This is a genomic window from Rhizobium sp. BR 249, from assembly GCF_047445895.1.
In the GTDB taxonomy this organism is placed as follows: Bacteria; Pseudomonadota; Alphaproteobacteria; order Rhizobiales; family Rhizobiaceae; genus Rhizobium.
The window spans coordinates 1-55,532 of record NZ_JARWKX010000031.1 but is presented as its reverse complement, the minus strand read 5'-3'; the positions used below and the strand labels follow the sequence as shown (position 1 = coordinate 55,532).

General features: G+C 62.4%; 55 protein-coding genes and 1 pseudogene (1 of these 56 running past the window's edge). 27 read left to right on the top strand and 29 right to left on the bottom strand.

What is annotated here, in order from left to right; genetic code table 11:
• On the bottom strand, window positions 1-1,207 hold the 5' portion of the coding sequence (locus QD408_RS23825; RefSeq protein ID WP_414140984.1) for a hypothetical protein. It extends 338 nt beyond the left edge of the window; 1,207 of the gene's 1,545 nt are visible here — the first part of the coding sequence; its start codon is at window positions 1,205-1,207; the stop codon falls past the left edge of the window.
• Between the two features lie 400 nt (window positions 1,208-1,607).
• On the opposite strand from QD408_RS23825, the gene QD408_RS23820 reads away from it, so the two are divergent.
• The 5 genes from QD408_RS23820 to QD408_RS23800 all read left to right on the top strand — a co-directional run bounded on the left by QD408_RS23820 (window position 1,608) and on the right by QD408_RS23800 (window position 6,797).
• Complete coding sequence (locus QD408_RS23820) at window positions 1,608-2,216, top strand: 50S ribosomal protein L25/general stress protein Ctc (RefSeq protein WP_414140983.1); 609 nt, start codon at window positions 1,608-1,610, stop codon at window positions 2,214-2,216.
• Between the two features lie 209 nt (window positions 2,217-2,425).
• On the top strand, window positions 2,426-4,777 hold the full coding sequence (locus QD408_RS23815) for an EAL domain-containing protein (RefSeq protein WP_088681932.1): 2,352 nt from the start codon (window positions 2,426-2,428) through the stop codon (window positions 4,775-4,777).
• A 24-nt stretch (window positions 4,778-4,801) separates the two neighbouring features.
• A complete protein-coding gene (locus tag QD408_RS23810) occupies window positions 4,802-5,515 on the top strand; it encodes a substrate-binding periplasmic protein (RefSeq protein ID WP_414140982.1) in 714 nt (237 codons plus the stop codon).
• A 92-nt stretch (window positions 5,516-5,607) separates the two neighbouring features.
• Window positions 5,608-6,339 (top strand): aminoacyl-tRNA hydrolase, encoded by a 732-nt coding sequence (gene pth / locus QD408_RS23805; RefSeq protein ID WP_088681930.1) that lies wholly within the window; start codon window positions 5,608-5,610, stop codon window positions 6,337-6,339.
• A complete protein-coding gene (locus QD408_RS23800; protein WP_414140981.1) occupies window positions 6,336-6,797 on the top strand; it encodes a GNAT family N-acetyltransferase in 462 nt (153 codons plus the stop codon). The genes pth and QD408_RS23800 overlap by 4 nt, the downstream gene beginning before the upstream one ends.
• Before the next feature lie 6 nt (window positions 6,798-6,803).
• Here QD408_RS23800 and clpS read toward each other — a convergent pair whose 3' ends face one another.
• The 3 genes from clpS to QD408_RS23785 form a co-directional block, all read right to left on the bottom strand.
• Window positions 6,804-7,115, bottom strand: coding sequence for an ATP-dependent Clp protease adapter ClpS (gene clpS / locus QD408_RS23795; protein WP_414140980.1), 312 nt, complete (start codon window positions 7,113-7,115; stop codon window positions 6,804-6,806).
• Between the two features lie 93 nt (window positions 7,116-7,208).
• Window positions 7,209-7,610, bottom strand: a complete 402-nt coding sequence (locus QD408_RS23790) for a type II toxin-antitoxin system VapC family toxin (RefSeq protein ID WP_088681927.1) — start codon at window positions 7,608-7,610, stop codon at window positions 7,209-7,211.
• Window positions 7,607-7,864, bottom strand: coding sequence for an AbrB/MazE/SpoVT family DNA-binding domain-containing protein (locus tag QD408_RS23785; protein ID WP_088681926.1), 258 nt, complete (start codon window positions 7,862-7,864; stop codon window positions 7,607-7,609). The genes QD408_RS23790 and QD408_RS23785 overlap by 4 nt, the downstream gene beginning before the upstream one ends.
• A 139-nt stretch (window positions 7,865-8,003) precedes the next feature.
• On the opposite strand from QD408_RS23785, the gene ychF reads away from it, so the two are divergent.
• Complete coding sequence (gene ychF / locus QD408_RS23780; protein ID WP_414140979.1) at window positions 8,004-9,107, top strand: redox-regulated ATPase YchF; 1,104 nt, start codon at window positions 8,004-8,006, stop codon at window positions 9,105-9,107.
• An 18-nt stretch (window positions 9,108-9,125) separates the two neighbouring features.
• Here ychF and QD408_RS23775 read toward each other — a convergent pair whose 3' ends face one another.
• Window positions 9,126-10,199, bottom strand: coding sequence for a hypothetical protein (locus tag QD408_RS23775; RefSeq protein ID WP_414140978.1), 1,074 nt, complete (start codon window positions 10,197-10,199; stop codon window positions 9,126-9,128).
• Between the two features lie 192 nt (window positions 10,200-10,391).
• On the opposite strand from QD408_RS23775, the gene QD408_RS23770 reads away from it, so the two are divergent.
• Both QD408_RS23770 and QD408_RS23765 read left to right on the top strand, forming a co-directional pair.
• Complete coding sequence (locus tag QD408_RS23770; protein WP_414140977.1) at window positions 10,392-10,880, top strand: MaoC family dehydratase; 489 nt, start codon at window positions 10,392-10,394, stop codon at window positions 10,878-10,880.
• On the top strand, window positions 10,877-11,344 hold the full coding sequence (locus QD408_RS23765) for a MaoC family dehydratase (RefSeq protein ID WP_088681922.1): 468 nt from the start codon (window positions 10,877-10,879) through the stop codon (window positions 11,342-11,344). Before QD408_RS23770 ends, QD408_RS23765 begins: the two co-directional genes overlap by 4 nt.
• Before the next feature lie 18 nt (window positions 11,345-11,362).
• On the opposite strand, the gene QD408_RS23760 is transcribed toward QD408_RS23765, so the two are convergent.
• The 4 genes from QD408_RS23760 to petA form a co-directional block, all read right to left on the bottom strand.
• Window positions 11,363-11,905, bottom strand: coding sequence for an adenine phosphoribosyltransferase (locus QD408_RS23760; RefSeq protein WP_088681921.1), 543 nt, complete (start codon window positions 11,903-11,905; stop codon window positions 11,363-11,365).
• 165 nt (window positions 11,906-12,070) lie between these two features.
• Window positions 12,071-12,952, bottom strand: coding sequence for a cytochrome c1 (locus tag QD408_RS23755; protein WP_088681920.1), 882 nt, complete (start codon window positions 12,950-12,952; stop codon window positions 12,071-12,073).
• Between the two features lie 25 nt (window positions 12,953-12,977).
• Window positions 12,978-14,258 carry a cytochrome b gene (locus tag QD408_RS23750; RefSeq protein ID WP_088681919.1) on the bottom strand — a complete coding sequence of 427 codons (1,281 nt, stop codon included), beginning with the start codon at window positions 14,256-14,258 and terminating at the stop codon, window positions 12,978-12,980.
• A gap of 14 nt (window positions 14,259-14,272) precedes the next feature.
• A complete protein-coding gene (gene petA, locus QD408_RS23745; protein ID WP_088681918.1) occupies window positions 14,273-14,851 on the bottom strand; it encodes a ubiquinol-cytochrome c reductase iron-sulfur subunit in 579 nt (192 codons plus the stop codon).
• A gap of 286 nt (window positions 14,852-15,137) precedes the next feature.
• Between petA and QD408_RS23740 the strand changes: the two genes are divergently transcribed.
• Window positions 15,138-16,070, top strand: a complete 933-nt coding sequence (locus QD408_RS23740; RefSeq protein WP_414140976.1) for an endonuclease/exonuclease/phosphatase family protein — start codon at window positions 15,138-15,140, stop codon at window positions 16,068-16,070.
• On the opposite strand, the gene QD408_RS23735 is transcribed toward QD408_RS23740, so the two are convergent.
• Window positions 16,026-17,939 (bottom strand): ABC transporter ATP-binding protein, encoded by a 1,914-nt coding sequence (locus QD408_RS23735; protein ID WP_414140975.1) that lies wholly within the window; start codon window positions 17,937-17,939, stop codon window positions 16,026-16,028. The two genes, QD408_RS23740 and QD408_RS23735, sit on opposite strands and share 45 nt — an antisense overlap.
• Window positions 17,940-18,101: 162 nt before the next feature.
• Here QD408_RS23735 and QD408_RS23730 point away from each other — a divergent pair, with 162 nt between their 5' ends.
• Window positions 18,102-18,332 (top strand): CopG family transcriptional regulator, encoded by a 231-nt coding sequence (locus tag QD408_RS23730; protein ID WP_414140974.1) that lies wholly within the window; start codon window positions 18,102-18,104, stop codon window positions 18,330-18,332.
• Window positions 18,333-18,368: 36 nt separating this feature from the next.
• On the opposite strand, the gene QD408_RS23725 is transcribed toward QD408_RS23730, so the two are convergent.
• The 3 genes from QD408_RS23725 to QD408_RS23715 all read right to left on the bottom strand — a co-directional run bounded on the left by QD408_RS23725 (window position 18,369) and on the right by QD408_RS23715 (window position 20,900).
• Complete coding sequence (locus tag QD408_RS23725) at window positions 18,369-18,683, bottom strand: type II toxin-antitoxin system RelE/ParE family toxin (protein WP_414140972.1); 315 nt, start codon at window positions 18,681-18,683, stop codon at window positions 18,369-18,371.
• On the bottom strand, window positions 18,680-18,949 hold the full coding sequence (locus tag QD408_RS23720; RefSeq protein ID WP_414140971.1) for a ribbon-helix-helix domain-containing protein: 270 nt from the start codon (window positions 18,947-18,949) through the stop codon (window positions 18,680-18,682). Before QD408_RS23720 ends, QD408_RS23725 begins: the two co-directional genes overlap by 4 nt.
• A 94-nt stretch (window positions 18,950-19,043) precedes the next feature.
• Window positions 19,044-20,900 (bottom strand): ABC transporter ATP-binding protein, encoded by a 1,857-nt coding sequence (locus QD408_RS23715; RefSeq protein WP_414140970.1) that lies wholly within the window; start codon window positions 20,898-20,900, stop codon window positions 19,044-19,046.
• A gap of 389 nt (window positions 20,901-21,289) precedes the next feature.
• On the opposite strand from QD408_RS23715, the gene QD408_RS23710 reads away from it, so the two are divergent.
• Together QD408_RS23710 and QD408_RS23705 are read left to right on the top strand one after the other, a co-directional pair.
• A complete protein-coding gene (locus QD408_RS23710) occupies window positions 21,290-21,751 on the top strand; it encodes a tRNA (cytidine(34)-2'-O)-methyltransferase (protein ID WP_414140969.1) in 462 nt (153 codons plus the stop codon).
• Between the two features lie 198 nt (window positions 21,752-21,949).
• Complete coding sequence (locus QD408_RS23705; RefSeq protein WP_414140968.1) at window positions 21,950-23,596, top strand: Na/Pi cotransporter family protein; 1,647 nt, start codon at window positions 21,950-21,952, stop codon at window positions 23,594-23,596.
• A gap of 3 nt (window positions 23,597-23,599) precedes the next feature.
• On the opposite strand, the gene QD408_RS23700 is transcribed toward QD408_RS23705, so the two are convergent.
• Window positions 23,600-23,860: a hypothetical protein gene (locus QD408_RS23700; RefSeq protein ID WP_088681911.1), complete on the bottom strand. Its 261-nt coding sequence runs from the start codon at window positions 23,858-23,860 to the stop codon at window positions 23,600-23,602.
• Between the two features lie 166 nt (window positions 23,861-24,026).
• Between QD408_RS23700 and hemF the strand changes: the two genes are divergently transcribed.
• The 3 genes from hemF to QD408_RS23685 all read left to right on the top strand — a co-directional run bounded on the left by hemF (window position 24,027) and on the right by QD408_RS23685 (window position 25,603).
• Entirely contained in the window at window positions 24,027-24,938 is a 912-nt protein-coding gene (hemF, locus tag QD408_RS23695) for an oxygen-dependent coproporphyrinogen oxidase (protein ID WP_414140967.1), read from the top strand.
• Between the two features lie 103 nt (window positions 24,939-25,041).
• Window positions 25,042-25,305 carry a hypothetical protein gene (locus tag QD408_RS23690; protein WP_088681909.1) on the top strand — a complete coding sequence of 88 codons (264 nt, stop codon included), beginning with the start codon at window positions 25,042-25,044 and terminating at the stop codon, window positions 25,303-25,305.
• Window positions 25,306-25,417: 112 nt separating this feature from the next.
• Window positions 25,418-25,603, top strand: coding sequence for a DUF1059 domain-containing protein (locus tag QD408_RS23685; protein WP_184469458.1), 186 nt, complete (start codon window positions 25,418-25,420; stop codon window positions 25,601-25,603).
• Window positions 25,604-25,673: 70 nt separating this feature from the next.
• Here QD408_RS23685 and QD408_RS23680 read toward each other — a convergent pair whose 3' ends face one another.
• From QD408_RS23680 to QD408_RS23670, 3 genes are read right to left on the bottom strand one after another with little or no spacing between them, the layout of a single operon-like run.
• Window positions 25,674-26,927 (bottom strand): CCA tRNA nucleotidyltransferase, encoded by a 1,254-nt coding sequence (locus tag QD408_RS23680; RefSeq protein ID WP_414140966.1) that lies wholly within the window; start codon window positions 26,925-26,927, stop codon window positions 25,674-25,676.
• Window positions 26,924-27,574: a CoA pyrophosphatase gene (locus QD408_RS23675; protein ID WP_184469462.1), complete on the bottom strand. Its 651-nt coding sequence runs from the start codon at window positions 27,572-27,574 to the stop codon at window positions 26,924-26,926. Before QD408_RS23675 ends, QD408_RS23680 begins: the two co-directional genes overlap by 4 nt.
• Window positions 27,571-28,194, bottom strand: coding sequence for a DUF1285 domain-containing protein (locus QD408_RS23670; RefSeq protein ID WP_184469464.1), 624 nt, complete (start codon window positions 28,192-28,194; stop codon window positions 27,571-27,573). The genes QD408_RS23675 and QD408_RS23670 overlap by 4 nt, the downstream gene beginning before the upstream one ends.
• A gap of 158 nt (window positions 28,195-28,352) precedes the next feature.
• On the opposite strand from QD408_RS23670, the gene QD408_RS23665 reads away from it, so the two are divergent.
• Genes QD408_RS23665 through QD408_RS23645 form a run of 5 tightly spaced genes read left to right on the top strand, consistent with a single transcriptional unit; the run spans window position 28,353 to window position 35,599 of the window.
• Window positions 28,353-29,363, top strand: coding sequence for an AAA family ATPase (locus QD408_RS23665; RefSeq protein ID WP_088681904.1), 1,011 nt, complete (start codon window positions 28,353-28,355; stop codon window positions 29,361-29,363).
• A gap of 13 nt (window positions 29,364-29,376) precedes the next feature.
• The gene (locus tag QD408_RS23660; protein WP_088681903.1) at window positions 29,377-30,297 is read left to right on the top strand and encodes a DUF58 domain-containing protein; all 921 of its coding nucleotides are present in this window, start codon (window positions 29,377-29,379) and stop codon (window positions 30,295-30,297) included.
• A complete protein-coding gene (locus tag QD408_RS23655; protein WP_414140965.1) occupies window positions 30,294-33,107 on the top strand; it encodes a DUF4159 domain-containing protein in 2,814 nt (937 codons plus the stop codon). The genes QD408_RS23660 and QD408_RS23655 overlap by 4 nt, the downstream gene beginning before the upstream one ends.
• Window position 33,108: 1 nt before the next feature.
• Window positions 33,109-35,178, top strand: a complete 2,070-nt coding sequence (locus tag QD408_RS23650; protein ID WP_088681901.1) for a hypothetical protein — start codon at window positions 33,109-33,111, stop codon at window positions 35,176-35,178.
• Between the two features lie 4 nt (window positions 35,179-35,182).
• On the top strand, window positions 35,183-35,599 hold the full coding sequence (locus QD408_RS23645; RefSeq protein ID WP_414140964.1) for a GNAT family N-acetyltransferase: 417 nt from the start codon (window positions 35,183-35,185) through the stop codon (window positions 35,597-35,599).
• Here QD408_RS23645 and QD408_RS23640 read toward each other — a convergent pair whose 3' ends face one another.
• Complete coding sequence (locus QD408_RS23640) at window positions 35,600-36,163, bottom strand: GNAT family N-acetyltransferase (RefSeq protein WP_088681899.1); 564 nt, start codon at window positions 36,161-36,163, stop codon at window positions 35,600-35,602.
• Window positions 36,164-36,371: 208 nt separating this feature from the next.
• On the opposite strand from QD408_RS23640, the gene QD408_RS23635 reads away from it, so the two are divergent.
• The gene (locus QD408_RS23635) at window positions 36,372-37,358 is read left to right on the top strand and encodes a glutathione S-transferase family protein (RefSeq protein WP_414140963.1); all 987 of its coding nucleotides are present in this window, start codon (window positions 36,372-36,374) and stop codon (window positions 37,356-37,358) included.
• 3 nt (window positions 37,359-37,361) lie between these two features.
• On the opposite strand, the gene QD408_RS23630 is transcribed toward QD408_RS23635, so the two are convergent.
• Entirely contained in the window at window positions 37,362-37,838 is a 477-nt protein-coding gene (locus QD408_RS23630; protein WP_190237422.1) for an NUDIX domain-containing protein, read from the bottom strand.
• A 70-nt stretch (window positions 37,839-37,908) separates the two neighbouring features.
• Here QD408_RS23630 and QD408_RS23625 point away from each other — a divergent pair, with 70 nt between their 5' ends.
• The 4 genes from QD408_RS23625 (at window position 37,909) to QD408_RS23610 (ending at window position 41,074) form a co-directional block, all read left to right on the top strand.
• Entirely contained in the window at window positions 37,909-38,817 is a 909-nt protein-coding gene (locus QD408_RS23625) for a metallophosphoesterase family protein (RefSeq protein ID WP_414140990.1), read from the top strand.
• A 159-nt stretch (window positions 38,818-38,976) separates the two neighbouring features.
• Window positions 38,977-39,537 carry a tetratricopeptide repeat protein gene (locus QD408_RS23620; RefSeq protein ID WP_088681896.1) on the top strand — a complete coding sequence of 187 codons (561 nt, stop codon included), beginning with the start codon at window positions 38,977-38,979 and terminating at the stop codon, window positions 39,535-39,537.
• 186 nt (window positions 39,538-39,723) lie between these two features.
• The gene (locus QD408_RS23615; RefSeq protein WP_088681895.1) at window positions 39,724-40,233 is read left to right on the top strand and encodes an RNA polymerase sigma factor; all 510 of its coding nucleotides are present in this window, start codon (window positions 39,724-39,726) and stop codon (window positions 40,231-40,233) included.
• Window position 40,234: 1 nt separating this feature from the next.
• Window positions 40,235-41,074, top strand: coding sequence for an anti-sigma factor family protein (locus tag QD408_RS23610; RefSeq protein ID WP_414140962.1), 840 nt, complete (start codon window positions 40,235-40,237; stop codon window positions 41,072-41,074).
• A gap of 261 nt (window positions 41,075-41,335) precedes the next feature.
• Here QD408_RS23610 and leuA read toward each other — a convergent pair whose 3' ends face one another.
• The 3 genes from leuA to QD408_RS23595 all read right to left on the bottom strand — a co-directional run bounded on the left by leuA (window position 41,336) and on the right by QD408_RS23595 (window position 45,362).
• On the bottom strand, window positions 41,336-43,054 hold the full coding sequence (gene leuA / locus QD408_RS23605; RefSeq protein WP_414140961.1) for a 2-isopropylmalate synthase: 1,719 nt from the start codon (window positions 43,052-43,054) through the stop codon (window positions 41,336-41,338).
• 342 nt (window positions 43,055-43,396) lie between these two features.
• On the bottom strand, window positions 43,397-44,596 hold the full coding sequence (locus QD408_RS23600; RefSeq protein ID WP_414140960.1) for a benzoate/H(+) symporter BenE family transporter: 1,200 nt from the start codon (window positions 44,594-44,596) through the stop codon (window positions 43,397-43,399).
• Between the two features lie 181 nt (window positions 44,597-44,777).
• Complete coding sequence (locus tag QD408_RS23595) at window positions 44,778-45,362, bottom strand: ATP-dependent Clp protease proteolytic subunit (RefSeq protein WP_003593011.1); 585 nt, start codon at window positions 45,360-45,362, stop codon at window positions 44,778-44,780.
• A 230-nt stretch (window positions 45,363-45,592) separates the two neighbouring features.
• Between QD408_RS23595 and QD408_RS23590 the strand changes: the two genes are divergently transcribed.
• On the top strand, window positions 45,593-46,339 hold the full coding sequence (locus tag QD408_RS23590; RefSeq protein ID WP_414140959.1) for a DUF2076 domain-containing protein: 747 nt from the start codon (window positions 45,593-45,595) through the stop codon (window positions 46,337-46,339).
• Between the two features lie 183 nt (window positions 46,340-46,522).
• On the opposite strand, the gene queF is transcribed toward QD408_RS23590, so the two are convergent.
• From queF to QD408_RS23560, 6 genes are all read right to left on the bottom strand, one after another.
• Window positions 46,523-46,987 carry a preQ(1) synthase gene (gene queF / locus QD408_RS23585; protein WP_088681891.1) on the bottom strand — a complete coding sequence of 155 codons (465 nt, stop codon included), beginning with the start codon at window positions 46,985-46,987 and terminating at the stop codon, window positions 46,523-46,525.
• Window positions 46,987-47,901, bottom strand: coding sequence for a CDF family cation efflux transporter EmfA (gene emfA / locus QD408_RS23580; protein ID WP_414140958.1), 915 nt, complete (start codon window positions 47,899-47,901; stop codon window positions 46,987-46,989). Before emfA ends, queF begins: the two co-directional genes overlap by 1 nt.
• Window positions 47,902-48,084: 183 nt before the next feature.
• On the bottom strand, window positions 48,085-48,756 hold the full coding sequence (locus QD408_RS23575) for a DUF2161 domain-containing phosphodiesterase (RefSeq protein ID WP_414140957.1): 672 nt from the start codon (window positions 48,754-48,756) through the stop codon (window positions 48,085-48,087).
• A gap of 11 nt (window positions 48,757-48,767) precedes the next feature.
• Window positions 48,768-49,007, bottom strand: a complete 240-nt coding sequence (locus QD408_RS23570) for a hypothetical protein (RefSeq protein ID WP_414140989.1) — start codon at window positions 49,005-49,007, stop codon at window positions 48,768-48,770.
• A 140-nt stretch (window positions 49,008-49,147) separates the two neighbouring features.
• The gene (locus tag QD408_RS23565) at window positions 49,148-51,337 is read right to left on the bottom strand and encodes an anthranilate synthase (RefSeq protein WP_414140956.1); all 2,190 of its coding nucleotides are present in this window, start codon (window positions 51,335-51,337) and stop codon (window positions 49,148-49,150) included.
• A gap of 462 nt (window positions 51,338-51,799) precedes the next feature.
• The gene (locus QD408_RS23560; protein WP_414140955.1) at window positions 51,800-54,034 is read right to left on the bottom strand and encodes a TonB-dependent hemoglobin/transferrin/lactoferrin family receptor; all 2,235 of its coding nucleotides are present in this window, start codon (window positions 54,032-54,034) and stop codon (window positions 51,800-51,802) included.
• A gap of 262 nt (window positions 54,035-54,296) precedes the next feature.
• On the opposite strand from QD408_RS23560, the gene QD408_RS23555 reads away from it, so the two are divergent.
• Window positions 54,297-55,253, top strand: coding sequence for an extensin family protein (locus QD408_RS23555; protein ID WP_414140954.1), 957 nt, complete (start codon window positions 54,297-54,299; stop codon window positions 55,251-55,253).
• A gap of 97 nt (window positions 55,254-55,350) precedes the next feature.
• Here QD408_RS23555 and QD408_RS23550 read toward each other — a convergent pair.
• Window positions 55,351-55,532, bottom strand: a pseudogene (locus QD408_RS23550) (IS110 family transposase); the annotation flags it as partial.

Here is a 55,532-nt window from a genome sequence, read left to right as displayed (position 1 = left end):
CCTCGATCTTGCCCGACATGTCGATGTCATAGACATCGGACTTGGCGCTGATCTTGGGAAACTCGACGGCAAGCCGGCCGTCGCGGAAGAGTTTCTTCGCCATCTCCTCGCCGCTCTTTTCCGGCGCCTCGGCGTTGAAATCCACCGCCATGAGGGCGTCGCCCAGGCTTGCGAAATCCAGATTCGGAACGGCGAGCTGGAAATCGAAGTTGGTCGGCATGAAGCTCGCATAATTTGCCGGCATCAGCGGCGTGTCGAGGCTGATCTCCTGCGCGTTCAAGCCGAAGCCGAAACGCATGGCATCGCTCGGCCCGTCGATGGCGAGGTTATAGCCGAATGCCTTGGCGCCGCCCTTGCCCATCTCGCTGCTGATCGTCAGATCGTGGACCCCGATCGTCTCGCTGAACAAGGTCAGAAGCGGGAAGGCTTCCTTCACTATTCCCTTTATCTTGGCGCTGTCTTCCGGGCTCAATTCCTTCTCGTCGAGATGATCGAGCACGAAGAAGACCATGTCGCGAAGCTGCTTTGCCGGCAGGCCGTTCACCTTCGCCTCGAAATCGATCGAACCGGCACGGAATTCGACGGGCGGCATCTGCAGGCCGGAAACCTGCTCGACGAAATCGGACATCGAACCGGTGCCGGCAAAATCGACACGTCCGTTGCCGCCGGCACTATCCGCCGAACTCAGCTTCTGGTCCATGCTGGCGATGGTGGCATGAACCTCCTCGGTTTCGGACTTGCTGGACATCTTGATGTCCTTGGCCGCGAAGGTGCCGGAACGCAGATAGCTGATCGCCGGGTCGAAGACGCCGGTATAAACAAGCGAAGCGATGGAATAGGTGAAATCCGTGGGCTTCTGATCCGGGCCTTTGAAATGGCCGGAGACGTTGAACTTGTTGTCGCCTTCGACGTTCCAGAGCCCGCTGTCGAGCGGCGTGGCGAACATCGAGAACGGTGTCAGCCCTTTGATGGTGAAGGTCGCCGGATCGGTCTTGGCAAGCAGCTTCGCCAGATCGTAGATGACCTCATAGCGCGTGCCGGCCGGGTTGACGGTAATGAAGCCGCTCTTCGCCCAGTCCTCCGGAAGCAGCTTCGTCAAGGTCTCCTTGACCGTTTTGGCGCCGTCCTGATTGATCTCCGCGCCCTCGGCCGCGGTGAAAAGGCAAAGGGCAAGCATGCTCGTTGCCGTGACAAGTTTGAGACGCATAGTCTGGTTTTCTCCTCAGCCGCTTTTTGATTGCGGCCATCCAAAGATGCGAAGCGTGCGGATGTCAAGCCAAGTGGCGATAAGCACTGGCAATTTTGCCTTTGAACAGGCGCAGATCGCGCGTGATTTCAAGGTTTTCTCATTGAGGCGGCAGGCGAATGCGATCTCGCCAGGTTGACCGGCCCGCATGATTGAGCGCCTTGGCGAAAGGCTGTATATCGCCGAAAAAGCGCCGCAATCGGCAACTTGCGTTTCCGACCGACTTATAATATAGGCCACCGGTCCGCGTAGACACCCTTGGAGGCAACGCGGATGAGGATGGGGAAACCCGCCTCCGGTTCGATGGCAAAAGGCTTTTGCCCGCCGCCGAACTCTCCAAATAACCTCGAAAGGAAAAGCCATGAGCCAGGAAACTTACGAGCTCAAGGCCGAGGCGCGCGAACGGGTTGGTAAGGGGTCCGCCCGTGAACTTCGCCGCAACGGTTTGATTCCCGCTGTCATCTATGGTGACAAGCAGGCCCCCATTGCCATCGCTATCAACACCAATGAGGTGACGAAGCGCATTCACGCCGGTGGCTTCATGACCACCGTAGCGACCATCGAAGTCGACGGCAAGAAGTACAAGGTTCTGCCGAAGGACTATCAGCTCGATCCGGTCCGCGACTTCACGCTGCATGTCGATTTCTTGCGCGTCTCCGGCAACACCCAGGTGACCGTCGAAATCCCGGTTCACTTCGTCAACGAAGCGAAGTCCCCGGGCCTCAAGGTCGGCGGCGTCCTGAACATCGTCCGTCACGAAGTCGAAGTTCACTGCCCGGCCGATGCGATCCCGGAATTCTTCAACATCGACCTCAGCGGCAAGAAGATCGGCGACAGCATCCACATTTCGGAAGTCTCTCTGCCGAAGGGCGTCACCCCGGTCATCGACCGTGACTTCACGATCGCGACCATCGTCGCTCCGGCTGCTGGCATCGACGAGAGCGCCGCGGAAGGCGAATCCGAAGCCTGATCGCTTCGACCAATTTGTAAAGCATATGGCCCGCTTTCCCGTGAACTAGCCCTAGTTCACTGGGAAAGCGGGCCTTTTCATTGCCCGGAATGGTTGCCGTTTCAGCAACATTTAAGAAATTTGTGAAAGCATGCTCCGTCAGCTGCGAAGAAGCCCGTCCTAAAGCGCGACAGCAAACAGGGCCGGTCCAGGGGGAGTAGACGGAACCAATGAACAATTCCGTTGAGAACAGATTTTTTGCGATAGTGTGCGGAGCGCTGCTCGTCTTCGTCGCCCCCCTCTTTGTTCTCTTCCTGTTTCTTTCCTCCGAACGGGCCGACAAGGAAATACGAGACCATATCTCCGTTCTTCTTGTCGCCAATGCTCAGGCGCTGGCCAAGCCCCTCTGGGACCTCGATGAGGACAGCGTGACCCAGATCAGCGCGACGGTCGTTTCCCAGGGCGCAATCGTCAAGGTTGAAGTGCGCGACCAGTCGGGCCAGCTCGACGTCAGCCAATCCACCATTCCGCGCTCCTTCGACGGCAAGCTTGTGCAGGTCTCGCGCGCCATCATCTACAATACCGTCGACGGCCCGAAGAACCTCGGCAGCATCAGCGTCTATTATCCCGCCCTCGGCCTGTTTTCCGGCCTGAAGCAGGAAGAGGTCGTCTTCATCTCGATCTTCATCTTCGCGGTATTGACCGTTTTCGGTACGGCGCTGATCGGCAACCGCATCTTCGTCATCCAGCCGCTGATGCGGCTGACGGCCGCAATCGAGGCCACCCGCCAGCTCGGCTCCCGTCATCACGTCGATTGGCAGTCGAACGATGAGATGGGACGACTCGCCCGCAGCTTCAACGAGATGCAGACCAAGCTCGAAAGCGAGGAGAAGGAGCTGAAGTTCGCCCATCGCCGCGCCACCGACATCTACAATCTGACGCCTGCCATGCTCTTCTCGCTCGACGAGGAAGACCGCATCACCGCCGTCAGCGACTACTGGCTTTTCGCCACGGGTTATCACCGCGCCTCCGTCATCGGCCGCAACTTCGCCAACCTCGTCACCCCCAACACCCGCGACAGGTTCGTCAAGCGCCGCGAGGCGGAAAACGGCATGGCCGTCACCGTCAAGTTCGTCTGCATGGACGGCCGCATCATGGACGTGCTCATCATGGAATCGGAAGCGGAAGCCGGCGCTCAAGACCGTCTCTCGCTGTCCGTCATGACCGATGTGACCGAGCTCAAGGCCTCCGAGGACCGCAATCATCGCCAGGCGATCACCGACCACCTGACCGGGCTGCTCAACCGCCAGGGCTTCGAAGCCGTCCTCGACAGCAAGATTGCCGCCGCCGACGCCGCCGGACATGAGCTCGCCTGCCTCTTCGTCGATCTCGACCGCTTCAAGTGGATCAACGACAATATGGGCCATGCCGCCGGCGACATGGCGCTGATCGAGCTCGTCGAGCGCCTTAAGACGCATCTTGCGCCCTCCGACGAGGCCGCCCGCCTCGGCGGCGACGAATTCGCCATCCTGCTGCCGGCCAAGGACGCCGAGAAGCGCGCCAGGATGATGTGCGAGCAGATCGCCTCGATCTTCGACACGCCCTTCGGCCCCGACATGCACCTGAGCGCTTCGATCGGCATCGCCGTCTATCCCAGCCACGCCACGACAGCCGCCGAGCTGCTGCAGAAATCCGACATGGCGATGTACGCCAAGAAACGCGACGGCAAGAACGGCTCGCAGCTCTTCGACAACGCCATGCTCGACCGCGCCCGCAGCCGCGCCGAGATCGAGGCCAATATCGAAGCCGGCCTCGCCGAGAACTGGTTCGAGGCCTTCCTGCAGCCGATCGTCAACCTGAACGGCCGCGGCATTGCCGGCTTCGAGGCGCTGATGCGCCTCAACCATCCGCAAAAAGGCCTGATGCCGCCGGCCGAGATCATCAACGTCGCCGAGGAGACGGCAAAGATCGTCCGCGTCGGCAACGTCATCATGGAAAAGGCGATCGCCAACCTGGCGAAGATTTCCCGCATACCGGGGATGCAGGATACCTATCTCGCCATCAATTTCTCGCCGCTGCAGTTCGAGCCGGCGCTGCCGGCCCGCCTTGCCGCCATCGTCGGCCGCCACGGCATCCGCGCCGAACGCATCGTCGTCGAAATCACCGAAGCGGTGCTGATGCACGACAATCCGCAGATCCGCATGATCGTCACCGAACTGCGCCGCTTCGGCTGCCGCATCGCGCTCGACGATTTCGGCACCGGCTACTCGTCGCTGAGCTACCTCAACCGTTTCCCGGTCGACATCATCAAGATCGACCAGTCCTTCACCCGTGCGATCAACGACGGCGACGACGATGTGCGCCAGAAGAGCCGCATGCTGATCGAAGGCATCACCACGCTCTCGCACAAGATGAACTGCACCGTCATCGCCGAGGGCATCGAGACCGAAGAGGAATGCCGCACGCTCCACCAGATGGGGCTTGACTACGGCCAGGGCTACCTCTTCCATCGCCCGCAGCATGCAGCCAAGCTCATCGAGGAACTGGTGGGGTCGCAGTCCGACGTCGCCCGCGCCTCGTGATCGAAGAACCAAGGAGATGATCCGATGAAAAAGCTCCTGCTTCTCGCCTGCCTGGCGCTGCCCTGCGCCGCCCATGCGCAAACCGTGGCTTTCACCACCGAGGACTACGCCCCCTTCAACTATCGTGAAGGCAAGGAGATCAAGGGCGCGACGGTCGAACAGGTCGAAAAGGTCATGGCCGCAATCGGCGTCGACTACACGATCGAGGTCATGCCCTGGGCGCGCGCTTTCAGCCTTGCCCGCACGGTGCCGATGACCTGCGTCTTCGCCACCGCTCACAACAGCGCGCGCGACCCGCTGTTCAAATGGGTCGAGCCGCTGCTCATCGACCGCAACATCCTGATCACCCGCAAGGGCTCCGGCGTCACCGCCGCCAATCTGGAAGAGGCGAAGAAATATACGGTCGGCACGCAGCGCGAGGACTATACCGAGACGATCCTGAAGGAGAAGGGCTTCCCCAAGCTCGATGTCGCCAGCGACTTCAACGCGACGCTGCGCAAGCTCCTGAGCGCGCGCATCGACATGATGCCGATCTCCGAACTCTATTTCGACAAGCTGAAGGCCGACCAGCCGGTGGAGTTGGTGACCGTGCTCTCCGCCCAGCCGATGGGGATCGCCTGCGAGAAAAGTTTTCCGGACGATCTGCTCGCCAAGATGCAGGCGGCGCTCAACAAACTGATTGCCGACGGCGACCAGAAGCAGATCTTCCAGAAATACGGCATGAACCTGTCGGATTGATGCCGCTCGGTACGTCATTGCCCTTTCCGCTTGACTTTGCTCCCGTTTCCGGGTGGTGAACGTCGGAAAAGCTTAAGCGAGGACGACAGGCCATGCTGATCATCGCGGGTCTCGGCAATCCCGGCGGCAAATACGCCGGCAACCGCCACAATATCGGCTTCATGGCCGTCGACGCCATTCATCGCCGTCACAGCTTCTCGCCCTGGTCGAAGAAGTTCAAGGCCGAGATCGCCGAGGGCGAACTTGGTGGCGAAAAGGTGCTGCTGATCAAGCCGCAGACCTATATGAACCTCTCGGGCGAGGCCGTCGGCGAGGCAATGCGCTTCTACAAACTCCAGCCCGCCGACCTCGTCGCGATCTACGACGAACTCGACCTTCCCCAGGGCAAGGCGCGCTTGAAGACCGGCGGCGGCCATGGCGGCCACAACGGCATCAAATCGCTGGACGCCCATTGCGGCAAGGAATACCGGCGGCTGCGCCTCGGCATCGGCCATCCCGGCGTCAAGGAAATGGTGCAGAACCACGTGCTCGGCGATTTCGCCAAGGCCGACAGGGCCTGGGTGGAGCCGCTTCTCGATACGCTCGCCGACAATGCCGATATGCTGGTGCGAAACGAGGATTCGCAGCTGATGAACAAGATCGCCCTGGCGCTCGGCGGCAAGGCCGAGGAAGAGAAGCCGCGAAAAGAAAGCAAGGATAGCGACAAGAAACCGGCAGGCCAGTCGCATATCCGCCAGGCCCGCAACAGCAATCAGCCGAAGCTGCCAACCACCGGCCCGATGGCCGAGATGCTGAAGAAGATGTTCGGCAACAAGGGAGAATGAGCCGGATGCCGGACCAGGATTTTACCATCCGTCCGGCCGCCGCCGGCGATTTCCCGGGATTGGCCACCCTCTACGAACATCTGAACCCGGCCGATCCGGTCCTTGACAAGACCGTGGCCGAGGAGCGCTTCTCCGCCATTCTCGCTCAGCCCGGCATGACCCTGTTCATCGGCTTTGCCGGCGGTTTCGCGGCTGCGACCGCCACGCTGATCGTCGTCCCAAATCTGACGCGGAATGCAGCCTCCTACGCGCTCATCGAAAACGTCGTCACCCATGCCGATCATCGCCGGCACGGCTACGCCGGCGCCGTCATCGACCATGCCGTGACCGAGGCCTGGAAGGCCGGCTGCTACAAGGTGATGCTGCTGACCGGCTCCAAGAACCCGGCGACGCTGCGCTTCTACGAGAATTGCGGCTTCCTGCAGGACAAGACGGGCTATCAGATCCGCCGGCCCTGAACCCAGCTATTCCTCAGGCTCGGTGGTGAACATCAGCGGAAAGCCCATCTCCTTGGCAAGGTCGATGCCCTCCTTGGCCTTGGTCTCGGCAATATCCCTGGCGCAGACGATGACCACGCAGGAGCCGAGCTTGTGCGCCGTTATCATCACCCGATAGCCGGTCTCCTCGCTCATGCGGAAAACGACCTTCAGGATCACGATGACGAATTCGCGCGGCGTATAATCGTCGTTGACGAGAATGACCTTGTAGAGCTTCGGCCTGTCCAGCTTCGGCTTCACCTTGGTCTTCGGTTTCAGGGCAACGTCATTGTCACTCATCGGAAAATCCACCCGTTGATGACATGAAAAGGCGGAAGAAACATCCGCCGGACTATATTGCACCGTCAGCACGGCAGTTCAATGACGTAAATATCAGTCAACGGAGAGCAGGAGGCAATTCTGGCCGGCTTTTCGAAGAATGGCAGCGGCTTTCCTGTCGAATGTCGCAAAACTTTCTCCGCCAAGTCTTTCGCCTTCGAGCGCAATGATGCCATCCGCGAAATCGCCGCCGGCCTCCAGGAATAAAAGACCGCTCGCAACAGCGGCACGATCGAGCGTAACCGTCTCCGCCTCTGCGAGATACGTCAGCGCCTGCTTCACCTCAGCTGCGTCGAATTTATAGAGCCGTCGAAGAACCCAGGCCAATTCACAAAGCGTTTGGTTCGGCACAACGATCCGGTAGGACCGGAGGAACTCTTCTGCCTTCGGACTTTCGACAGGATGGTCGCGCGTGAACATCCGCACGAGAATGTTCGTATCGACGACGACCTTCAAACCTTATCCTCGCCAGCCCATCCAGCCTCGATCACTTCATTTATCTCGTCGATAGAATAGGCTCTGTCGGCCTTATGAGAAAACATGCCGAACAGACGCTCGATAGGCACCGTCGATTTGATCGCATGGATATTTCCACTGGCCCTCGGCAGGAGATCGATCTCGATCTCATCACCGGGCGCTATCCCGAGATGGTCGAGAACCTCTTTCTTGAGGGTCACCTGACCTTTCGCCGTAACCTTGAGCCTGACCATCACACCACTCCTGCCTCCATTGAAAGTAAGGCAGTTTTGCCTTACTTTCAATGGAGCTTTAATTTCATGGACCCTTGACCGGGGAAAGGTGTTCCCCCATAGGCAGGGGCAAAGTTTTCACAAACACGGACATCAAGCCATGGGCTTCAAATGCGGCATCGTCGGTCTGCCGAACGTCGGCAAATCGACCCTCTTCAACGCGCTCACCAAAACGGCGGCTGCACAGGCGGCGAACTACCCCTTCTGCACCATCGAGCCGAACACCGGCGAAGTCGCCGTGCCCGATCCGCGCATGCGCAAGCTGGCCGACATCGCCAAGTCCAAGGAACTGATCCCGACCCGCATCTCCTTCGTCGACATTGCCGGCCTGGTGCGCGGCGCCTCGAAGGGTGAAGGCCTCGGCAACCAGTTCCTCGCCAATATCCGCGAAGTCGATGCCATCGTGCATGTGCTGCGCTGCTTCGAAGACAGCGACATCACCCACGTCGAGGGCCGCATCAACCCGGTCGCCGACGCCGAAACGATCGAGACCGAGTTGATGCTCGCCGATCTCGAGAGCCTGGAACGCCGCACCGAGCAGGCGCGCAAGCGCGCCACCAGCAAAGACAAGGATTCCATGGCAATGCTGCCGATCATGGAAGCCTCGCTGAAGCTGCTCAACGAAGGCAAGCCGGTGCGCACGCTGTTGTCGAAGCTCGATGCCGAGGAGATTGCCATCCTCAAGGGCCTCAACCTGCTTACCTCGCATCCGGTGCTCTACGTCTGCAACGTCGCCGAAGGCGATGCCTCGACCGGCAACGAATTCACCGCCGCCGTCGCCGCCATGGCAAAGGAACAGGGTGCCGAAACCGTCATCATCTCGGCGGCGATCGAAGCTGAGGTCGCCCAGCTTGCCGAAGAGGAAGCCAAGGAATTCCTCTCCGCCCTCGATCTCGATGAGGCCGGTCTCGACCGGCTGATCCGCGCCGGCTACAAGCTGCTGCACCTCATCACCTATTTCACCGTCGGTCCGAAGGAAACGCGCGCCTGGACGATCGAGCGCGGCACCAAGGCCCCGCAGGCCGCCGGCGTCATCCATTCGGATTTCGAGCGGGGCTTCATCCGCGCCAACACCATCGCCTATGACGATTACATCAAATTCAACGGCGAAGTCGGCGCGAAAGATGCCGGCAAGGCGCGCGACGAAGGCAAGGAATACGTCGTCCAGGACGGAGACGTCATCCACTTCCGCTTCAACACCTGATCGAAGTTGGCTGCCGCCTCAACCGGGCGGCAGCCTGTTCGCGATTGCCGAAGGCAGTGCCCTGAGCACCAGCCGACGCAGCGGCATCCAGCCCGTTCCGATAATGAGCACGATCGCGCCGACGACGATCAGCGTCGTGAAGATGTAGGTATCGACAGTCGCATTTCCCTTCCGGACGACGCTGAAGATCGCAACGCCGAGCGACAGCAGCCCCGAAGTGACGAAGGCGCGGCGATCGATGACGAGGCCGATCAGCATCAGCGCCGCCACGGTCGCGACGACCACGGGCGTCCGGGCCGACATGTTCGCCAAGTCGAAGATACGACCGCCTTCCCCGAACGACAGCAGGGAGACGGTGCTGTAGAGCAGCGCCGGCGCCGCACCGAGATGCAGCCAGAACGCGATATCCGAACGCGTCGTCCGCCGTAGCCGGTCGCCGAGGTCGAAATAAAGCGCCGTCGCGAAGAGGCCGAGCGCGCAGACGAAAGCGACCGCGGCCAGCACGCCGAGATGATCGACGAAAAAGGCGGGATTGCCGCTTAGCCATTGCACCAGGCGCAAAAGCAGCGTGAGCACCAAGGCAAGCGTCGACATAATAGTGAGCGCCAGCGACAACGGCACGCGATAGCGGGCATAGTAAACGCCGAGAATGATCGGAAAGCCGGCGACGAACTGTGTCAGATCCGCCCCGATTTCGGAGGTCCAAGGCGTGAAAACGCGGGACATCAGGAAAAATATCCAGCAGAACAGCGCGATCGCCAGGCTGACCGCCGGCAGGGCGAGCCGCTGGCGGCGCACCAGAATTTCCGAAAGCACGATGATTGCCACCGGCACGGCGTAAAGCGGCGCCAGCCCCCAGAGGCCGACGAGCGCGACGATAACGCCGATGGTGATCAGCACGTCATGGAAGCCCCGCACGAAACGCGGCGTCTCCGTATCCGACCATGCCTGCCCCTCGGCGGCGGCTGCCGGCGGCACCCCGGCGACGGCCACGCCGCGCTCGGCAAGGAACGGCAAAAGCCGCCCGCCCGCCTCCGGCGAAATCAGCCCCTGCCGCGCCGCCTCGTCAAGTATCGACCTCAGTTCCGTCATGCCGGTTTATCTCCCCGGAATCATTGAGCCCGCGCGAATGCTATTGTAAGCACTAGAGCATGATGCCGAAAAGCGTAAGCGGTTTTCGGATAACATCATGCTCTAACTCTTTAATGTAGAACAGGATTTAGATTTTAGGCCGAGCGGCCTGAGAACATCCTGTTCCAGGCGCTGCATATGGCGGAGGAGAAAATGTCGGCAGAAAAGCTGTCTTTCGAGGATTTCGAGCCCGGACGCCGTTTCCTCCTCGGCCCCAAGCTGGTGCTCGCCGAAGAAATCATCGAGTTCGCCAGCGAGTTCGATCCGCAGCCGATGCATCTCGACGAGGCTGCCGGCCGCGCCAGCATTCTCGGCGGACTTGCCGCCTCAGGCTGGCATACCTCAGCGATGCTGATGCGCATGATGGCCGACAGCTACGTGCTGAATGCGCTCTGCGAGGGCGCGCCGGGCATCGATCTGATGGAATGGCGAAAGCCGGTGCTCGCAGGCGATACGCTGCAGGGCCATTCGAGCGTTCTCGAAGCCCGGCCGATGCGCTCGCGCCAGGGCATGGGCATCGTCAAGTTCCGCCATGCGGTGGAAAACCAGCGCGGCGAACTCGTCTGCCTCTCGGAGAACTCGATCATGATCCGCATGCGCCCTCAGCAGGACACCAGCATGAGCTCGGAGCTGCCGGCATGAGAATGTCCGAACTGTACCCTTTCGGCGAGAAGGCCGAGATCGGCAGCTATGCCTTTACCGAGGAAGACATCATCCGCTTTGCCAGACGCTACGATCCGCAGCGTTTTCATATCGACAAGGAAGCCGCGAAAGACACCCTTTTCGGCGGCCTCTGCGCCTCGGGCTGGCACACCACGGCCGCCTGGATGCGGACCTTCCTCGCCTTCTGGAAAAAGCAAAGCATCGCGCTTGGGGAAAGAGGCCTGACGGCGCCGAACCTCGGCCCCTCGCCCGGCTTTCAGAAGCTGCAATGGCTGCGGCCGGTCTTTGCAGGCGACGTCGTGACCTATTCCGTCACCCTTCTCTCCAGCCGGCCGCTCACGTCGCGGCCGGGCTGGCACCTCAACACCATTCTCTGCGAAGGCGTCAATCAGAACGGCGATCCCGTCATGCGCTTCGAAAGCGGTGTGCTGGAATTCGACTGACGCCGTCGGAATACAGGCTCAGTGCCCGGAGAATTCGACCAGCGTGTGCACGTTGACGCCGAGTTCTTCCAGCTTCCTGCGGCCGCCAAGGTCAGGCAGGTCGATGACGAAGCAGGCGCCGACAACCTCCGCGCCCATCTGGCGCAGAAGCTGCGTCGCCCCCACGGCCGTGCCGCCGGTGGCGATCAGATCGTCGACCAGGATCACCTTCTCGCCGGGCTCGACCGCATCGCGGTGCATCTCCATCTCGTCGACGCCATATTCCAGGCTGTAGGCGATACGCACGGTGTCATGCGGCAGCTTGCCTTTCTTGCGGATCGGAACGAAGCCCGAGGAAAGCTGGTGCGCCACCGCACCGCCGAGAATGAAGCCGCGGGCCTCCATGCCGGCGATTTTGTCGATCTTCGTGCCCGCATAGGGCTGCACGAGTTCGTCGACCGCCCGGCGGAAAGCGCGGGGGTTGCCGAGCAGCGTGGTGATGTCGCGGAAAATGATGCCGGGCTTGGGATAGTCGGGAATGGAGCGGATGCTGGCGGCGAGCTCCGAAAGCGTATTGTTCATGGAAAGTCCATATTCTGCGAGGGCAAGAAACGGCCCGCACCCTAGATCATGAAGCCGAAAAGTGTAAGCGGTTTTCCGAAGGGATTGCCGGCTGGCATCAATGCAGAGCGGCAGGCACAAAAAAGGCGGCTCGCAAGCCGCCTTTCGAATTCAGGCAAGAAACGCTCAATGTTCCTTGTTGGCGTAGACCGAGCGCTTCGTCAGATAGATCAGAATGCTGAAGATCGCCAGGAAGACCATGACCATGAAGCCGGTGCGCTTGCGCTCTTCGAGATGCGGCTCGGCAGCCCACATCAGGAAGGCGGAAACATCCCTGGAATACTGGTCGACGGTCGCCGGCGCGCCATCGTCATAGGTCACCTGACCATCGGAGAGCGGCTTCGGCATGGCGAGGACGGCGGCAGCATTGAAATAAGGGTTATAATGTCCACCCTGCGGCACCTGGAAACCCGCCGGCGGCTCTTCATACCCGGTCAGCAGTGCATGGATATAATCCGGGCCGCCTTCCTGATACTGGGTGAAGATGTCGAAAACGAATTGCGGGAAGCCGCGGGTGACGGCGCGAGCCTTGGCGATCAGCGAGAAATCGGGCGGAGCCGCGCCATTGTTGGACGCAGCCGCGGCTTCGGCATTCGGGAAAGGCGACGGGAAGTAATCGGAAGGCACCGCCTTGCGGGTAAACATCTCGCCGCTGGCGTTGGGACCGTCTTGGACCTCGTAATTCGCAGCGAAGGCCTTCACCTGCGCGTCGGAATAGCCGAGTTCGCCGAGCATGCGGAAAGGCACGAGCTTCATCGAGTGACAGGCCGCACAGACCTCCGTGTAGACCTTGAGGCCGCGCTGGAGCTGGCCCTTGTCGTAATGGCCGAACGGACCGGCGAAAGACCACTCCTCCTCCTTCGGATGCTTCAGCGGATAATGCGGCGTCTCGCCTTCCGCGTGATGAGCCGGAGCCGCACCTTCGGCGGGCGCCTCCTCGGCCAGGACAGCGCTGCTGAGACCGGCCACGAGAGCGAGCGAGAGAATGCTTGCAACAAGCGTTTTCATGTTTCTGTTCCCTTCCGTCGCGCGCTTACGCATTGGCCGCTGCACTGGCGGCAGCTGTCTTGGTGCGCTTCTCGAGCACCGCTTCGGTGATCGAGTTCGGGATGCGGCGCGGCGTCTCTACGAGGCCGAGCACCGGCATGGCAACCAGGAAGAAGGCGAAGTAGAGGAGCGTGCAGATCTGCGAGATGATGACGAAGCTCCCTTCCGCCGGCTGAGAGCCGAGCCAGCCGAGGATGATCGCGTTGATCACGAACAGCCAATAGAACAGCTTGTACCAGGGACGGTAGACCGCGGAGCGAACCTTGGAAGTATCGAGCCAGGGCAGGAAGAACAGCACGATGATCGCGCCGAACATGACGAGCACGCCGCCGAGCTTGGAGTCGATCGGGCCGATGTTGAAGGTGATCGAACGCAGCATCGCGTAGAACGGCAGGAAGTACCATTCCGGAACGATGTGGGCCGGCGTCTTCAACGGGTCGGCCGGGATGTAGTTGTCGGCATGGCCGAGGAAGTTCGGCATGTAGAAGACGAAATAGGCATAGACCAGCAGGAAGACCGAGACGCCGAGCGCATCCTTCATCGTCGCATAGGGCGTGAAGCGCACCGTGTCCGTCTTCGTCTTGACCTCGACGCCCGTCGGGTTCGTCTGGCCGGTGACGTGCAGCGCCCAGATGTGCAGCACGACGACGCCGGCGATCATGAAGGGCAGCAGGTAGTGCAGCGAGAAGAAGCGGTTCAGCGTCGGCTGTTCGACGGCAAAGCCGCCGAGCAGGAACTGCTGGAGCGATTCGCCGATCATCGGGAAGGCCGAGAAGAAGCCGGTGATGACGGTCGCGCCCCAGAAGGACATCTGCCCCCAGGGAAGGACGTAGCCCATGAAGCCGGTCGCCATCATCAGCAGGTAGATGACAACGCCGAGGATCCAGAGGATTTCGCGCGGCGCCTTGTAGGAACCGTAATAGAGGCCACGGGCGATGTGCAGGTAGACGGCGACGAAGAAGAAGGATGCGCCGTTGGCGTGCATGTAGCGCAGCAGCCAGCCGTGATTGACGTCGCGCATGATCTTTTCAACGGAGTTGAAGGCGATCATCGTATCTGCGGCGTAATGCATGGCGAGCACAATGCCCGTCAGGATCTGCACGACCAGCATGACGGAAAGCATGGCGCCGAAAGTATAGGCATAGTTCAGGTTTCTCGGAACCGGATATGCCACGAAGCTGTCATAGATCATGCGCGGCAGCGGCAGGCGCGCGTCGACCCATTTCTCGAAGCCGGTTGATGGTTCGTAGCTGGAATGGCCACTCATGAATCAGTCTCCCCTCAACCGATCTTGATTTTGGTATCGGACACAAATGAAAAGGTCGGGATCGCCAGATTCTGAGGCGCGGGACCCTTCCGAATGCGGCCGGCCGTGTCGTAGACCGAGCCATGGCAGGGACAGAACCAACCATTGTATTCGCCGGCCTGGCCGAGCGGAACGCAGCCGAGATGGGTGCAGGTGCCGATCATGACGATCCAGTTTTCCTTGCCTTCGCCGCCCGAGCGGTCGACGCCCGTTGCCTGAGCGTCGGCAGGAAGGTTTGCATTGCGGGCCACCGGGTCCTTGAGATCCGACATCGGAACGTCGGCTGCGGCCTTGACTTCCTCAGCCGTGCGGTTGCGGATGAAGATCGGCTTGCCGCGCCACTTCACCGTCAAAGACATGCCGGGCTCGAGGCTCGCGACATCGACTTCGATGGAAGCCAGCGCCAACGTCGACGCATCCGGACGCATCTGATCGATGAACGGCCATGCGACCGCTGCTGCGCCGACGGCGCCGGCCATACCAGTGGTGAGATAAAGGAAATCACGGCGAGTGGGCTCTGTCGAAGCCTCGCTTGTCGTTTCGTGTTCGCTCACGGCTTAACCATCCTCTGCGCAATTATCGCGGAATTCCGCCCTGCCCCCTCTACCAACGAATCTCTCTGGACACAATTCGGCCATAGATTCCCCGGCAATCCGGCGCGTTCTAAGCTTGATCGCAAATTATGTCCAGCCTTGACAAGGGGATGAGGGCACAATGTCGCGGGAAATTTCCGATGAATTTTTTACGGCAAACACCCGCTTGCCATTATGCTGCATTGCAACAAAAAAGCCGGCATGATAGGCGCAGTCGCAGCCAAGCCAGCAAGCCGGACCGAAGCGGATGAGAGACACGATTTTTTGCGTATTCAGCGTCCTCACGACCCTCGTCCTCGCCGTCATCTCGCTGCGCTACGTCAAAGACTTCTATCTGCTTTCCTTTTTTTACAGCTTCCAGATCCACCTGGCGGTGGCCGCCGCCGCCGCTTCCGTCGCGGCCCTTCTCGTCAAGCGGCATTGGTACGCGATGCTGACGCTTGGCCTATCGGTCATCCTTGCCGTCCATGGCGCCGTGATGGCGCGCGAATTCGTAGAACCCGCCGTCGAGGAGAGCCAACCTGCTCTCTTCCGGCTGCTGTCTTTCAATATCGAGAACGATAATTTCGCAAACGGCCCCGCCATCGCCGATATGGTCATCGGCTCGGGCGCCGATGTCGTCAACATCCTGGAGGCCGAACCGCTGCTGTCCGAGCTGCCGCGGCTCCTGAAGACCTATCCCTATTACGTCGGCTGCGGCATCGGCATGGAGCAATGCGATACGCTCGTCCTGTCGAAGCGCCCGCTCATCGAGCCCCGGATCCGCAACCTCGGGCTCCTCTGGCGCAACCGGCTGACGATCTCGACGATCGATTTCGACGGCCGGAAGGTCAATTTTCTCGCCGCGCACCTGACCAAGCCCTATTACGACGAATTCCACGGCCTGGAAATCGAAGATCTCGCCGAGGTCATCCCTTCCCTGCCGGGACCGCTGGTGCTTGCCGGTGATTTCAACACCTCGATTCTGGCGCCCGACATGCAGTATCTCATGCGCAGCCAGGGCTTGGGCACGGTGTCGCTGGAACCTGCGACATGGCCGATCGTCGCCGGCCCCTTCGGCATTCCGATCGATCACATCTTCAGCAAGGCGCCCCTGCGGCTGAAATCGGTCCGCCGCATCGAGGACAGCTTCGGATCAAATCATTTTGGCCTCATGGCGGAATTCGTCGTCGACCCTTAAACTCTGGTCCTCGTCGGCCGCGAGGAAGCCGCCGGACTGGCGCGCCCAAAGCTCGGCATAGAGCCCGCCGCGGCGAAGCAGCTCGTCGTGGCTGCCCTCCTCGATGATCCGGCCGAGGTCGACGACGATCAGCCGGTCGAGCGCGGCGATGGTCGACAGCCGATGGGCGATCGCAAGCACCGTCTTGCCTTCCATGATCCGATGAAGATTGGACTGGATCGCTTCTTCCACTTCCGAATCGAGCGCCGACGTCGCTTCGTCGAGAACCAGGATCGGCGCGTCCTTCAGCATGACGCGCGCAATGGCGATCCGCTGCCGCTGCCCGCCCGACAGTTTGACGCCGCGCTCACCGACATGCGCATCGAAACCCCGGCGCCCCTGCTGATCCTGCAGACGGGAGATGAAATCGATGGCCTCGGCGCGCCGGGCGGCCTCGATCAGCCGCTCCTCGCCGGCATCCGGCCGCCCGAACAGAATATTGTCGCGCACCGAACGATGCAGCAGCGAAGTGTCCTGGCTGACGACGCCGATCTGCATCCGGAGCGATTCCTGCGTGACGGCCGATATATCCTGCCCGTCGACGAGGATGCGTCCGTCCTGAATGTCGTAAAGGCGCAGCAAAAGGTTCATCAGCGTCGATTTGCCGGCGCCCGAACGGCCGACGATGCCGACCTTCTCGCCCGGGTGGATGGTCAGCGAGAAATTCTCGACGACCGGCTGGTGGCCCTTGCCGTAATGGAAGGAAACATTGTCGAAACGGATGCCGGGCTGCCGGATCACCAGGCTCTTGACATCGGGCCGATCGACGAGCCCAAGCGGCTGGGAGATCAGCTCGGCGGCGTTCTGGATGGTGCCGAGATTGCGCATGATGCCGTTGAACTGCGTCATCAGCCGTCCGAGCAGGAAATTCAGCCGGAGCACCAGTGCCAGCGAGAAGGCCACAGCGCCGGAGCTGACGAGGCCGCGCAGCCAGAGATCGACACTCAAGCCGGCCATCGTCACGATCATCAGGCCCGAGAGCAGCGCCATGGAAGCTCTCACCCCGGTGATGAACCGCGTGAAGCGCAGCACCGTATCCTGGTAGATGTCGAAGCCTTGGCGCATGTAGCGGTCGCTCTCCTCGTCGCGGGCAAAGAGCTTCAATGTCTGCATGTTGCTGTAGGAATCGACCATCCTGCCGTTCAGCATCGATCCGGCTTCCGCCGTTTCGCGCGAGTGATAGCGGATGCGCGGAACGAAATGGCGGGCAAGCAGGCCGAAGGCGACGAGCCATAACAGCACGACGGCGGCAAGCGAAAAGTCCAGCCGGGCGACGAGCGCGAGCGTCGTGACCGCATAAATGCCGACGAACCAGACGCTCTCCATCAGCGACGTGACGAGATCGCCCGTCGCCTGCCCGGCCGACCAGACCTTGGTGACGATGCGTCCGGAGAAATCGCTCTGAAAGAACGACAATGATTGCCGGGAGACATGGAGATAGGATTGCCAGCGTGCTAGATTATAGAAGCCGGGCGTGATCACCTGCTGGTCGACGAGCGCGATCAGGAAGACAACGACGAAGCGCGCGACGCCGATGAGGGCGAGCATGCCGAACAGCTCGCCGCCATGGGCCGCCAGAAGGCCGCTCCAGCCGGTCCCGGGCGTGGTGCTGGCGAGAATATCGACCAGACGCCCGACGAACCAGAAGAGCGCGGCCTCGATGGCCGCCGATATGCCGCCGAGAATGAGCATGGCGATGAACGGCATCTTCGCCTGGCCGATATAGAACCAGATGAAACCGAACGTTGCGCGCGGCGGCTGGAGATTGGCGCGCGGGCGGAACGGATCGATCCAGGTTTCGAACAGGCGAAGGATGGGGCGCAGGAACATGGAAGCGATATAGGCGGATTGCGGGGAGCGGCAAAGGGAATGAAAAGCGGACGCAACCTAATATTTTGGTAATAAACGATAACATCGGCGGCATCGCCATTGATTGCCCCCGAACCCGTCACAATCTGACGATACGATCGCGCTTCATCGGAGAGAGGGTCCATGGAAACGAAAATGCTCGATGCGCATATTCCGCTTCCGCTCGCGGAAAGGCTGGATGCCCTGTCGCTCGACCTGGCGCTGCCGCGCGACGTGATCGTCACCGAAGCCATCGCCGCCTGGCTCGACAGCGAGGAACGCCGCCGCATCGTGGCGCTGCGCACGCTCGCAGCCGCCAACACCATCGTCGTCGTCGAACACGACCGCGTGATCGACTGGGCCGACAGCCTTTGAAACAACGGACAAGCGTTGCGTCATTGCAGGTGGGAGTCAACTTCTGCCAAGAATGCCAATAACGTCACGACGCCCGTGCAGGACACGCAAGACCGTAACCACTTCATTTTCTAAGATGTAATAGGCGCGAATATCCTCGAAACCGGGAACGGGCCACGATCTTACGTTCATCAAATTCGAATTGGCGAATGTCTTTGGCGCGCCGGAATTCGGATACTCCAGAAGACGTGTGAAAGACTGCTCGGCGGCGTGCAGGAACCTCAGAGCGAGGGTCTCCCCGCCATGCTCCATAAGATAGGAAAACTGCGACAGAATATCTTCCCGAGCGGCCGGCTTGACGGCAAGCTTCACGGCGATTTCTTCTTGCTCTGCGTGGCCAGCAACTGCGCGGCTTCTTTTCTGAGATCGCTCCAGAATGCTGGCGTTGCCTCCACGGCATTGCCTGACGCCAAGCCCTCGAGCAGCAATGCTTCGAGCCGCGCCTCGTTTTCGCGCTCCTGCGCGTCACGAACGAGGCCGCGGAAATATTCGCTGACATTGCCATAGCCTTTGCTGGCCATCTGGCTTTCGACAAAAGCCTTGAGGCTGTCGGGCAATGAGATTGTCACGGTCGCCATATGCAGTTCCTCGTTGAGGTCAGGAAGATAGCATAAGTTCCTAACTGTTCTCAACTGTTAAGAAACCCTCCCGTTTGCGCCGGGAGGGCTTTTCTCATTCCGCCGCCTCTTCCGCCTCCTCGGCGTGATCGGAGAGGAAGCCGCCGGACTGGCGGTTCCAGAGGTCGGCATAGATGCCGCCATTTTCGATCAGTTCGCCATGCGAGCCGGCCTCGATGATCCGGCCCTTGTCGAGCACGATCAGCCGGTCCATCTCCGTCAGCGTCGAAAGCCGGTGGGCGATCGCGATCACCGTCTTGCCTTCCATCAGGGCGAAGAGGTTTTCCTGGATCGCCGCCTCGACTTCGGAATCGAGCGCCGAGGTCGCCTCGTCGAGCACCAGGATCGGCGCGTCCTTCAGGAAGACGCGGGCGATCGCGATGCGCTGCCGCTGGCCGCCCGACAGTTTGACGCCGCGTTCGCCGACCTGCGCGTCGAGCCCCTGGCGGCCCTGCATGTCGACGAGTCCTTCGACGAACTCCCAGGCATTCGCGCGCTTGGCGGCCTCGATGATCTCGGCATCCGAGGCATCGGGACGGCCATAGGCGATGTTGTCGCGGATCGAGCGGTGCAGCAGCGAGGTATCCTGCGTCACCACGCCGATCAGCGAACGCAGGCTCTCCTGCGAAACGCCTGAAATATCCTGCCCGTCAATGGTGATGCGGCCGGCCTCCAGGTCGTAGAAGCGCAAAAGCAGGTTCATCAGCGTCGTCTTGCCGGCGCCGGAACGGCCGACCAGACCCACCTTCTCGCCCGCCTTGATGTCGAGCGACAGGTTGTCGACGACGCCTTTGCCCTTGCCGTAGTGGAAGCGGATGCGGTCGTAGTGGATCGCGCCCTTCTTCGCCGTCAGGACCGGCGCTCCCGGCTTGTCGACGATGTCGTGCTGCTTGCTCATCATCTCCATGCCGTCATAGACCGTGCCGATATTCTCGAACAGCGCCGAGACTTCCCACATGATCCATTGCGACATGCCGTTGACGCGCATGGCAAGACCGATGGCGATGGCGATCGCGCCGACCGAGATCGCCCCGTTCAGCCAGAACCAGATCGACAGGCCCGAGACGACGAAGAGCGCGACGCAGTTGTTCAGATAGACGCTGATGTGGAAGAGCGTCACCTTGCGCATCTGCTTGTGCACGGTCTGCAGGAACTCGTCCATGCCCTCCTTCGCATAGACCTCCTCACGGCCCGCATGCGAGAAAAGCTTGACGGTGGCGATGTTGGTATAGCTGTCGACCACGCGCCCCGTCATCATCGAGCGCGCATCCGCCTGCGTCGCCGCGATCTTGCGAAGCCGCGGCACGAAATAGGAGACGATGCCGATATAGACGGCGAGCCAGACGAGGATCGGGATCATCAGCCGCCAGTCGGCCGCCGCGATCACGATGATCATCGTCAGGAAGTAGCTGACGACGTAGACGAAGACGTCGAGGATCTTCATGACAGTTTCGCGCACGGCAAGCGAGGTCTGCATCACCTTGGTCGCGACGCGCCCGGCAAACTCGTTGGCGAAGAAGGTCATGCTGTGGCGCAGCAGGAAGCGGTGCATCTGCCAGCGCGCCATCATCGGATAATTGCCGAGCAGCATCTGGTGCATGATGAGGGAATCGAGCCCGGCCGCCAGCGGCAGGCCGACCAGCACCAGCGCCGCCATCCAGAACAGCTTGTGGCCTTCCGTCTGCAGGAAGGTGGCGCGATCGGCATTGGTCAGCCAGTCGACGATGTCGCCGAGGAACTGGAAGAGCGCCACTTCGCCGATGGCGATCAGCGAGGTCAGCACGGCCATCAGGCCGAGCCACGGCGCTGCCGGCTTGCTGTAATGCCAGCAGAAGGCAAAGAGACCTTTCGGGGGCGCCACGGGCTCCTCGCTCGGAAAGGGATTGAGTCGCTGTTCGAACCAGCCAAACATGAAATTGCTCCGAAACATCAGCGTTCCGGCTCCCGGCTTCGCGCCATCCCGGCGCATGCAAGCACATATGGGAACCGGACGTTCAAGGGGCGAGGCTGAAACAGCCGCACAATGGATCAAGAAGGGGATTTCAGGAAGAAATGCGCCCTAGCGGCGCCATGTCGCCTTGATCGGCATCACGGCGGGAAAGCGCATATGGAGCAAAATATTCATGTCGGCCCTCCCTGCTGGCGATTGAAGACGTGCATGGATACCGCGAAAACCGCGAAATTTCCAGCCCCATAATGGCGCAAATTGAACGTTTCGGAGCCAAAATGCGCCCCCGTTGCTCCGGAATGAGTGTTGGATTACGCCTCTGGCATCGAAACAAAACAAAAAGGCGGCACGTCATGACTGACCTCAGACTGGCACTCTATCAGCCGGACATTCCCGGCAACACCGGCACGATCCTGCGCCTTGCCGCCTGCCTCGGCTTTGCCGTCGATCTGATCGAACCCGCCGGCTTCGATGTCTCCGACCGCAATCTGAAACGATCCGGCATGGATTATATCGCCGCCGCCGCGCTGACCCGCCATGTCAGCTGGGACCGCTTCGAGGCCTGGCGCGCCACGTCAGGCCGTCGCCTGATCCTCGCCTCGACCAAGGCCGCGGATCGCTACACCGACTTTGCTTTTCGTCCCGACGATATCCTGCTTTTCGGCCGTGAAAGCGCCGGCGTGCCGGATCAGGTACATGAAAAAGCCGATGCCCGCATCCTGATCCCGATGGTCGAAGGCCAGCGCTCGATCAACGTCGCGGTCTCGGCGGCGATGATCGTCGGCGAGGCCATGCGTCAGACCGCCTGGGCTTGATCGGCGCCGGGTTCGACGGATGTGCCAATCTGTTCCGGAATGTCGCAAACCGGCGTTGCCGATCAGCCAAAACAGCTTATATTCATTAGCCGAGCAATCAAAAAGATTCGCGCAGTTTCCATGATTTCAACGGCTTGAGGCAGAAAAGCCCGGGCTTTATTTTTTCCAGACACAAGAAAGAAGAACAAAAACAAGAAAATGGAATCCACGGTCATCATGATCAACCTGTTCGGCGCCGTGGCCCTGCTGCTGTTCGGCCTCGCACAGGTGAAGGACGGCATGTCCAGGGCCTTCGGCGCCCGGCTCAGAACCGGGCTGGCGACCGGCACGCGCGGCGGCCTGCGCTCCTTCGTGTCAGGCCTGGTGGCAACCATCGCGCTGCAGAGCTCGACGGCGACGGCGCTGATGACCGCATCCTTCGTCGAGCGTGATCTCATCAAGCCGCGCATGGCGCAGATCGTCCTGCTCGGGGCCAATGTCGGCACGGCGATCACCGCCTGGATCGTCGCCACCGGCATCGAATGGCTTTCTCCCCTCCTGATCCTTTCCGGCATCGTGCTTTATCGTGGCCGCTCCAGCGCCCGCCAGGGTGGCGGCGCGGCCCTGATCGGCATCGGGCTGATGCTGCTGTCGCTGCATCTCCTCGGCCTTGCGACCGAGCCCATGCGCGCCTCTCCCGCCCTTGCCGCCTTCATCGGCCTGCTGGACGATGCCCTGCCCGTGGCGCTTCTGTTCTCGGCAGCACTCGCCTTCCTGTCCTCGTCGAGCTTGGCGGTGGTGGTTCTGATCCTGTCGCTCGCCTCGGCCGGCCTGATATCAGCCGAACTCGTCGTCGTGCTCGTGCTCGGCGCCAATCTCGGCGGCGCGATACCGCCCGTCGTCGCGACATTGTCCGGCCCGGTCTCGGCCCGGCGCGTCACGCTCGGCAATCTGATCGTGCGCATGATCGGCTGCTTCCTCGCCCTGCCGCTCGCAGGCTATGGCGCGGAACTCATCCAGCTGCTGCCTTTCGGCCCCGCCAAGCTGCCAGTCGATGCGCATCTCGCCTTCAACCTTCTGCTCGCAGCGCTCGCCTGGCCCTTCTCCCGGCCGCTCGCCGCGTTGATGGCCCGGCTGGTGCCGGACCAGCCGGAGCCCGACAACGCGCCGAAATATCTGGATGAGCACGAACTTTCGACGCCGGTCATTGCTCTGACCAGCGCCACCCGCGAAGTGCTCGGCATCGGCGATCTCATCGAGCGCATGCTGATCCGGGTTTCCGAAGCCTTCGAGCGGAACGACGCCTCCAAGCTTACCGAGATCCCGGCCCTCGAAGAGCGCGTCGACCGGCTGCAGCAGGCGGTGAAAGTCTATCTCTCCAAGCTCGGCCGTGAAGGTCTCGGCGACGAAAACGGCCGCCGCTCGATCGTCGTCATCGATTACGCGATCAATCTCGAACATATGGGCGACATCATCGAGAAGGGCCTCCTGGAGCAGGTGAAGAAGAAAATCTCCCTCGGGCTCAGATTTTCCGACGACGGCCATCAGGAACTGCGCAAGCTGTTCGATCTGACGATCGACAATCTGCACGTCGCCCAGACCATCTTCGTCACCCGCGATTTCAATCTCGCCCGTCAGATGATGGAAGTGAAAGTCGAGGTCCGCCGGATGGAGAAGCAGTCGGCCGAGCGCCATCTCGAACGCCTGCGCGACGGCCGCACCGACAGCCTGCAGACGAGCTCGCTGCATCTCGACATGCTGCGCGACCTGAAGCGCATCAACGCCCATATCGTCTCGGTGGCGCATCCGATCATGGACGAGAACGGCCTGCTGATCGAAAGCCGCGTGCGGACGACCGTGGAGTGACGGTCAGTCGGCCGAAGGCAGGCGGCGCATGGTGAATTCGATCTGGTCGCCGTCGAGTTGGCGCCAGCTTTCCACCTCGGTCCAATAGGCCGCTTTCGGATATTCGTCGAACCATTCGCGCGCCTTGGCGCGGGCGTCGAGGAGGCCGAGACAATATGTCTGACGCACGAAATGGTCTTTCGTGCGGGCAGAGTTTTCCGCCCGGTGTCTCGCCATTCTCCGCTTCAGCCCGTCGAAGGACGGAGGGCCTGGAATTTTCGCCATCAAACCTACCTCTGTCGAAAAGGTAGTATCGAAACCCTTGCTTTGCGAGTCGAATCTTGATGCCCCGGCCGCAGCTTGGCGAGAGGCGGCGCCACCTGCTAGAGGTGGCGGACAACGAGGAATGAGCGAGTCGTGTCCTGAGAGGGACCGGCCGCGGAGGCGTGACATGGAAAGACCGGAACTGCCGATCGGCTTGCCTGACGATATCGAAGAGAAGAAGGCGGCTGCCCGCAGCTGGTTCGAAGGGCTGCGCGATACGATCTGCGCCTCCTTCGAAGCTCTGGAAGACGAATTGGAAGGCCCGCTTTCCGATCAGGAGCCCGGCCGCTTCGTCGCCAAGGATTGGTCGCGTGAAGACGGCGCCGGCGGCGGTGGCCGCATGTCGATGATGGAAGGCCGTGTCTTCGAGAAGGTCGGCGTCCACACCTCCACCGTCCACGGCGAATTCTCGCCGGACTTTCGCGCCCAGATACCGGGCGCCAAGGAAGATCCGCGTTTCTGGGCCTCCGGCATCTCGCTGATCGCCCATCCCGTCAACCCCAACGTTCCCGCCGTGCACATGAACACCCGCATGGTCGTCACGACAAGCCGCTGGTTCGGCGGCGGAGCCGACCTCACGCCGGTGCTGTCGCGCCGCCGCACGCAGGAGGACGAGGACAGCCAGCTCTTCCACAAGGCGATGGAGATCGCCTGCCGCAACCATGCCGTTGCCGATTACGACGCCTACAAGGCCTGGTGCGACGAATATTTCTTCCTGAAGCACCGCAACGAAGCCCGCGGCATCGGCGGCATCTTCTACGACTGGCTGCATTCGAGCGCGGAAGCCGGCGGCTGGGAGGCCGATTTCGCCTTCACGCGCGATGTCGGCCGGGCCTTCGCCATGGTCTATCCGAAAATCGTCCGCTCCAACTTCAACAAACTGTGGACGGAGGCCGATCGTGACGAACAATTGATCCGCCGCGGCCGCTACGTCGAGTTCAATCTGCTGTATGATCGCGGCACGATTTTCGGCCTGAAGACCGGCGGCAACGTGGAATCCATTCTCTCGTCGCTGCCGCCCGTCGTCCGCTGGCCGTGAGACTGTGATATCTCGTCGATAAATTCGAATGGAGGGACCTTCATAAAAATTCAGTGAGTCCTAACTTTATATGTACGTGCGTAACAATCGGAGGAGGATTGTCATGACGACACAAAGCGGCTCGCCTGCGTCCACGGATGTCCAGGAAACATTCCGTGCAATCGACACGCCCGAGTTCCTGATACGCATCGCCGAGAAACTGCGGGCCAAGAGTGGCTCGGATCTGCCCCTCTCCTGCTTCATCGAGCAGGTCAAGCTGCAACTGGCCGGCGGAAAGTCGCCTGAAGAGCTGCAGAACGACGCAGCCAACAGCAACATGCCCGGCCATCTCTCGGATACTTTCAAAGCCTGGGCGATGCCCGACTGAAACACCTTCTCCGGTCGTCACCTCCTGCCGGCCGGAACCTTCTCTCCGCACGTACATTCATCAATCGCGTGAAAGCGCGATGGCCGTTGCGTCCCAGACAGAGGAGAAAACCATGCGACTTTTCGAATGCGGCACGCTCGTTCCCGGCTGCGCCTGGCACACCCGGGCGGATAATGACGCAGAAGTGGTCCGCCGCGCCGTCGAGCACCTGAAGGCCGCTCACGGCGAAACGACCATACGCGAAAACATGGTTGACAACATCAAGGCACGCATCCGCGACGAGGCCAGCGCCGCCTGAGAGCCGGTGCCCACGTCCTGGCGGCAACGACTATGACAGCGTCGCATCCACCGGATGCGACGCATGATCCCTATTGGATGCGTTCCTGCAGCCGGGCGAGCAGCGCTGGCCGGTCGGAGGTGAAATTCTCCTCCACCCACTGATGTTCCAGCGCCGCCAGCAGTTCGCCGACGCGCGGGCCGGATGCGATGCCCGCCGCAATCACATCGCCGCCATTCAGAGGAAATTGCGGCTTCCTCCAGTTCGTGGCCTGATCCAGGAGCTTGCCGAGCCGCGCCGAGCGCGCCATTTCGGCAAGATCGCCCTCGGCCTTGCCGCGCGCAACGCCGAGCGCCAGTTTCAGGCGCGTCGTGATGCCATCCGGGCCGTTGCGGTAGAGCAGCCGCTCGAAGGCGGCCGGCGATATCTCGTCGTTGACCGGCGCCGCTTTCGCCCAGGCCGTCAGGGTGGCCGCTTCCGCATTCGAGAGCTTCAGCCGGGCCGCAAGAGCCTCCAGCCGCGCGGCATCGGGCGGCACGATCGCCGCAAGGCGCAGCAGCGGATCGGGCGTCCAGCCGAGCGCCTTCTCGGTTGCAACCAACGAAGGGATCGCATCGATCCCCCATCGTTCCGATTCCGGCAGGATTTCCGTCAGCACCGCCACCTGCCGCATCCAGAGCAGCGCCCGGCCCGGATCGCCGGCACCGAGCAGCTTTCTGAGCTCCGACCAGACGCGTTCGGCCGAGAGCGTCTTCAGTTTCGAACGCGCCGCCGAACAGGCTTTCAGACCCTCCGCATCCGGCCGTCCGGAACCGTAATAGGCAAAGAAACGGAAGAAGCGCAGGATGCGCAGATGGTCTTCGGCGATACGCCTCGTCGCATCGCCGATGAAACGGATGTTGCGCCTCTCGATGTCGGCAAGCCCGCCGACGAGATCCACCACCTCGCCCTTGGCATCGGCATAGAGCGCGTTGATCGTCAGGTCGCGCCGTTCGGCATCGGCCTTCCAATCGGTGCTGAAGGCGACCTTGGCGCGGCGTCCATCGGTCTCGACGTCAGTGCGCAGCGTCGTCACCTCGAAGGGCTTGCCGTCGATGACGAGCGTCACCGTGCCGTGTTGCAGCCCTGTCGGCACAGCCTTGATGCCGGCCACTGCTGCCCGCTCCATGACGATTTCGGGCGTCAGCGTCGTGGCAATGTCGATATCGCTGACCGGCAGGCCCATCAGGCTGTTGCGCACCGCGCCGCCGACGACCCGTCCTTCCCCCTCATCGGTATTGAGAAGTGCCAGGACCCGGGCGAGCGCCGGATCACGGAACCATGCCTGGTCGGCAATGCCGGTCATGCATAAAGCCTTTCATAGAGCGTGCGGACGATGCCGGCGGTGATGCCCCAGATCATTCTGGTTTCATAGGGCATGCGGTAGAAATGCCGGTCGATGCCGTCGATGACGCGCCTGTCGCGGTTGTGATTGGCCGGGTTCATCAAGAAGGAAAGCGGCACCTCGAACACGTCGTCCACCTCGGCCGGGTTCAGCGTCAGCGCGAAACCCCGCTTGACGACGCCGAGCACGGGCGTGATGCGGAAGCCGGTCGAAGCGAGGTAATTCGGCAGCCTGCCGACCGTCTCGACGTAGGAACCGGGCAGGCCGATTTCCTCCTCCGTCTCGCGGATTGCCGCCATTTCGGGCGAAATATCGGCCGGATCGATCGAGCCGCCGGGAAAGGCGATCTGGCCGGAATGTTTGCGCAGCGTCGCCGTGCGCTTGGTGAAGATCACACGCGCTTCCTCGCCGTCGTCGACGACGGGCACGAGCACGGCGGCATCGCGCAGCTTGAAGGTCGCGACCTCCTCCACGATATCGGGATTGAGGATATGGTCGCCATGATCGCGCCAGGCATGGTCGACAGGCCCACCATTCTGATTGAGCGCACGGCGGCGGAATTCAGCTGCTGAGAACAGCGGATAACGTTGGGTGATCGCATCGTTCATCGGGAAAGCGCATCCAGTTCGTCGGCCGGCATGACGGGGAAGACCTCGCCGGCGGAGCGGACCGCAAACATCGGCCGCCCCTCCACGTCGAGCGTCTCGCCGAGTGCCGCCAGTTCATACATCACCGCACGCGACACCAGCGCCTCCAGCCGCCCGCGCACATGCAGATAGGGTTTCAGTTCGGCATTGCCGCCGGCAATGGCAAAGCGCAGCCGATGTTCTCCTCCCGCCTCCACGACATCGCCGACATTGGTGCGGAACGTCAGCACCTGATCACCCTCCCGCATCGTCACGCTCATCTCCACCGCAACGAACGGCGCGTCGACGACCCTGATCCCGACCTTTTCCACAGGAGTTACGAGATAGGTCTTTTCGTCCTCGTCCTTTCTCAAAACCGTCGAAAACAGCCGCACCAGCGCCGGCCGGCCGATCGGCGTGCCCATGTAGAACCAGGTGCCGTCGGCTCTGATCTCCATGTCGATGTCGCCGCAGAAAGGCGGATTCCACCGCTCGACCGGCGGCAACCCGCGTTTTTTACCGCTATTTTCGGCAGACGCGCGCGAAATCAGCGCGGCAAGCCCCGCTGCATCCGCCTGTCCGCTGATTTCTTCGGCTGCCATTCTTCCGTCCCGGTTTGTCCTTAACGAAGTGAAGTCACGAGATAGTCATTCGTAACGAACTTGTCAGCCCGTCGCATCTCCATAACTCTATCGAGTATGAGGCAGATGTATAAGTCCGCCGATTCGCTGCCGAATGATTTCAGCCGTTGGAGATGCCCATGGGTATGATGAAGACCGAAGCCAGCCTCGATGAAAAGGCGATCGTCGCCGCCGCCGAGAAGGCGCTCTCCGATATCGCCGCCATCCGCGGAGAAGTCTCGAAGGTGATCTTCGGTCAGGAAAGCGTCGTTGAGAACACCATTCTCGCCGTGCTCTCCGGCGGCCATGCCCTGCTCGTCGGCGTCCCCGGCCTTGCCAAGACCAGGCTGGTGACGACGCTCGGCGAAGTGCTCGGCCTTGCCGCCAACCGCATCCAGTTCACGCCCGACCTGATGCCTTCGGATATTCTCGGCTCCGAAGTGATGGACCAGGACGACACCGGCCGCCGCTCCTTCCGTTTCGTCAAGGGCCCGGTCTTCGCCCAGCTGCTGATGGCCGACGAGATCAACCGCGCCTCGCCGCGCACCCAGTCGGCGCTTCTGCAATCCATGCAGGAGTATCATATCACCATCGCCGGCCAGCGCTACGACCTTCCGGCCCCCTTCCATGTGCTCGCCACCCAGAACCCGCTGGAGCAGGAAGGCACCTATCCCCTGCCGGAAGCCCAGCTCGACCGCTTCCTGCTGCAGGTCGACGTCAACTATCCCGAGCTCGCCGCCGAGCGCCAGATCCTGCTCGAAACCACGGGCCTCGGCGAAACCCGGCCGGAAGCCATCATCGATGCGCAGCGGCTGATCGAGATCCAGACCCTCGTCCGCCAGATGCCGGTGAGCGAAACGGTCGTCGACGCCATCCTTTCCCTTGTGCGCTCCGCCCGCCCCGGGCAGGGCAATGCCTCGACCGACAAGAACGTCGCCTGGGGTCCAGGCCCGCGCGCCGGCCAGGCGATGATGCTCTGCGCCCGCGCCCGCGCGCTGTATGAAGGCCGCCTCGCCCCGTCTCTCGACGATATCTTCGCGCTCGCCGAACCCATTCTCCAGCATCGCATGGCGCTGACCTTCGCCGCCCGCGCCGAAGGCATGTCGGTGCGCGACGTCATCGCCGGACTGGTCAAGCAGGCAAAGGGATAAGGAAGCCGGACGCGTGGCATCTATCGGACAGATCGTCAATCCGACGTCAGGCAGCGATGCCCTTTCCCGCGCAAGGCAGCGGGCCGCCCTCATGCCGGATTGCCTGGTGGAAGCCAAGCGCATCGCCAACACGGTGATTGCCGGCTGGCATGGCCGCCGCAAGCGCGGCATCGGCGAGAATTTCTGGCAGTTCCGTCCCTATGCCGAAGGCGAGAGCCTGTCGCGCATCGATTGGCGCCGCTCCGCCCGCGACGACCATACCTATGTGCGCGAGCGCGAATGGGAGGCGGCGCATACGATCTGGCTCTGGTGCGACATGTCGCCCTCGATGATGTACAAGTCGAGCTACGGCAACGTCTCCAAGGAAAGCCGCGCGCTGGTGCTCATGCTGGCGCTTGCCGAAATCCTCTCCCGTTCCGGCGAGCGCATCGGCTGCCCCGGCATCATGGAACCCGCCTCCACGCGCAACGCCGCCGAACGCCTGGCATCGGCGCTGGTACACGCACCGCTGACCGGCGGCCTGCCGGAAACGGCGATGATCCGCGGCTGGAGCGATCTCGTGCTGATCGGCGATTTCCTCGACGACGCGCCTGCGATCATGGAGCGCCTCGGCCCGCTCGCCCGCCGCGGCCTGCGCGGCCATGTGGTCGAGATATCGGATCCCGCCGAAGAGATCTTCCCCTATAGCGGCCGCACCGAATTCACCGATCCGGAGAGCGGCGCCAAGCTGGTTTCCGGCCGCGCCGAACATATCCGCGAGGCCTATCGCAACGCCTATCTCGCCCGCAGAGAAAGCCTCGGCCAGTCGCTGCGCCATCTCGGCTGGACCTTCACGGCCCACCGCACCGATCATCTTGCTTCCGAGGCGCTGGTCGCGGTGCATATGTATCTCTCCGGCATGCCGGCCAAGGCGACGCATGGAGGGCAGCTGTGAACGCCCTTCCCTTCGCTTTCGCCTATCCCGCCATTCTCGGCGCGCTGATCGCGCTCCCGGTCATCTGGTGGCTGCTGCGGCTGACCCCGCCGCGCCCGAAGGCCGAGGTCTTCCCGCCGCTGAAGATCCTCGCATCCGTGCTGAAGCGCGAGGAGACGCCGGCGCAAAGCCCCTGGTGGCTCACCTTGCTGCGCATGCTGCTCGCCGCCGTCATCATCCTGGCGATCGCCGATCCGGTCTTCAATCCGCGCACCAGCTCGCTCGCATCGGGCGGCCCGCTCGTGCTCTTCGTCGACAACAGCTGGGCGGCCGCACCCGATTGGGAGCGCCGCATCCAGACCGCCGACGCGCTGGTGGACGATGCCGAATCCGCCGGCACGCCGGTATCGATCGCCTTCACCGCAGATCCCACGAACGATGCCGTGCCCGGCACGGCGGCGAGCGCCCGCGACAAGCTGCGCGCCGCCGAGCCGCGGCCGCTGGTCCCGGACCGCGAGCGCGCTTTCCAGGCGCTGCGCGCGGCGCTGAACGGCGTCAAGCCCGGCACCCTCGCCTTCCTCACAGACGGCGCCGCTGCCAAGGCCGATGATCCGACGGTGCGCCAGCTCGCCGAGCTCCAGCCCGCCGATCTGCGCCTCATCCAGGGCGATGCCGCAAAGACGGTTGCCGTCACCGCGGCCAACAATGCGGCCGACGCGATGAGCGTCAAGGTCACGCGGCTCGACAGTTCGCGCCCCGCATCGGTGGCGCTCAACGCCGTCGATGCCCAGGGCCGCTCGATCGCCAATGGCAGGGTGGATTTCCGTCCCGGCCAAAGCGTCGCCACGAGTTCGATCACCGCTCCCTTCGAGATGCGCAACGACTTCGCCCGCATCAGCGTCGACAACGGCGCGACATCAGGCGCGGTCCACCTGCTCGACGACGCCTTCAAGCGCCGCCGCGTCGTCCTGCTGTCCGGTACGGGAGCCGATGAATTCCAGCCGCTGCTCTCGCCGCTCTACTACATCCAGCGGGCGCTGCAGCCCTATGCGGATATCATCCAGCCCGCCGATTCCGATCTGGCCGTCGCAATACCGAAACTTCTCGCCAGCAATCCTTCGATCATCATCATGGCCGATATCGGCCGCCTGCCGGAGGAGACCTACGAACCTCTGACGCGCTGGATATCGAACGGCGGCATGCTGCTGCGTTTTGCCGGCCCGCGCATGGCGGCAGCCCCGGCGGACGATCCGCTGATCCCCGTGATCCTGCGCCAGGGAGAACGCGCGCTCGGCGGCACATTGTCCTGGAGCGAGCCGCAGTCGCTCGCCGAATTTCCGAATTTCGGGCCTTTCGCCGGAATAGCGCGTCCCGCTGATGTCGTCGTCAAGCGGCAAGTGCTGGCCGAACCGACGCCCGATCTTGCCGAACGCACCTGGGCGAGCCTCGCCGACGGCACGCCGCTGGTGACGATGAAGCAGCTCGCTTCCGGCCAGATCGTCCTCTTTCACGTCACGGCGGAAGCGACCTGGTCCGACCTGCCGATCTCCGGCACCTTCGTCGACATGCTGCGCCATCTCCTGCAGATCTCGCGCTCGGGCGGCGTGACGTCGGAGGCGCGCGGCAACGCGCGTGTTGCCGAAACCCTGCCGCCGTTCCGCATTCTGACGGCCAAAGGCACGCTCGTCTCCGAGACGGGCTCGGCGCGGCCGCTCATTCCGAAGGCCGGAGAAGAACCGACCGCGAATTTCGACAACCCTCCGGGGCTCTACGGTTCGGAAGATGGTTTCACCTCCCTCAACGTGCTGCCCGAGGAGGCCGAATTGAAGCCGCTCGACACGACAGGCACCAACGCCGTGCGCGAAGGCCTGATCGGCGGCGAAAGCTGGTCGGCAAAACCCGCGCTTTTCCTCGCCGCCTTTCTGCTGCTGCTGGCCGATAGCCTGATCGTCCTCTTCATGAACGGCGCCTTCTCGCGCTCGCGCCCGGCTGTCCGCACGGCGGCGATGCTCGCGGTTGCCGTCGCCGCCGGCTTCCTCATGCAGCCCGGCACGCTGCACGCCAACGACTCTCGCCCCGGCGACGACCTCGTCCTGGAGAGGCTCGACAATACCCATCTCGCCTATGTCGTCACCGGCGAGCAGGAGGTGGACGATATATCCGAGCGCGGTCTGGAGGGGCTCACCCAGTTCCTGACCTTCCGCACGACGCTGGAGCCGGCGCCTCCTGTCGGCCTCGACCTCACCAAGGACGAGCTCGCCTTCTATCCGATCATCTACTGGCCGATTTCGGCGACGGCGCCGATGCCGTCCTCGGCCGCGATCAGCCGCATCGACGCCTATATGCGCAATGGCGGCACCGTGCTTTTCGATACGCGCGATCAGATCAGCGCCTTGGACAATGCCGGCAATGTCAGCGCCAACGGCCAGAGGCTGCAGGAAATCCTGGGCAATCTCGACATTCCGCCGCTGGAACCGGTGCCATCGGACCACGTGCTGACGAAATCCTTCTATCTCCTGTCGAGCTTTCCCGGCCGCTATACCGGCAGCCCGCTCTGGATCGAGGCCAGGCAGGGCGGCCGCGAAGCGACCGAAAAATCGGCGGCGACGGCCGACGGCGTTTCGCCGATCCTGATCACCGGCAATGATTTCGCCGGCGCCTGGGCGATCGACGCGAACGGCACGCCGATGTTGCCGACCGTGCCGTCGGATGAAACGCAGCGCGAATATGCCTACCGCTCCGGCGTCAACATCATGATGTACATGCTGACCGGCAACTACAAGACCGACCAGGTTCATGTTCCCGACCTGCTCGAACGGTTGGGGCAATGAGATGACGTTCGATTTTTCGCCCTTCCTGCCCTGGCCGGTCCTGGCGGCGCTCGCCGCCGTCAGCGCAGTTGTCGCCGCCTTTGCGATCTGGCGCGGTATTCGCGGCGCCTGGATCAGGACGCTGGCAGCGGCCGCCCTCCTGATCGCTCTTGCCAATCCCGTGCTGCTGCAGGAGGACCGCGATCAGCTGTCGACGATCGTCCCGGTCATCGTCGACCGCAGCCAGAGCCAGCAGACGCCCGACCGCGTCAAGATGACCGACGAGGCGCTTGCAGCCCTGAAGGGACAGCTCGCCCGTTTTCCGCAGATAGAGCCCCGCTTCGTCGACGTCGAAGGTGACGTCAATTCCGACGTACCCGCCACGCGCCTGTTCGATGCGCTGGCCGCCAACATCGCCGACGTCCCGCCCTCCCGTGTCGGTGGCGCCATCATGCTGACGGACGGCGAGGTCCACGATGTCCCGGCCGCCAATCAGGCGCTCGGTTTCGATGCGCCGATCCATGGCCTCGTGACCGGCAAGCCCAACGAATTCGATCGCCGCATCGAAGTGATCAAGGGGCCGCGCTTCGGCATCGTCAATGAGGAGCAGCAGGTCATTCTGCGCGTCTTCGACGACGGCCCGAGCCCCGGCGGCACCGCCGATGTCGTGGTGAAGATGAACGGCAACGAGATCGCCACCCTGCGCGCCACACCCGGCCAGGATACGCCCTTCTCCTTCAAGGTGCCGGGCGGCGGCAGCAACGTGCTCGAATTCTCGGTCGCCGAGCTTCCCGGCGAAGTCACCGCCGCCAACAACCGCGCCGTCCATGTCATCGACGGCATCCGGCAGAATCTTCGCGTCCTGCTCGTCTCCGGCGAGCCGCATGCCGGCGAGCGCGCCTGGCGCAACCTGCTGAAGTCGGACGCCTCGGTCGATCTCGTCCACTTCACCATCCTGCGCCCGCCGGAAAAGCAGGACGGCACGCCGATCAACGAGCTGTCGCTGATCGCCTTCCCGACGCGCGAGCTCTTCGTCGACAAGATCAAGGATTTCGACCTGATCATCTTCGACCGCTACCAGCATCGCGGCGTGCTGCCGCTGCTCTATTACGACAACATCGCGCAATATGTCGAAAACGGCGGAGCGCTGCTGATCGCCGCCGGCCCCGAGCATGCCGGCCCTGATTCCATCGCGATGACGCCGCTTTCCTCGGTGCTGCCGGCCATGCCCACCGGCCAGATGATCGAGAAAGCCTTCTATCCCCGCCTCTCCGAGGAAGGCCGCAAACATCCCGTCACCCGCGGCCTGGACGGTTCGGGCGAGGACCCGCCGCATTGGGGCCGCTGGTTCCGCAGCGTCGATGTCGAAAAGCCCGAGGGCGAGACGATCATGCTCGGCGCCGACAACCACCCGCTTCTGGTGCTGAACCGCTCCGGCCAGGGCCGCGTCGCCATGCTGCTTTCCGATCAGGGCTGGCTCTGGGCGCGCGGCTTCGAAGGCGGCGGCCCGAATGTCTCACTCTATCGCCGTGTCGCCCATTGGCTGATGAAGGAACCCGCGCTGGAGGAAGAAGCGCTGACGGCGCGCGCCTCCGGCCGCACCCTTGAAGTCACCCGCCAGACGATCGGCGACAATCCGGGCAACGCCACGGTGCGTTACCCCTCCGGCAAGACCGAAACCCTGCCGCTTTCCCAGACCGAACCCGGCCTCTACAAGGCCGAAAAGCGGATGGATGAGATCGGCCTTTTCGAAATCCGCAACGGCCCGCTTTCGACACTCGTCCATATCGGCGCCGTCGATGCGCCGGAATTCAAGGCGATGATCTCGACGACGGATGTGCTGAAGCCGGTCGCCGACAGAAGCAAGGGCCTCGTGACCCGCGTCGCCAGCGAAAGCGGCGCGGTCAGCGTCCCGCCGATCCTGCCGGTGCGCGGCCAGGTCCGCGTCTCCGACAGCGATCGGATGATGATCCGCATGACCAGCGAGACGGTTCTGAAGGGTATCAACACGCTGCCGCTCTTTGCCGGTTTTGCCGGCGTCGGCATCCTGCTCTTCGCCTTCGGCGCCATGTGGTGGCGCGAGGGGCGGTAATCCCATGCCGGAATTCGAGCTCACCGCCTCGCCTTCGCCGGAGGAACTCGCGGCGATTACCGATGCGCTCTCGGCTTTCAACGATAGCGATGCCGGCCCTTCGGCTCGCCGGCCGCTCGCCGTCCTCATCCGCGACACCGACGGCAAGGTGACAGGCGGCCTCTCAGGCTATACCGCCTGGGGCTGGCTCTTCACCCAGATGCTCTATATTCCCGAGACGCTGCGCCGCACCGGTCTCGCCGGCAAGCTTCTGACAAAAGCCGAAGAAGAGGCGAGAGCCCGAGGCTGCCGCGGCGCGTGGATCGATACGTTCAATCCGCAAGCCCTCAGCGCCTATCTGCGCCAAGGTTACGAAGTCTTCGGTGAGCTTGAGCATTTCCCGAAGGGCCGCACGCGCAGCTTCCTCCGGAAAAATCTCTGATCATCCGTGCCAGGCGATCGTGCCCTTCAGCCGCTCGTGCACGCCCTCGGCGATCGGCACGACGAGCACCCGGCCGGGATCGACTGGGCCTGGAAAGGCAAGCGCGTTGTAAGCCACCTTCTCGAAACCGAGCGGGCCGTAATAGGGCGGATCGCCGACCAGGATGACGGCTTCCGAGCCCTTGCGCCTTGCCGCTTCCACCGCGATCCGCACCAATTCACGGCCGATGCCGATGTTCTTGTGGGAGGGACGGACGGCGAGCGGGCCAAGCAGATGTCCCTTTACCGTGCCGGCGAGCACCGGCGTCATCCGCACGGAGGCGATCGTCTCGCCATTATCGGTGCAGATGAAGGACAGCGACGGATCATGCGGCCCCTGCTCGCGGATGCGCGCGGCAGCCCGCGTGAAGCGGCCCGGACCGAAGGCTTCTTCGTTGATGTGTTCGATGGCGGCGTCATGAGACGCGTCTTCAGTGAGATAGACGAGATCGTGCTTGTACATGATGACAGAAACCGGATGGACAGATTGATGGGTCTCGAACACGCCCTGGGCGTTCGGGAGCATCAGCGTCGTCGCGGGTTTCTGGAAATGAACATCAGGTGGGCGTCTCTCAAATCGTGAAAAGGCCGATAGCAGGAAAAATTTCCGCCGTCCAACGCAAAATGCGCCTTCCCGCCAACGCCGTGACACACTGTTCAATCTTTACCGCCTGCAAAGCCCCGCTATCTCAGCTACCTTCCATCCCGACACGCAAATCGAGGAAATGAAGATCATGGGAATGCTGGTGGACGGCGTCTGGCATGACGCCTGGTACGACACGAAGGAGAGCAAGGGCCAGTTCAAGCGGCAGCCCTCGCAGTTCCGCGACTGGGTGACGGCAGACGGCACGGCCGGCCCTTCAGGCAGCGGCGGCTTCAAGGCCGAGGCCGGGCGCTATCATCTCTATGTCTCGCTCGCCTGCCCCTGGGCGCATCGCACGCTGATCTTCCGCAAGCTGAAGAAGCTGGAGGACCTGGTTTCGGTCTCAGTCGTCGACCCGCTGATGCTCGAGAACGGCTGGGAGTTCAAAGTCGGCGACGGCGCCACCGGCGACCATCTCTTCGGCGCCACCACCCTCTGGCAGATCTACGTCAAGGCCGATCCGCACTATTCCGGCCGCGTCACCGTTCCCGTCCTCTGGGACAAGCAGACCGGCACGATCGTCAGCAACGAATCGGCCGAGATCATCCGCATGTTCAACAGCGCCTTCGACGGGCTGACGGGCTCGAAGATCGATTTCTATCAGGAGCATCTCAGCGCCGAAATCGACGCGCTGAACGCCACCGTCTACGACAACGTCAACAACGGCGTCTACAAGGCGGGCTTCGCCACCACTCAGGAAGCCTATGAGGAAAATGTCGGCAAGCTCTTCGAAACGCTCGACATTCTCGACGAGCGCCTGGGCAAGGGCCGCTACCTCTTCGGCGACAGCTTGACCGAGGCCGACTGGCGCCTCTTCACGACGCTGGTGCGCTTCGACCCCGTCTATGTCGGCCATTTCAAATGCAACATCCGCCGCATCGCCGATTACCGCAACCTGCCCGGCTACCTCAGGGATCTCTACCAGACATCAGGCGTCGCCGAGACGGTAAACCTGGCGCACATCAAGCAGCACTATTACCGCAGCCACAAGACGATCAACCCGACGGGCATCGTCCCCGCCGGCCCGGTGCTCGATCTCGACAGCCCACATGGCCGCGAAAAGCTTTTCGCGGCTTGATACTCACCAGCGATGGTCGGGCTCCTGCTCGCCCCGCAGCTCGGCGAGGCGGCGATACGTCGCCTCGGTCGTGCCCTCGGGCAGGTCGTCGAGCGAAAAGAACCCGCTGTCGGAGATCTCCCAGTCCGGCGGCCGCGGCGCCGTCTGCTCGACGGTCGCCCGGTAGAACACGACATGGTCGCGCCGGGTGGTCGTGGTGTTGAAATAGACCTGGACCAGCTGCGGCTTGCCGATGATCCGGAGGTTGCCCTCCTCGCGCAGCTCCTTGACCAGCGCTTCTTCGACCGTCTCGTTGCGCTCCAGCCCGCCGCCGGGCATATGCCAGCCGCCGATATAGCTGTGGCGCACGAGGAAAATCCGGCCGTCCGCATCGAAGCACGCAGCCCTGACACCCATGGTCATGCCGCGGGCGAAGGAAAAATAGACATGCAGGAGGCGCAAGGCCAGCCTGATGTGAGGGGGCTTCTCTTTATCCGCCATCGTTCCGTTTCGGCTCTTCATCGCGCCGGATGTGTTTGATTTGTCAATAAGCTGGTCTATGTCTCGTAGCATGTTCAAGCTCGCGCATATTTCCGATGTCCACCTCGGACCACTGCCCCGTCTTTCCATTCAGGAGCTGTTTTCGAAACGCATAACCGGCTTTGTGAACTGGCATCGAAACCGACGCAAGCACCTTTTCGGCAGCACGCTCGATCTATTGCTCGATGATATCCGCGCCCATCAGGCCGATCACCTCGCCGTCACCGGCGACCTCGTCAACCTGGCGAGCGGAATCGAGATCCGCGCCGCCGCCGCGTGGCTGCGCGCGCTCGGCGATCCCGCCGATACCTCGGTCGTTCCGGGCAATCACGACGCCTATGTGCCTGGCGCCTACGAGAAGTCGATGCGCGCCTGGTACGATTATGTCCGCGGCGMCCTCGCCCCGCCGCAATGGCAGGAAGATCGTCACATTTTTCCCTATCTGCGTGTCCGCGGCAAGGTGGCGATCGTCGGCTGCTCCACGGCCGTCGCCACGCCCCCCTTCGCCGCCTCCGGCTTTTTCAGCGCGCGCCAGGCCCGCGACACGGTGAACATGCTGCGCGCGGCCGGCGAAGCCGGTCTCTTCCGCGTCGTCATGATCCATCATCCGCCGATCCGCGGCGCCACCACCTTCTACAAACGCATGATCGGCATCCGCCGTTTCGCGGCCGTGATTTCGACCGGCGGCGCCGAGCTCGTACTGCACGGCCACACGCATCTGAACACGCTGCATTGGCTGCGCGGCCAGGTGCAGCCGGTGCCGGTCGTCGGCATCGCGTCCGCCTCGCAGGGACCGGGCAGCATCAAGCCGCCGGCCGCCTACAATCTCTTTTCCATCGATGGCTCTCCGGGCGCCTGGGAGCTCACCGGCGAGCGCTTCAGCGTGAACCGGACAGGCGATGCGATGATGCCGGAAAGCGTCGATATTTTCTCGCCTTAGCGCCGGCTTCGGACTCTTTTTGTGCGGCACTTGAAGCAATCTCGAAAAGGCCCTCACGACCGTCGCAACATTTGCCGTTGAGGCTGATTGTCCCCCTTGGTATTTTGGGCGTTAAGCGTACAATCCGAGCAACTGCATCGCCTCAGAACGGAGCCGCCAATGACTTCCCCCTTCCATCGCCTGTGCAGAACGACCCTTGCCGCCGGCTTTGCCTTCGGCATTGCAACGGCCGCTTTCGCGGTCGGCGACAGCAACGACGACACCAATCCGCCGCCGAAAACCCAGACGACCAAGACCTGCACCGGCGGCAAGGTTTGGGACAAGGCAAAGAAGGAATGCGTCACCCCGAAGAAGAACAGCTTCAACGACGACGATCTCTATAAGTTCGCCCGCGAATTCGCCTATGCCGGCCAGTATGAGAACGCCATCACCGTGCTCGATCTCGCCGACAACCAGAACGACCCGCGCATCCTGAACTATCTCGGCTACGCCAACCGCAAGGCCGGCCGCATGGAGCTCGGCATGTCCTACTACCGCAAGGCGCTGCAGGCCGATGAAAACTACATCCTCGCCCGCTCCTACATGGGCATGGCGCTGGTGGAGCAGGGAGACATCCAGGGCGCCCGCGTCCAGCTCGTCGAAATCCGCGACCGCGGCGGCGAAGGCACCTGGGCCTATCGCGCCCTGCTGCAAAGCTTGAACGGGTACAGGACATATTGACGCAAGCTTTGCGGGCTAAAACATGAATATCCCTTGAGAAAAGGGGATAAGACGACCGGATGCTTGCGAAGTGCAGGAGACTTGCTTCATAAAGCACATGCATCTCCGGTGCCGATAAAGCCGGTTTCGCGCTCGATGGCGAACCCTTCGTCCGCGAAACCATTGTGACTGCTTCTTGGATAGACAATGCGTCAGCCCGCAACGACCATCGACCTCCGCCGTGATCTCGTCGGCCTTCTGCCCCGCCTTCGCCGCTTTGCGATCACGCTCGCCGGCGAAGCGGCCATTGCCGACGAACTTGTGCAGGCCGTCTGTCTGCGCGCCATTGCCAAGGGGCATCAGTGGAACGGCGAAGGCCGGCTGGAAAGCTGGATCTACACGCTTGCCCGCCAGCAATGGGCCGACGACAGCCGCAAGCGCAAGCCGAAGGCATCCGCCCGCGGCAACGTCACCGATATCAGAGAGGCTGCGCGTGAACGTTCTGCCTCGGTCGATCCCGATGCCATCCATCGCATGATCGCCGAGATGCCGGACGGCGTTTCCTCGATCTTCCTGCTCGTCGACGTCGAAGGCCACAGCTATCAGCAGGCGGCCGACATCATGGGCGTCTCCACGGCAAGCGTCGTCTCCCAGCTTGCCACGGCCAGGCTGCATTTTGCCGGGCTCGCCGGCACCCACCCCATCCACAGGTACTGAATTGCTCGATCTTAGGAAATTGCCGCTCGAAGCCCAGCTCACCGCCCTTCTCGACGGCGAGGTCTCGTCCGAACAGCGGCACGAACTGGAGCAGCGCCTGGCAAGCGACGAGAATGCGCGCCGCCTGCATGAAAAGCTGCGCCATGGCGCCGATTTCGGCCGCCGCCGCCTCGAAGACGTCCTGAAGGAGCCGGTGCCGCTCGCCCTCGTCCGCTCGATCAAGAGCACACAGCCGCCGAAGACGCCGATCGCCCAGCGCGCCACGCGCCCGCAGGTGAAACTGTCGCCGAGCGGCCCGCAGGCGCTGGCCGCCGCCCTCATCCTTTTCGTCGTCGGCTGCGGTATCGGCTATTTCGTCGGCATCAGCCCGGATGCCGACGAAATAGCCACCACGACTGCCACAGCACCCGCCAACACCAGCGACTGGCTGAGCGACGTCACCGCCTATCAGCGCCTGCTGATCCGCCAGCCGCGCCATCTCGTCGAAGTGCCGGCCTCACAGGCCGAAGAAATCTCCAGCTGGCTGACGACCGCCATCGGCGTGCCCTTCCGTGTGCCCGATCTCAGCGGTGAATCCTGGACCTTCCAGGGAGCCCGCGTCATTCTCGGCGACAGCCGCCCCGTCGGCCAGCTTGTCTATTCCAACAATGACGGCGACATCATCTCGATCTGCTTCCGCAAGGACGCCCAGCCGCCGGAGACCGACGACTTCAAGGAAACCATCAAGGACGAGATCGGCCTGGTCACCTGGCACAATGCCGGCACCTCCTACGTCCTCGCCGGCCCCTCCGCCGAAGCCGCCCTCGATCAGCTCGCTATGAAGATCGCCACGGCGATTTGACGCGATAGGAAAATCGACGACCAGCGCCAGCGGCCCCCTCATCCGCCCTACGGGCACCTTCTCCCCGCTGGGGAGAAGGGGGAACCGAGACACTGCCGCGAGTCTCTTCTCCCCAGCGGGGAGAAGGTGCCGGCAGGCGGATGAGGGGGCCGCACGGCACGGCTTTCATTGCTTTCGCGTACGCTCAGCGTAGACACAACGAAGTCACCCCAACCGTCAGGCCGCGCCGTACCGAGACGGTCACGGCCTGAACCTATTCGATCAGGCCTTACCGGCCTTCACCTCGAGCACGCGGTTAGCCGCCGAAACGATCGCTTCCAGCGATGCCCCAACGATGTTGGTGTTGATCCCTGCCCCGAAGAGTTTGCCGCCGGGATAGGAGGTCTCGACATAGGAGATCGCCGCCGCGTTGGAGCCGTGCTGCAGCGAATGCTCGGAATAATCCTCGACCGACATCTCGATGCCGAGATAATGCGACAGCGCGTTGATGAAGCCGTCGATCGGGCCGTTGCCTTGCCCTTCGATGCGCTTGATCTCGCCGTTGTCGGTGATTTCGGCCGCGACGATCCGCTGGCCCTTGCGCTCCGTGTCGGGATAGGTGTGGTGATCGACGAACTTGAGGCGCGCATCGGGCTGCGTCACATAGCGCTCGATGAAGCGGTCGTAGATACGCTTCGAGGGAAGCTCCTTGCCCTCTACGTCGGTGATGCGCTGGATGTCCTCGCGGAATTCGACCTGCAGGTTGCGCGGCAGGTTGAGCCCGTAATCCTGCTGCAGGATATAGGCGATGCCGCCCTTGCCGGACTGCGAGTTGATGCGGATGATCGCCTCGTAGGAACGGCCGACGTCACGCGGATCGATCGGCAGATACGGCACTTCCCACACCGGATGGTTGGCGACCTGTGCGGCCTTCATGCCCTTGTTGATCGCATCCTGATGCGAGCCGGAGAAGGCCGTATAGACCAGCTCGCCGACATAGGGGTGACGCTCTGCAATCGCCATCTGGTTCGAATATTCGAACACTTCCTTGATGCGCTCGATGTTCGAGCAGTCGATCCCGGGATCGACCCCTTGCGTGAACATGTTGAGCGCCATCGTCACCACATCGACATTGCCGGTGCGCTCGCCATTGCCGAACAGCGTGCCTTCGACGCGGTCGGCGCCCGCCAGCAAGGCCAGCTCGGCGGCGGCGATGCCGGTGCCACGGTCGTTATGCGGATGCAGCGAGACGATCAGGTTCTCGCGGTTGTCGAGGTTACGGCACATCCATTCGATCTGGTCGGCATAGACGTTCGGCGTCGCCATCTCGACGGTGGAAGGCAGGTTGATGATCAGCTTGTTGTCGGGCGTCGGCTTCACCACCTCGATGACGGCGTTGCAGATTTCCAGCGCCACTTCCAGCTCGGTGCCGGTGAAGCTTTCGGGCGAATATTCGAAGCGGTAGCCGCCGCCGGCCTTGGCCGCCATGTCGGTGATCATCTTGGCCGCATCGACGGCGATCTGCTTGATGCCCTGCACATCCTTGGCGAAAACGACGCGGCGCTGCAGCTCGCTGGTCGAATTATAGAAATGCACGATCGGCTGGTTGGCCCCTTCCAACGCTTCGAAAGTGCGGGTGATCAACTCCGGGCGGCACTGCACCAGCACCTGCAGGGAGACGTCGGCGGGCACGTTGCCCTCTTCCACGCACCAGCGGGCGAAATCGAAATCCGTCTGCGAAGCCGAAGGGAAACCGATCTCGATTTCCTTGAAGCCCATCTCGAGCAGCAGATGGAACATGCGCGCCTTGCGGTCATGGCCCATCGGGTCGACCAGCGCCTGGTTGCCGTCGCGCAAGTCCACCGAGCACCAGACGGGCGCCTTGGTGATGGTCTTCGTCGGCCAGGTGCGGTCGGCAATGTTGACTTGAGGATAGGGCCGGTATTTCAGCGCCGCATCGGGCATGCCTTTTGCGGAGGATCGGCTGGTGGTGTTGTCCATTGTCTTGTCTCCTCATCCGGCATTTGCTCCGCCTCTTAGCCGATCACGTCGGGCTTGGCGATAAACAAATGCGGACCTTCGTCGGTCGTTAGGTCAATTTTGAAAGTGAGTCGCGAGGAGCGATGGCCGGGCGGGCTTTCGGCCGCCGGGCGCTCCTCAAAGGACCCGGCAACCGCGCGTAAGGCCGAGGAGAAGAAGCGAGGTCAGGGCGCGCGAGGAGTCACGCAGGGCGATGCGGCCGCGTGCAATCGTCTCGGAAATCTTGGCGCCAGAGGTCTTCATGGCCGCGCTTATAGCCTTGGGCTGCGAAACTGGCAAGCCCTCGCGGCCCGCCGGCTTGCGTTACTTCTGCCGAGCGCGATCTTTCGACATCTTCACCAGCCGCGACAGCGCCAGCATCAGCCCGCCGGCGATCAATCCCCAGAAGGCGCCCGAGATGCCGCCGAAGGACACGCCGGATGCCGTGACGAGGAAGGTGATCGCCGCCGCCTCGCGCGATTCCTGCGCCTGGAAGGCCGACATCGCCGAGGACGAAAAGGCGCCGACCAGCGCCAGCCCCGCCACCGCCTCGATCAGGACGGGAGGCGCGAGCGCCACGAAAGCCGTCACCGCGCCGGCGAGCAGCCCGAGGATAATATAACCGACGCCGGCGATCAGCGATGCCCAATAGCGCCGCTTCGGATCGGCATGGGCATCCTGGCCCGCGCACATCGCCGCGGTGATCGCCGCCAGATTGACGGCATGGCCGCCGAGGGGCGCAGAGAGCAGCGAGAAGAAGCCGGTAACGGCAAAGAGCGGGCCGGGCTTCGGGTCGTAGAAATTGACCTTCAGCACCGCGATGCCGGGAATGTTCTGCGAGGCCATGGTCACGATGAAGAGCGGCAGCGCGATCGAGATGAAAGCCGCAAGGCTGAACACCGGCCGGACGATTTCCGCCGTCGGCACCAGCGACCGTTCGAGCGAAGCGAAGGCGCCGTCAGGAATATCGACGCCGAAGGCAAGCACCAGCACGAAGGCTGCGAGAGCGGCCGGCACCGCCCAGAGTCGCTTGAAGGCGCCGACGACGATCCAGGAAATGACGATCGGCAGCCCGAGCAGCGGATTGAAGCCGATCGCCTTCACCGGCGCGAAGCAGAGGCCGATCAGCACGCCGGCGAGCATCGCATTGGCAAGTGGCGCGGGGATGGCGGCAACCGCGCGCCCGAGCGGCTTGAACAGCCCGGCAATGACGATCAGCGCCGCGCAGATGAGAAACGCTCCGACCGCCGCATTGAAGCCGCCCTCGATCGCGCCGGTGCTTGCGAGCAGTGCCGCGCCCGGCGTCGACCACGCAATGCTGATCGGCAATCGGGTCACGGCGCTGAGCACGATCGCGCAGATCCCCATGGAGATCGACAATGCCATCAGCCCCGAAGCCGCCTGCGCCTCCGTGGCGCCGACCGCCCGCAGCCCGTGCAGCACGACGGCGAAGGAGCTGGCGGAACCGACGAAAGCGGTCAGCAGACCCATGAACAGAGCCTGGACGGAAAAATCTTTGAGCATGGCGGACTCGCGTGCTGCGGGAATGCGCATGGAGCATGATGGTTGCCGCGCGCGCAAGCCCGGATTCGGCTCTTTCCGTCCAGCCTCGCCTGTGGGCAAGCGCAGGCATCATCCAAAAAAAACCGCCCTCGCCTGCGGTCGGCAGGCAAGGGCGGTTTTTAACAGTGTCTGCTTAGAAAGCTCAGATGTCGGCCTGCGACGTCACGATCCGCGAGACGAGGCCGTAGTCCTTCGCCTCTTCGGCCGAGAGCCAATAGTCGCGATCCGTATCCTTGGCGATCTTGTCGAGCGGCTGTCCGGTGGCCGCCGCCATGATCTTGTTCAGGCGCTCGTTCATCTTGATGATCTCGCGGGCCTGGATCTCGATGTCGGATGCCATGCCGCGCGTGCCGCCCGACGGTTGGTGCAGCAGGAAGCGCGTGTTCGGCAGGCACAGGCGCTGCTCCTTCGGAGCGGCGACATAAATCAGCGCGCCGGCCGAAGCGACCCAGCCCGTGCCGATCATCCAGACCTTCGGCTTGATGAACTTGATCATGTCATGGATGGAATCGCCGGATTCGACGTGGCCGCCGGGCGAATTGACGTAGATGCGGATGTCTTCGTCGCTGGCCGCGGCAAGCGCGACGAGCTGCGAGCAGACCTTCTGCGCCAGTTCCTGATTGATCGGTCCATAGATGAAGATCGAACGCGACTTGAAAAGATTCGCCTCCGTTTCCTTGCCGAGCGGCAGTTCCTTCGTCTTGTCGTCCTGGTCTTCGTCGTTCATTCGAACCTCTCGGAGATGAATTCGGGTTCCTCGCACATAATGCGACTCAATGCCTAAAACAATGCGGGAAAAACACAAGGCACCGAAGCGGTGGAGATATCCTTAAGAAGCCGCACGCCGTTCTGCAAGCCTTACTGAAATGTAACGGGCAAAGGCTTTGAAAAGCCTGAATCGGTTCCTACCTCACCCCTCACGCGGCAACGCCGCATCGGAACAACAGGAGACAGGACATGTCACCGGAAGAACGCCAATTGCTGACCGCCCTCTTCGACCGCGTGCGCACCGCGCAAGCCCAGCCGCGCGACCGCGATGCCGAAGCGCTGATCGACCAGGCGACCCGCGAGCAGCCCTCGGCCACCTATTATCTCGCCCAGGCCGTCATCGTTCAGGAAAAAGGGCTGGAGGCGGCCGCCAACCACATCAAGGAACTCGAGGAGCGCGTCCGCCAGCTCGAAGCCGGCGCCGGCGACCACCGCCAGGCCGAACAGGGCGGCGGCTTCCTGAGCTCGATCTTCGGCAACACCCAGACACAGCAGCCGGCCCCGGTTCCCGCCAACCCCGGCCCCTGGGGGCAGCCGTCCCGCGGCTATGACGATACCCGCCAGATGCAGCAGCAGCCCACGGGACCCTGGAGCCAGCAGGCCTACACTCCGTCAGCCGGCGGCAGCTTCCTGCGCGGCGCGCTCGGCACGGCGGCCGGTGTGGCCGGCGGCATGCTGCTTGCCAATTCGCTGAGCGGCATCTTCGGCAACCACATGTCCTCGCTCGGCTGGGGCTCGCCCTTCGGCGCCAACCCCTTCGGCAATGCGTCCGCGCCAACCGAGGAAACCGTCATCAACAATTATTTTGGCAACGACGATACCCGCCAGGCATCGGACAATGCCGGTAATGACAATGACGGCAATGTGCAGCAGGCCGATTACGACGATGGCGATGATTACAGCGATGACTCGTCCGGGGACGTTACGGATGTGTAAGATTTAGCTGTTGGAGACGGGCAGCGTTTGCCGCACCGTATCCCGGCCCTTCGCTTTGGCTCAGGGCGTTCGTCGCTGCAATCGATTCAAAGCAATTCCAGAAAAAGTGCGCAGCGGTTTTTCGTTCGGAATTGCGTTGAAAGAAAAGCTATCGATTGCTGCCGCCTTTGGCGGCACCGCGGCTCACCCACGCCCGCGATATGTAGCAACCCCTTGCTCCGGCAGCCACACGCCTTCCGGCGGCTTGCCCGTCTGCCAGAAAACGTCGATCGGAATGCCGCCGCGCGGATACCAGTAAGCCCCGATCCGGAGCCACTTGGGATCGAGCAGCTCGACGATGCGCTTGGCGATATAGATCGAGCAATCCTCGTGGAAGGCGCCGTGATTGCGGAAGGAAAACAGGAAGAGCTTCAGCGACTTCGATTCCACCAGCCATTCGCCCGGGATGTAGTCGATGACGATATGGGCGAAATCCGGCTGCCCGGTCATCGGGCAGAGCGAAGTGAATTCCGGCGCGGTGAAGCGCACGACATAATCGGTGCCGGCATGGGTGGCCGGCACTTTTTCCAGCACCGCCTCCTCCGGCGATTTTGCGGTTTCGGTCTGCTGGCCCAGCATCGACAGGCTGGAAACATCTGTATTCGGCATCACGCCTCCTTGACGACTTTGACGCGGATGCCATGGGCCTTTTCGCCCTCCGGCTCCACGTGAATGGCTATTTTGGCGCCCTCATGCACGGCGCTGATGGCATCCTCAAGGCGGTCGCATATATCATGCGCCTGCCGAACCGACATAGAGCCGGGCACCACCATATGAAAATCGATGAAGGTGACAGCGCCCGCCCGCCTCGTCTTCAGATCGTGCACACCGATCGAGCCCGCCGCATGGGTGGCGATCGCCTGCTTGATCGCCTCCTCCTCCTGCGGCTCGACCGCCTGGTCCATCAGCCCGCCGATCGATTGCGAGATCACCTTCCAACCCTGATAGAGGATGTTGATCGCAACGAGGATGGCGAGCACCGGGTCGAAGATCGCATAACCGGTCGCCAGCGCGAGCAGCAGGCCGGCGAGCACGCCGACTGATGTCACCACATCCGACATGATATGCTGCCCGTCCGCCGTCAGCGCCGCCGAACGGTGTTTGCGCCCGGTCCGGATTAAGAGCCGCGCCCAGACCGCATTGATGATGCCGGCGGCGAAATTGATCGCGAGGCCGAGCACCGGCGCGTCGAGCATGCGCGGCTCGCTGAGATAGCCGATCGCCTCGTTGACGATCAGGAGCGCGGCGACGACGATCAGCACGCCTTCGGTGACGGCAGACAGATATTCCGCCTTGTGATGGCCGAAGGGGTGATCGTGATCGGCCGGCTTCTGCGCATAGCGGATGACGAAGAAAGCGATGAAGGCGGCAACGACGTTGACGGTCGATTCGAGCCCATCCGACAGCAGCGCCACCGAGCCGGTGACCCACCACGCCACCATCTTCAGCCCCATGACGCCGAGCGACAGCGGAATGCCCCACATCGCCAGCTTCCGAACCGTAAGATCGCCGTGGTCGTTCATATCGTCCTCCTGCGGTTGCGAATGAATTGCAGGGTCCAAGCCATTGAAATGCAAAACCGCCCGCGCGAATGTCGCGCAGGCGGTTCAGTTGAGGGTGATATGGGCGATGATAGCGGATTTGTCAAAGAGAATGACACGTCCTTCACAGCGGTTAGGGCCTTGACCGGAAAACAGCGGCGCGGTTCAGCCAGCCGGATCTTGGACGACAGGCTGCGGCCAGCGTAAGAGAGCGGCCTGGCCTGCCGGCGTCAGGGCATAGACACCCTTCTCCCGGCGTTCGAACCATCCGTAGACATTGTCGCGCAGGATCGGACCGGCCTTTGATGTCAGCGCCTTCATATCGCGCGGCCTTACGATTCCCCGCTCGAGTGCCGAGGCACAGAGCAGCGCCTGCTGGCGGTAGGCGGTCATGATCGGCGCCCGCGAACCGCCGCCGACGGCGGGATCGCCACGGCGACGCTGATGCTCCTTGACGAGGCGCGTGCGCCGCTTCGGGTTGGTGCGCGGCATCGGCGAGACGGAACTGACGATGACGCTGACCTCACCGCCATCGGAGACGCCAAGCATGCCGATACCGAGCTGCCGGCAGAGATCGCGGTAGCGTTTGTCGGCCTCCCGCCCACGCCCCTTGGCTGAAACACGCGCCGCGATCCAGACCTCATCGCTCATCGCGGCGCGATCGACCGCCTGGAGAAGCAGTTCGAGATTGAACGAGAGCTTGAGTTCGCAGACCACCACGACAGGCGGCTCGCCATCGCTCAGGCCGACGAGATCGCATCCGCCGACCTCTCCCTTCACGACATAACCGGCCGCCTCCAGGAAGGTTTTGACCGGCAGGTAGAGCGACGTCTCCATGAAACCACGCTTCAGGCGGCGTTGAGATCGGCAATCTCGCCATATCGCGCGAGCAATCGCGGCGAGGTCATGTCGCCGGTTTCCTCGTCGACGATGACGGCATAGGCCGCGACGCCGACGAAACGGTCAGCCATCGCAGACGCGATCTTTTCGGCACTGATGGGGTTCGACGCCTGGCGCATTTCACCGGGCACCAGATTGCCGCGGTTCTTGCGATAAGGGAGGATGATGAACTTTTCAGCATTGGCCACGGCGATGAGTCCCGGTTGATCGTTCCTGAAATGTTCTGATTTGTCAGAAGAAGTCAACCATGCTTGCCTGGCAATTATTCCGACGTTGGAGCGCCCGCTCCGCCCTTCCCACGACAAGGAAGGGCGAACCGGAATTGCCATCAAGCAGCCTTCGTCTTCACCTTGCGCGCCAGATGCGCCACGACATTCTCGATCATCCGCATGCCGGCATCGCCGCCGAGCGTCATGATCGATTCCGGGTGGAACTGCACCGCGGCGATCGGCTCCTTCTCGTGCTCGATGCCCATGATCGTGCCGTCCTCGCTTTCCGCCGTGATGATGAACTCGCGCGGCAGCGTCGAGGGATCGGCGAAAATCGAATGGTAGCGGCCAACGGTCACTTCCTTCGAAAGGCCGGAGAAGACGATGCCCGGCTCCAGCACGCGGATGCGCGACGGCTTGCCGTGCATCGGCAGCGCGAGATGACGCAGTTCCCCGCCATAGGCTTCGGCGAGCGCCTGCAGGCCGAGGCAGACGCCGAAGATCGGCAGGTTGCGCGCCCGCGCCTTCTTGATCGTCGCCTTGCAGTCGAAATCCTTCGGCGTCCCGGGCCCGGGCGACAGCACGACGAGATCCGGGTTCAGCCGGTCGAAGATCTCTTCCGGCACCGGTGTGCGCACGGTCGAAACCGTCGCGCCCGTCTGGCGGAAATAATTGGCGAGCGTGTGGACGAAGCTGTCCTCATGATCGACGAGCAGGATGCTGACGCCCTTGCCGACGGAAGCAACGTCGCGCTGGATCTTGCCGGAATTGCCGATCTTGGCGTCTCGGATGGCGGAAAGCATGGCGGAGGCCTTCAGTTCGGTTTCGGCTTCTTCTTCCTCTGGAATGGAATCGTTGAGCAGCGTCGCGCCGGCGCGCACTTCGGCAATGCCGTCCTTGATGCGCACGGTGCGCAGCGTCAGGCCGGTATTCATGTCGCCGTTGAAGCCGACCATGCCGATTGCCCCACCATACCATGCGCGCGGGCTCTTTTCATGGCTCTCGATGAAGCGCATCGCCCAGAGCTTCGGCGCGCCGGTGACGGTGACGGCCCAGGCGTGGCTGAGGAACCCGTCGAAGGCGTCCATGTCGTCGCGCAGCCGCCCTTCGATGTGGTCGACCGTGTGGATGAGGCGCGAATACATCTCGATCTGCCGGCGGCCGATCACCTTCACCGAGCCCGGTTCGCACACCCGGCTCTTGTCGTTGCGGTCGACGTCCGAGCACATGGTCAGCTCGGATTCGTCCTTCTTGGAATTCAGGAGCTTCAGGATCTGCTCGCTGTCGGCGATCGGATCGTCGCCGCGCTTGATCGTGCCCGAGATCGGGCAGGTCTCGATGCGGCGGCCGGACACCCGCACGAACATCTCCGGCGAGGCGCCGACCAGATATTCCTGGTTGCCAAGATTGATGAAGAAGGAATAGGGCGACGGATTGATCGCCTTCAGCCGCCTGGAAATATCCGAAGGCTTGCTTTCGCAGCGCTCCATGAACTTCTGCCCGGGCACGACTTCGAAGAGATCGCCCTTGCGGAAACTTTCCTTCGCCTTGGTGACGAGCTCGGCATATTCGCCCGGCCGGTGGTCGCTCTTCGGCGGAATGGCATCCGTGTGCTTGAGAGGCTCCGGCGCGATATCCTGGGCCTTGCCTTCGGTCGTCACGCCGTCTTTCTCGAAATCATAACGGTCGATCCAGGCCTTGGCGGCATAGTTGTCGACGACGAGGATCTCGTCCGGCAGGAAGAGCACCATGTCGCGCTGGTCGGAGGGCCGCGTCAGCTTCAGATTGATCGCATCGAACTGGAAGGCGATGTCGTAGCCGAAGGCGCCGTAGAGGCCGAGGCTGGCATCGGCCTGCGAATAGAAGAGGTCGGTGACGGCGCGCAGCACGGTAAAGACCGTCGGCATCTTCGAGCGCTCTTCCTCGGTAAATACCCGGTCCGGCGTCTTGACGGTAAGGTCGAGGCGGCGGGCGGAGGAAGCGCCGAGCACGATCTCGGACACCGTCTTCAGCCGCTCGGCCACGAAGCCGAGGATGACCTCGCCGCGCTCGTTATAGGCTTCGATCCAGACGTCGCGCCCGAAGGAGGAGATGCCGAGCGGCGGGTCGACGACGGCGGTGTCCCAGCGCGTATAGCGGCCCGGATATTCGTAGTTCGACGAAAACACCGCGCCGCGGCGCTCGTCGAGCTTGTCGATATAGGAAGAGACCGCGTCGGCATAGGGGATTGCCCGCCGCTGCCGGGTGACAGTGATGCCGCCCTTGGTCTCGTAGATTTCCGCACCATCATCCCGCAGGATCGTTACCATAATTCCACTCCGTTATCGGGGCCCGGGCGACAGGCGGCGATAAAACAAAAAAGCCGCCTCGAAGTTTCGGGCGGCTCACTCGTCGTCGTCTTTGGACACGATTGGTCGAGGCCGCCTCAGCGAGCCCACCACCAAACAGCAATGTTCAAAGACTTGATCATGGAGAAAATTGTTAGCCTGAGATCCGCCGCCGCGCAAGAGGCGATTGCGGGAATGAAAAGGGCGGCATTGCCGCTAGCCTCAGCTTGTTGACAAAGTCTACTCCGTCATGCTCGGCCTTGTGCCGAGCATCTAACCACGGCAATTTCCTAGAAGAAAAGCATTTTTCAGATGCTTAATTGGACGTGCGTAGATCCTCGGCACAAGGCCGAGGATGACGTCGCGGGTTCTGCAGTGGCTTGTCGGCAGCCTGAGGGCGGCCCGAAAGCCGCCCTCCCCCAGCCTTGAAGACATGATCGGCATTCAGAAGGTCTTCGTGATCGAGACCTTGAACGTGCGACCCGGCTCAGAATACCACTCTTGTGGCTGGGATGCAGTCACCGAGGTCAGGTTGACGTCGCGCACGGCAAGCGCATTGAAATATTCCTGATCGAAGATGTTGTAGACACCGCCCTGAATGCGCAGGCCCTTCAACTGTTCCGGCGTCCACCATGCTGTCAGATCGACGATGCCGTAGCCGGGCGCATCGAACGTGGTCGCAGTATCGTCGTCAGGCATAGCTGCCGAAAGTGTCGAAGACAGATCGAAACCGTAGTTGTCGTTGCTCCAGCCGCCGCCGATGATCGCCTTGAAGGGAGCAACCGATCTCAGGTATTTGCCCGTATCCTCGTTCCTGCCATAGGCATAGGCAAGCGAGGCATGCAGATTGATGCCGTTGTTGAACGTCTTGGCGGCGCTGGCTTCAATGCCCGAGATCACGGCCGACGACACGTTCGTGTAATTGAACTCCGTGAAGCCGGTGGCGTCCCTGGTTGTCACCGTCTCGATGAAGTTCTGATAGCGGGTGTGGAAAACCGCGACCCTGCCGGTGAAATCGCCCGTATCGAAATTGGCGCCGACTTCGACACCGCGACCGATTTCCGGTTCCAGATCGGGATTGCCGAGCTGGGCGTAGCGGCCCGTGGGATTGTAGAAGCGGCTGTAGAGCTCGTCCACCGTGGGGGCACGGAAGCCGACGGCCAGCTGCGCATAGAGCTGCACGTCGGGCGTCAGGTCGTATGTCGCAAGAATCTTCGGCGACATGCCGGCTTCCGTCCGGTCCTGCGGATCGCCGAAACGGGTAAGCCCCGTATTATTTGCGAAGCCGCCGCCGGTCGACGGATTGTAGTTGAACCAGTCGAAGCGCACACCTGGCGTCAGCGTAAAGCCGGTATTGCCGATTTCGATCTTGTCTTCGACAACTAGCCCAAGGTTCTGGCTGTCGACATCGGGCACTTCCGCCTGATTGTTCAGTGCAGGGCAGGTGGTCGCCGTCGGGCAAAGACCCCAGCTGTACTGGCTCCAGTTGGAGACGCCGACATCGAGCCCGACGCGAACCGAGTGGCTGAGACCGGAATATTCGAAATCCTTCGTCGCCGTGCCGCTGAAGCCCCAGGTTTCGTTTTCGATCTCGTTGTTGCGGCCATAGGCCACATTGGCGGTCGTGCGGCCCCTGCTGCCGGCTTCCTTCTTCAAATCCAGCCAGTAAAGCGTGGCGCGCGCGCTGCTGAAGAAAGCGTCGGAAGACTGCGCCTCATAATCGTAATCGAGAGAAACGCGGTCGCGGTCGCGCAGTTCGCGGCCATCATAATTGTCGATCATGTAGTTGCGGGGTGTCGTGCCGCCTTGAAGTTCGCGCAGATCGGTCTTGAGATCGCGGCGGAAGCGTTCCGCCGTCAAGCCGATGCGATGGCCGCCTTCCAGATCCTGGCGCAGCTTGAAGAGCAGGTTGTTCTGATCGAAATCGGCCGGATCCGCCTCGGTGCGAAGACGGCCATAGCTGTCATTGTCGCCCATATTGTCGCGTTCATGACCCTTGCGGTAGCCGCCCTGAAACAGGATCGACGTACCGCCGATCTTCTTGGCGGCGGCGGCCGAGCCGGAAATGCTGCGGTCTTCGCTGTCATAGGTGGACTTGACGATCGCGCCCCAGTCGCGGCCCTCGGGAATGAGATCTTCCGGCTCCAGCGTATTGAGAACGATGGCGCCGCCGAGCATGCCGGAACCGCCCTTGCTCGAATCCGCGCCGCGCACGATGTCGAGCGAGGACAGCGAGTCGAAATCGAACAGATCGCCACCGCCATTGGCGTTGGCCGGCGCGAAGGCCCCCTGGCGCGCGCTGTTCGAAATATAGGGGATCGGAATGCCGTCGATCGTGGTCAGGATGCGGGAACCGGAAAGGCCGCGCAGATTGAAGCCGGAGTCGGCACGCGAATAATTCACGCTTGCATCGACGCTGCGGCCGATATCGTCGTAATTGGTGACTTGCTTCTCTTCCAGCTGCTTCTTGGTGATTTCAGTCGCGAGCGGCGTGTCGGCGACGCTGCCCGGAGCCACGCGTTTGCCCTTGACGACGATCTTCTGCAGGGTGGTGGCATCCTCCGCCGCCGCTTCCGGCGTGGTAGCCGGAGCGCTTTGCGCGAAAGACTGCGAAACAGGAAGAACAACTGCGGCTGCCGTGCAGACCAATAGAACCGAGCGCCAATGCCGGACGATCATAACCTACCCTCTCATGATGATTACCGGGCTGGCTGGTCGTGGCGCGTCGAACGCTCGAGGGGCTGGCTGGGCTTTTGCGGATGAAGACGAAGCAGAATTCCGCCTTCTTTTTGCCGCATAAAAAACATGAGCAATATTGTCAACATATAGCGCCGATTTATGTTGAATATTATCATCAAGTTTTAATGATCTTCCAAAACGTTGCGCATTTGCAACGAAATCCGCCCTCGCGCATTATCCCTAGCTATCGATCAGGGAATGGATGCGTTTGAGAAAACTTTCGATACTGGCGATCCTGCTCGCCGCGACCGCCTTTCTTGCCGGCGCCCGCCTGCCCCAACAAGGTCCATTGCCCGAACCCAGGCCCGATGCCCGGCAGGCGGCGAGCCCCACCTCCCCGGCCTCGAAGAAAACGGAACCGCCCGCACCTGAAGAGGTGCCGGCCCCTCAGCCGAAGCCTGACGTCAAGGATCAAGAGACACCCGCACCTGACCAGCCGTCCACCCCGCCAGCCGAACCGGCAAAGCCCGAGCCCGCGGAACCCGTGCAAGGCCCGCCGTTGCCGCCAGGACATCTCGAAAGTCCGCAGACGCCGCCGGCAGAAAAGCCGCCCGGCGAGCAGACGCTTGAAGAGCAGCACCTGACGATCGAACCCGAAAGCGATGCCGAGCATGCCGAATGCACGGCCGCGCTGAAGGCTCTCGGCGTCGTCTTCAAGGAAGCGCCGCGCATCGACGACGGCAACGGTTGCGGCATCGACAAGCCGATCATCGTTTCCGAAGCCCTGCCCGGCATCACGCTGAAGCCGGAGGCGACGATTCGCTGCCCGGCCGCACTCGCCCTTGCCCGCTGGATGAAGGAGAGCGTCATCCCCGCCGCTTCCGCCGCCCTGCCGGAGCAGGGCCGCCTCATGTCAGTCAACCAGGCAACGTCCTATATGTGCCGCCTGCGCAACGGCGCCGAAACCGGCAAGATCTCCGAACACGCCCGCGGCAACGCCATCGACATTGCAAGCTTCCATTTCGAAAAAGGCGAGGATGTCGCCGTCCGCTCCCGCCGCGAGGACTCGACATTGACCGGCGCCTTCCAGCGCACCGTCAGCGCCGCCGGCTGCCTCTACTTCACCACCGTCCTCGACCCCGAAAGCGACGCGGCCCACGAAACCCATTTCCATCTCGACATCATCGAAAGGAAGGGCGGCTATCGTTATTGCCATTGATGGTTGAAGCGCTAGAAGCCCGCCATCAAGCAAGATTTGGCGAGGAACGGAAACAGCGCGACATACCCCTTCTCCCCAGCGGGGAGAAGCGCAACCATTAAGCTGAAGACCTTTGCGGCGGGGGATTTTTTACCCACGGGGTTTGGCGTTTGAGGACTGTGTTGGCGAAGATGATAAGTTTGCGCACACATGCAATGAGGGCCGTTCTGTGGGCTTTACCTTTTTCGACGAGGCGTCTGTAGAGCGCCACCAGCACCTCGTTCCAGCGCTGCGATGCGA

What these genes read in the sequence shown, in the direction of transcription:
- QD408_RS23820 (WP_414140983.1), top strand. Translation starts at nt 1,608, where the DNA reads ATGAGCCAGGAAACTTACGAGCTCAAGGCCGAGGCGCGCGAACGGGTT.
- QD408_RS23815 (WP_088681932.1), top strand. Translation starts at nt 2,426, where the DNA reads ATGAACAATTCCGTTGAGAACAGATTTTTTGCGATAGTGTGCGGAGCG.
- QD408_RS23810 (WP_414140982.1), top strand. Translation starts at nt 4,802, where the DNA reads ATGAAAAAGCTCCTGCTTCTCGCCTGCCTGGCGCTGCCCTGCGCCGCC.
- pth (WP_088681930.1), top strand. Translation starts at nt 5,608, where the DNA reads ATGCTGATCATCGCGGGTCTCGGCAATCCCGGCGGCAAATACGCCGGC.
- QD408_RS23800 (WP_414140981.1), top strand. Translation starts at nt 6,336, where the DNA reads ATGAGCCGGATGCCGGACCAGGATTTTACCATCCGTCCGGCCGCCGCC.
- clpS (WP_414140980.1), bottom strand. Translation starts at nt 7,115, where the DNA reads ATGAGTGACAATGACGTTGCCCTGAAACCGAAGACCAAGGTGAAGCCG.
- QD408_RS23785 (WP_088681926.1), bottom strand. Translation starts at nt 7,864, where the DNA reads ATGGTCAGGCTCAAGGTTACGGCGAAAGGTCAGGTGACCCTCAAGAAA.
- ychF (WP_414140979.1), top strand. Translation starts at nt 8,004, where the DNA reads ATGGGCTTCAAATGCGGCATCGTCGGTCTGCCGAACGTCGGCAAATCG.
- QD408_RS23775 (WP_414140978.1), bottom strand. Translation starts at nt 10,199, where the DNA reads ATGACGGAACTGAGGTCGATACTTGACGAGGCGGCGCGGCAGGGGCTG.
- QD408_RS23770 (WP_414140977.1), top strand. Translation starts at nt 10,392, where the DNA reads ATGTCGGCAGAAAAGCTGTCTTTCGAGGATTTCGAGCCCGGACGCCGT.
- QD408_RS23765 (WP_088681922.1), top strand. Translation starts at nt 10,877, where the DNA reads ATGAGAATGTCCGAACTGTACCCTTTCGGCGAGAAGGCCGAGATCGGC.
- QD408_RS23760 (WP_088681921.1), bottom strand. Translation starts at nt 11,905, where the DNA reads ATGAACAATACGCTTTCGGAGCTCGCCGCCAGCATCCGCTCCATTCCC.
- QD408_RS23755 (WP_088681920.1), bottom strand. Translation starts at nt 12,952, where the DNA reads ATGAAAACGCTTGTTGCAAGCATTCTCTCGCTCGCTCTCGTGGCCGGT.
- QD408_RS23750 (WP_088681919.1), bottom strand. Translation starts at nt 14,258, where the DNA reads ATGAGTGGCCATTCCAGCTACGAACCATCAACCGGCTTCGAGAAATGG.
- QD408_RS23740 (WP_414140976.1), top strand. Translation starts at nt 15,138, where the DNA reads ATGAGAGACACGATTTTTTGCGTATTCAGCGTCCTCACGACCCTCGTC.
- QD408_RS23735 (WP_414140975.1), bottom strand. Translation starts at nt 17,939, where the DNA reads ATGTTCCTGCGCCCCATCCTTCGCCTGTTCGAAACCTGGATCGATCCG.
- QD408_RS23730 (WP_414140974.1), top strand. Translation starts at nt 18,102, where the DNA reads ATGGAAACGAAAATGCTCGATGCGCATATTCCGCTTCCGCTCGCGGAA.
- QD408_RS23720 (WP_414140971.1), bottom strand. Translation starts at nt 18,949, where the DNA reads ATGGCGACCGTGACAATCTCATTGCCCGACAGCCTCAAGGCTTTTGTC.
- QD408_RS23715 (WP_414140970.1), bottom strand. Translation starts at nt 20,900, where the DNA reads ATGTTTGGCTGGTTCGAACAGCGACTCAATCCCTTTCCGAGCGAGGAG.
- QD408_RS23710 (WP_414140969.1), top strand. Translation starts at nt 21,290, where the DNA reads ATGACTGACCTCAGACTGGCACTCTATCAGCCGGACATTCCCGGCAAC.
- QD408_RS23705 (WP_414140968.1), top strand. Translation starts at nt 21,950, where the DNA reads ATGGAATCCACGGTCATCATGATCAACCTGTTCGGCGCCGTGGCCCTG.
- QD408_RS23700 (WP_088681911.1), bottom strand. Translation starts at nt 23,860, where the DNA reads ATGGCGAAAATTCCAGGCCCTCCGTCCTTCGACGGGCTGAAGCGGAGA.
- hemF (WP_414140967.1), top strand. Translation starts at nt 24,027, where the DNA reads ATGGAAAGACCGGAACTGCCGATCGGCTTGCCTGACGATATCGAAGAG.
- QD408_RS23690 (WP_088681909.1), top strand. Translation starts at nt 25,042, where the DNA reads ATGACGACACAAAGCGGCTCGCCTGCGTCCACGGATGTCCAGGAAACA.
- QD408_RS23685 (WP_184469458.1), top strand. Translation starts at nt 25,418, where the DNA reads ATGCGACTTTTCGAATGCGGCACGCTCGTTCCCGGCTGCGCCTGGCAC.
- QD408_RS23680 (WP_414140966.1), bottom strand. Translation starts at nt 26,927, where the DNA reads ATGACCGGCATTGCCGACCAGGCATGGTTCCGTGATCCGGCGCTCGCC.
- QD408_RS23675 (WP_184469462.1), bottom strand. Translation starts at nt 27,574, where the DNA reads ATGAACGATGCGATCACCCAACGTTATCCGCTGTTCTCAGCAGCTGAA.
- QD408_RS23670 (WP_184469464.1), bottom strand. Translation starts at nt 28,194, where the DNA reads ATGGCAGCCGAAGAAATCAGCGGACAGGCGGATGCAGCGGGGCTTGCC.
- QD408_RS23665 (WP_088681904.1), top strand. Translation starts at nt 28,353, where the DNA reads ATGGGTATGATGAAGACCGAAGCCAGCCTCGATGAAAAGGCGATCGTC.
- QD408_RS23650 (WP_088681901.1), top strand. Translation starts at nt 33,109, where the DNA reads ATGACGTTCGATTTTTCGCCCTTCCTGCCCTGGCCGGTCCTGGCGGCG.
- QD408_RS23645 (WP_414140964.1), top strand. Translation starts at nt 35,183, where the DNA reads ATGCCGGAATTCGAGCTCACCGCCTCGCCTTCGCCGGAGGAACTCGCG.
- QD408_RS23640 (WP_088681899.1), bottom strand. Translation starts at nt 36,163, where the DNA reads ATGCTCCCGAACGCCCAGGGCGTGTTCGAGACCCATCAATCTGTCCAT.
- QD408_RS23635 (WP_414140963.1), top strand. Translation starts at nt 36,372, where the DNA reads ATGGGAATGCTGGTGGACGGCGTCTGGCATGACGCCTGGTACGACACG.
- QD408_RS23630 (WP_190237422.1), bottom strand. Translation starts at nt 37,838, where the DNA reads ATGGCGGATAAAGAGAAGCCCCCTCACATCAGGCTGGCCTTGCGCCTC.
- QD408_RS23620 (WP_088681896.1), top strand. Translation starts at nt 38,977, where the DNA reads ATGACTTCCCCCTTCCATCGCCTGTGCAGAACGACCCTTGCCGCCGGC.
- QD408_RS23615 (WP_088681895.1), top strand. Translation starts at nt 39,724, where the DNA reads ATGCGTCAGCCCGCAACGACCATCGACCTCCGCCGTGATCTCGTCGGC.
- leuA (WP_414140961.1), bottom strand. Translation starts at nt 43,054, where the DNA reads ATGGACAACACCACCAGCCGATCCTCCGCAAAAGGCATGCCCGATGCG.
- QD408_RS23600 (WP_414140960.1), bottom strand. Translation starts at nt 44,596, where the DNA reads ATGCTCAAAGATTTTTCCGTCCAGGCTCTGTTCATGGGTCTGCTGACC.
- QD408_RS23595 (WP_003593011.1), bottom strand. Translation starts at nt 45,362, where the DNA reads ATGAACGACGAAGACCAGGACGACAAGACGAAGGAACTGCCGCTCGGC.
- QD408_RS23590 (WP_414140959.1), top strand. Translation starts at nt 45,593, where the DNA reads ATGTCACCGGAAGAACGCCAATTGCTGACCGCCCTCTTCGACCGCGTG.
- queF (WP_088681891.1), bottom strand. Translation starts at nt 46,987, where the DNA reads ATGCCGAATACAGATGTTTCCAGCCTGTCGATGCTGGGCCAGCAGACC.
- emfA (WP_414140958.1), bottom strand. Translation starts at nt 47,901, where the DNA reads ATGAACGACCACGGCGATCTTACGGTTCGGAAGCTGGCGATGTGGGGC.
- QD408_RS23575 (WP_414140957.1), bottom strand. Translation starts at nt 48,756, where the DNA reads ATGGAGACGTCGCTCTACCTGCCGGTCAAAACCTTCCTGGAGGCGGCC.
- QD408_RS23565 (WP_414140956.1), bottom strand. Translation starts at nt 51,337, where the DNA reads ATGGTAACGATCCTGCGGGATGATGGTGCGGAAATCTACGAGACCAAG.
- QD408_RS23560 (WP_414140955.1), bottom strand. Translation starts at nt 54,034, where the DNA reads ATGATCGTCCGGCATTGGCGCTCGGTTCTATTGGTCTGCACGGCAGCC.
- QD408_RS23555 (WP_414140954.1), top strand. Translation starts at nt 54,297, where the DNA reads ATGCGTTTGAGAAAACTTTCGATACTGGCGATCCTGCTCGCCGCGACC.